Consider the following 57,671-nt stretch of genomic DNA (forward strand, 5'->3'; position numbering starts at 1 on the left):
AACATCACCAAGGGTATCGATGCTTCGCTGTGGGGCATGCTGTTCGTCTCGCTGTTCATCATGGTTATCTACCGGTTCTTCGGTCTGATCGCCACGGTAGCCCTGGCGCTGAACATGGTGCTGCTGCTGGCCCTGATGTCCTTGCTGGGTGCCACACTGACCCTGCCGGGTATCGCCGGTATCGTCCTGACCATGGGTATGGCGGTGGACGCCAACGTGCTGATCTTCTCGCGTATTCGGGAAGAGATCGCTCGCGGAATGACCGTGCAGCGAGCCATCAACGAAGGTTTCGATCGGGCGTATACCGCGATTATCGACGCCAACCTGACAACGCTGCTGGTCGGCGGGATTCTCTTTGCGATGGGCACCGGCCCGATCAAGGGTTTTGCCGTGACCATGTCACTCGGGATCTTTACCTCGATGTTCACTGCCATCATGGTGACCCGCGCAATGGTCAACCTGATCTATGGCGGGCGTGACTTCAAGAAGCTGTGGATTTAAGGGGCTGACATGTTACGTACCATTAACTTCATGGGCGTTCGCAACGTTGCGTTCGCTGTCACGATGCTCCTTACGGCTCTGGCGTTGTTCAGCTGGGCGACCAAGGGGTTGAACTACGGCCTGGATTTCACGGGCGGCACGCTCATCGAGCTGACCTACGAACAGCCTGCCGATCTGGGCAAGGTGCGCGAAGAGTTGGTTGCTGCGGGCTATAAGGATGCGGTGGTGCAGAGCTTTGGCGCGACCACCGACCTGCTGGTACGCATGCCGGGCGATGACCCGCAGTTGGGTACTCAGGTAGCCGACGCCCTGCGCAAGTCCGGCGCCGATAACCCGGCGACGATCAAGCGTGTCGAGTTCGTCGGCCCGCAGGTGGGTGAAGAGCTGCGTGACCAGGGCGGCCTCGGCATGCTCATGGCGCTCGGTGGCGTGCTGATCTATCTGGCGTTTCGCTTCCAGTGGAAGTTCGCCGTCGGTGCAATCGTGTCGCTGATCCACGACGTGGTCGTGACCATGGGTATTCTTTCGTTCTTCCAGATCACCTTCGACCTGACGGTCCTGGCGGCTGTACTGGCGATCATCGGTTACTCGCTGAACGATACCATCGTGGTGTTCGACCGGGTCCGGGAAAACTTCCGCCTGCTGCGTAAGGCAACGTTGATCGAGAATATCAACATTTCCACCACGCAAACCCTGCTGCGTACGGCGGCGACGTCCATCTCGACGTTGCTGGCAATCGGCTCGTTGTGGGCGTTTGGTGGTGACAGCCTGCACGGTTTCTCGGTTGCGCTGTTCATCGGCGTGTTGGCCGGTACCTACTCGTCGATCTACATCGCGAACGTCGTGCTGATCTGGCTGAACCTGTCCAGTGAGGATCTGATTCCTCCTGTGGTGGCTGATGAAGTGGACGACCGCCCATAACGTCAGGCGTTCACTCGGAGTACCCCAAAGGCGCGAGTTTTGAACTCGCGCCTTTTTTTATGTTCCAAGGTTCAGGTCTGCAACCCGACACGCGGTTCGCGCTGAAACGGTAATAGACCCAGGTCGCGTAGAAAACTGCGCTTGAGATGGTCAGGAGGTTCACGTGAACAAATCGTTGCTTGTTGGTGCTGTGCTGGGCGCTGCCGTTGTGACGGCCGGCGGTGCTGTTGCCACCTACAGCCTCGTTAAAAGCGGCCCTGAATATGCTGAGGTCCTGGCGGTAGAGCCCGTCAAACAGCAGATCAAGACACCGCGTGAAGTGTGCAAGGACGTCGCCGTAACACGCCAGGCGCCCGTCAAGGACGAGCACCAGATTGTCGGTAGCGTGATTGGTGCGGTTGCCGGTGGTCTTCTGGGTAACCAGATCGGCGGCGGCAATGGCAAGAAGATCGCAACTGTCGCAGGTGCGGTCGGTGGTGGTTATGCCGGTAACAAGGTTCAGGAAGGCATGCAGAATCGTGATACCTACACCACGACTCAAACGCGTTGCAACACGGTCAATGACATCAGCGACAAGGTTGTGGGCTATGACGTGAAGTACAAGCTCAATGACAAGGTCGGTCAGGTACGCATGGACCGTGATCCTGGCAGCCAGATTCCGGTAAACAAGGAAGGTCAGCTGGTGCTGGGCCAGGCGGGCCAGTAACAGGCTTCTGCCTTCAGAGAAAAGCACCTTTGCAGGCTGTTCAAGAACGTAGCGATTGAAGGTAAGGCGTTCAAACGGTCTGCTCGGGTGCTTTTTTTCTATCTGGCGGGCACAAAAAAACCGGCATTTCGCCGGTTTTTTTTATGCTGAAACTTAGCGTTTCAGCGATGCAGGCAAGTGCGGTGCGATGGAAGTCAGCACGGCTTTGAAGCATTTGGTGTTGCCAGCCACGATGTGGCCTTTCTCCAGGAAGTGGTGACCGCCAGTGAAGTCACTGACCAGCCCGCCGGCCTCTTGAATCAGCAAGGCGCCTGCCGCCATGTCCCACTCGGACAGGCCGGATTCCCAGAACGCATCGAAACGGCCTGCGGCCACGTAGGCCAGGTCCAGGCTCGCAGCGCCAGCGCGGCGGATGCCGGCGGTCTGACCTACCAGGCTGCGGAACATGCCCAGGTAGTTTTCCAGGTCGTCCATCTGATTGTCGCGGAACGGGAAGCCGGTGCCGAGCAGGGCGCCTTCAAGGCTGGTGCGCGGGCTGACGCGCATGCGGCGACCGTTAAGTTGCGCGCCGTTACCGGCACTGGCGGTGAACTCTTCCTGACGAACCGGATCGAGAACCACGGCGTGAGCCAGGCGGCCTTTGTGCTTGCAGGCGATGCTGACGGCGAAGTGCGGTACACCACGAATGAAGTTGGTGGTGCCGTCCAGCGGGTCAATGATCCACAGGTAGTCGGCGCCTTCGCCGGTGCCTTCATGCAGGCCGGTTTCTTCACCCAGGATGCCGTGAGTCGGGTAAGCCTTGCGCAGGGCGGTGACGATCAGTTGCTCGGCAGCACGATCGATTTCGGTGACGTAATCTTTCGCACCTTTTTCATCGACCTTGATGGTATCCAGGCGCTCGATGGAGCGGAAAATCAATTCGCTGGCGCTGCGGGCGGCGCGCAGCGCGATATTCAGCATGGGCTGCATGGACGTTTCACCTGGGTCGTTAAAGAAAGCCGAACATTCTATGGCGTACGGCGAAATATTTCCAGCACCGTGTTGTCGCGTAAAGCTAAAACCGGCCTGTTGGAGCGAGGCTTGCCCGCGAATCAGGCGCCCGCGGTGGTCCAGACGGTGTGCGTTATCGTTCTTCGCGGACAAGCCTCGCTCCAACGCTGCTGCGAGGCACATCCGCAAGCCTTCATAGCGTTAATCGGGGGGCTTCTGTAATATTCGTTCCCCTTTCTTCTGTCTGTGAGCGCTTGCCTTGCTGCAAAACATTCGTGTTGTTCTGGTCGGTACCAGTCATCCCGGCAATATCGGAGGAGCTGCTCGCGCCATGAAAAACATGGGGCTTTCGCGCCTGGTGCTTGTGGATCCGCTGGTCTTTCCAAATCATGAGGCCGACGCCCGGGCTTCCGGCGCGGGCGATATCCTCGAAAACGCCCAGGTGGTTGCGACCCTTGAGGACGCGCTGGTGGGCTGCAATCTGGTGTTGGGCACCAGTGCCCGCGACCGGCGCATTCCATGGCCGCTGCTGGATCCGCGTGAGTCCGGCGTGATGGCCGCAGAGCAGGCCGGGCAGGGCGCTGAAGTGGCGCTGGTATTTGGCCGTGAGTACGCGGGCCTGACCAACGAAGAGCTGCAGCGATGCCACTATCATGTGCATATCCCCTCCGACCCTGACTTCAGCTCGTTGAATCTCGCGGCAGCGGTTCAGGTGTTGAGCTATGAAGTGCGCATGTCCTGGCTGGCCGTTCAGGGGCAACCCACCAAGACCGAAAAATACGAAGTGACGTCCGTGCGCAGCGCCGATCTGGCAACCATGGATGAAATGGAAGGTTTTTACGGGCATCTGGAGGCGACGCTGGTCGCCATCGGCTTCCTCGATCCGGAAAAACCACGGCATTTGATGGCTCGATTGCGTCGCCTTTACGGTCGCAGCGATGTGAATCGGTCGGAGCTGAGTATTTTGCGCGGCATCCTGACCGAAACCCAGAAATCTGCACGCGGTGAACCCTACAAACGCAAGGATCAATGATGTTCGAACGTCTGCGAGAAGATATTCAAAGTGTGTTTCATCGTGATCCGGCTGCGCGCAATGCGTTTGAAGTGCTCACCTGCTATCCCGGTATGCACGCGATCTGGCTTCATCGTCTGGCGCATATCCTGTGGCGGCAAGGGTTGAAGTGGCCTGCGCGCGTGGTGTCGAACTTCGGCCGCTGGATGACGGGTATCGAAATTCATCCTGGCGCGAAGGTTGGACGGCGGTTCTTCATCGATCACGGCATGGGGATCGTGATTGGCGAAACCGCCGAGATTGGCAATGACGTGACGCTGTACCAGGGCGTGACGCTGGGCGGTACCAGTTGGAACGCCGGCAAGCGCCATCCCACCCTGGAAGATGGCGTCGTGGTGGGGGCTGGCGCCAAAGTGCTTGGGCCGTTCACGGTCGGGGCGGGTGCCAAGATAGGCTCCAATGCCGTCGTCACGAAGGCGGTGCCCGCCGGAGCGACCGCAGTGGGTATCCCGGGACGCATCATTATCAAGTCCGACGATGACGTACAGGCCAAACGCAAAGCCATTGCCGAGAAGCTGGGTTTCGATGCTTATGGCGTCAGCGAGGACATGCCTGACCCCGTGGCGCGGGCTATTGGCCAGTTGCTCGACCACCTGCAAGCGGTGGATGTTCGTCTCGAAGGCATGTGCGACGCACTCAAAGGTCTGGGCAGTGATTACTGTGCCAAGGAGCTGCCTGAGCTTCACGACGAAGTCTTCGATTGCGTGAAGGACAAGAGTGAAAGCAAGATCGCCTGATGTTGCGTGGCGCCGAACGTGTCATATGCGGCCGCATTTGCTATGATGCGGCCGCTGTTTTGCAGGTATTCCCGACTAATTTGCTCGGTCTTATAGTTGACTTAAATACTCGGGAATAGCATACTTGTTTCATTCCGAACCTCCGCGGTACACGCCATGCGACTGACAACGAAAGGCCGATACGCTGTAACTGCCATGCTCGATCTGGCATTACATGCGCAGAACGGGCCAGTGTCCCTGGCTGATATTTCCGAGCGACAAGGCATTTCCCTGTCCTATCTTGAGCAGCTGTTCGCCAAATTGCGCCGTAGCAATCTGGTGTCCAGCGTTCGGGGGCCGGGTGGTGGTTATCAGCTTTCCCGCGACATGCAAGGCATCCAGGTATCCCAGGTGATCGATGCGGTCAACGAGTCCGTTGATGCAACCCGTTGCCAGGGGCTGGGCGATTGTCATGCCGGTGACACCTGTCTGACCCACCACTTGTGGTGTGATCTCAGTCAGCAGATTCACGAATTTCTAAGCGGTATCAGTCTGGCTGACCTTGTGACTCGCCGTGAGGTGCAAGAAGTCGCCCAGCGCCAGGACCTGCGTCGTTCCAGTACCACGACGCATTACCTGGATAAGATTCAAACGTCCGCCGTCGAATGAACGCAGATGAATGAGCGGTGCGCCTGCCTGATAGGAGAGCTTTAATGAAATTGCCGATTTACCTCGATTACTCAGCAACGACCCCGGTCGATCCGCGTGTCGCGCAGAAAATGATCGAATGCCTGACGGTCGAAGGAAACTTCGGCAACCCGGCATCGCGTTCCCATGTGTTTGGCTGGAAGGCCGAAGAGGCCGTTGAGAACGCGCGCCGTCAGGTCGCGGATCTGGTTAATGCCGATCCACGTGAAATCGTCTGGACCTCCGGTGCCACCGAGTCCGACAACCTGGCAATCAAGGGCGTGGCGCACTTCTATGCCAGCAAGGGCAAGCACATCATCACCAACAAGATCGAGCACAAGGCTGTGCTTGATACGACGCGTCAGCTTGAGCGTGAAGGTTTTGAAGTCACCTACATCGAGCCAGGCGAAGACGGCCTGATCACTCCGGCGATGGTCGAAGCGGCTCTGCGCGACGACACCATCCTGGTGTCGGTCATGCACGTGAACAACGAAATCGGTACCGTCAATGACATCGCCGCCATCGGCGAGCTGACCCGCTCGCGCGGCGTGCTGTTTCACGTTGATGCAGCGCAATCCACGGGTAAAGTTGAAATCGACCTGGCCAGCCTCAAGGTTGACCTCATGTCCTTTTCGGCACACAAGACTTACGGCCCCAAAGGCATCGGCGCCCTCTACGTGAGCCGCAAACCGCGCGTTCGCCTGGAAGCAGCCATGCATGGTGGTGGTCACGAACGCGGCATGCGTTCCGGCACCCTGGCCACCCACCAGATCGTTGGCATGGGTGAAGCGTTCCATATCGCCAAGCAAGACATGGCTGCCGAGTACGCCCACGTCAAAGCCTTGAGCGAGCGCTTCTACAAACAGGTTGAAGGCCTTGAAGAGCTGTACATCAATGGCAGCATGATTTCCCGTGTGCCGCACAACCTGAACCTGAGCTTCAACTATGTCGAAGGCGAGTCGCTGATCATGGCGCTCAAGGATCTGGCGGTTTCGTCGGGTTCGGCCTGTACCTCGGCGTCGCTTGAGCCGTCTTACGTGTTACGCGCCCTTGGTCGTAATGACGAACTGGCCCATAGCTCGATACGCTTTACCTTCGGGCGCTTCACCACCGAAGAAGAAATCGATTATGCGGCGCAGAAAGTCTGCGAAGCGGTTACCAAGCTGCGTGCGCTCTCGCCGCTGTGGGACATGTACAAAGACGGCGTCGACATCTCCAAGATCGAGTGGGCGGCGCATTAATTTAAAGCCGTCTACAGAGCGGGTCACGCGAAACCAACCGTGCGTGTGACTCGCAGAGCGGCTCCCTGATGAGAGGATAAGTATCATGGCTTACAGCGAAAAGGTCATCGACCACTACGAGAACCCGCGTAACGTCGGCAAGATGAACGCGGAAGATCCTGATGTTGGCACCGGCATGGTCGGCGCTCCGGCTTGCGGCGACGTCATGCGCCTGCAAATCAAGGTCAACGAGCAGGGCATCATCGAAGATGCCAAGTTCAAGACCTACGGCTGCGGTTCGGCCATTGCGTCCAGCTCTCTGGCGACCGAGTGGATGAAGGGCAAGACTCTGGATGAAGCAGAGACCATCAAAAACACTCAACTGGCTGAAGAACTGGCATTGCCGCCGGTGAAGATCCACTGCTCCGTGCTCGCGGAAGACGCCATCAAGGCGGCTGTTCGCGATTACAAGCAGAAGAAAGGCCTGCTGTAAGCAGTGTTCCTTTGTTAAAGAAGCTTGCGACAAACAAGGAGTCCCGATGGCTATCAGCATGACAGAAGCTGCCGCGAAACACGTACGACGCTCTCTTGACGGGCGCGGCAAGGGTGATGGCGTTCGTCTGGGTGTTCGCACCACAGGCTGTTCCGGTCTCGCCTATGTGCTCGAGTTCGTCGACGAGGCAAACACTGAGGACACCGTGTACGAATTGCACGGCGTCAAAGTGATCATTGATCCGAAAAGCCTGGTCTACCTTGATGGCACCGAACTGGATTTCGTCAAGGAAGGGCTGAACGAAGGCTTCAAGTTCAATAACCCTAACGCGCGCGGTGAATGTGGCTGCGGCGAAAGCTTCAACATCTGAGGCTTATTGTGGGTACTCCTTGTCATTTTGCTCTGTTCGAGCTCAAGCCGAGCTTCATTCTCGACCTTGATCAGCTGGCTACGCGCTATCGCGAGCTGGCTCGCGGCGTTCATCCGGACCGCTTCGCTGACGCCTCCGAGCGTGAGCAGCGCTTTGCGCTGGAGCATTCCGCCAGCCTCAACGAAGCCTATCAGACGCTCAAGAGCGCCCCGAAGCGCGCGCGTTATCTGTTGGCGATGCGTGGCGAAGTGCCGCTGGAAGTCACCGTGCACGATCCTGAGTTTCTGCAGCAGCAGATGCAATGGCGCGAAGAGCTTGAGGACTTGCAGGACGAAGCGGATCTGGCGGGGATAGCTGTATTCAAGCGACGCCTGAAAGGTGCGCAGGAAGAACTGAACGAAAGCTTCGCCGCCTGTTGGGACGACGCTGCGCAGCGCGATGAGGCCGAACGGCTGATGCGGCGCATGCAGTTCCTCGACAAGCTCTCTTACGAAGTGCGCCAGCTGGAAGAGCGCCTCGACGATTAACCCCGTGCTGCTTCTGGCTGCACGCCTGTGATTATTCAGATAAAGCATGGCCTTACTGCAGATCGCCGAACCCGGCCAAAGTCCTCAACCGCACCAGCGCAGGCTGGCTGTGGGTATCGACCTGGGCACCACCAATTCGCTGGTCGCTGCGTTGCGCAGCGGTCTTTCCGAGCCGCTGGCTGACGCGCAAGGGCAGGTCATTCTGCCCTCTGCCGTGCGCTATCACGCCGACCGCATCGAAGTGGGCCAGGCCGCCAAGGATGCCGCCGCGACCGACCCGTTCAACACCGTGCTCTCGGTCAAGCGCCTGATGGGGCGCGGTCTGTCGGACGTCAAACAGCTGGGCGAACAGCTGCCGTACCGTTTCGTCGGTGGCGAGTCGCACATGCCGTTTATCGAAACCGTCCAAGGCCCGAAAAGCCCGGTCGAAGTGTCCGCCGATATTCTCAAGGTCCTGCGTCAGCGTGCCGAGCTGGCATTGGGCGGCGAGCTGGTGGGGGCGGTGATTACCGTTCCGGCGTATTTCGACGATGCTCAGCGCCAGGCCACCAAGGATGCCGCCAAGCTGGCCGGCCTCAATGTGCTGCGCCTGCTCAACGAGCCCACGGCGGCAGCCGTCGCCTATGGCCTGGACCAGAACGCCGAGGGCGTCATTGCCATCTACGACCTGGGTGGCGGTACGTTTGATATTTCGATCCTGCGCCTGACGGGCGGCGTCTTTGAAGTGCTGGCCACTGGCGGTGATACCGCGCTGGGTGGCGATGACTTCGATCACGCCATCGCCAGCTGGATTGTCGCCGAGGCAGGTCTGTCGGCGGATATCGACCCGTCCGCCCAGCGCAGCCTTCTGCAGGCAGCCTGCGCGGCCAAGGAAGCCCTGACTGACGTTGCCAGTGTTGATGTCGCCTACGGGGACTGGCGCGGTGTGTTGACCCGCGACGCCTTCGACGCGCTGATCGAGCCGATGCTCGCCCGTAGCCTCAAGGCGTGTCGCCGTGCGGTGCGTGACGCCAACATCGAGCTGGATGAAGTCGAAGCGGTGGTCATGGTCGGTGGTTCTACCCGGGTGCCTCGCGTGCGTCAGGCGGTGGGTGAGCTGTTCGGGCGTCAGCCATTGACCGAAATCGATCCGGATCAAGTGGTCGCCATCGGTGCGGCGATCCAGGCCGATACCCTGGCGGGCAACAAACGCGACGGCGAAGAACTGCTGCTGCTCGACGTGATTCCGCTTTCTCTCGGGCTGGAAACCATGGGCGGCCTGATGGAAAAAGTCATTCCGCGCAACACCACGATTCCGGTTGCGCGGGCTCAGGACTTCACGACTTACAAAGACGGCCAGTCGGCCATGATGATTCACGTGCTGCAAGGTGAGCGCGAGTTGATCAGCGATTGCCGTTCCCTGGCGCGCTTCGAACTGCGGGGCATTCCGGCCATGGTTGCCGGTGCCGCGAAAATCCGCGTCACCTTCCAGGTTGATGCCGATGGCCTGCTCAGCGTGGCGGCCCGGGAGTTGGGTTCGGGTGTCGAGTCCAGTATTCAGGTCAAGCCTTCCTACGGTCTGACCGACGGCGAAATCGCCCGCATGCTCAAGGATTCGTTCCAGTACGCCAGTGACGACAAGGTCGCCCGGGTATTGCGTGAGCAACAGGTCGACGCTCAGCGTCTGGTCGAGGCGGTTGAAGCAGCGCTGGATGCCGATGGCGATCGTCTGCTGGATGACGAGGAGCGCAGGGTCATTGACCTGCAACTCCAGGAATTACGTGAATTGATGCAAGGCACCGACGGCCCCGCCATCGAGCAGCAGACCAAGCGTCTGTCGCAAGTGACCGACGCTTTTGCAGCCCGACGCATGGACTTGACGGTCAAGGCCGCGCTGTCGGGGCGCAATCTGAATGAAATCGAGGAATAACCGATGCCGCAGATCATTTTTCTGCCTCACGCAGTACTGTGCCCGGAAGGTCTGGTGGTAGAGGCGGCGCCCGGCACTTCTATTCTCGAACTGGCGCACGAGCACCATATCGAGATCGAGAGCGCCTGCGGCGGTGTCTGCGCCTGCACCACCTGTCATTGCGTCATCCGCGAGGGGTTTGACTCGCTGGAAGAGGCGGACGAGCTGGAGGAGGACATGCTCGACAAGGCCTGGGGTCTTGAGGCTCAGTCGCGTCTGTCCTGCCAGGCCATCGTCGGCACTGAAGACCTGACGGTGGAAATTCCGAAATATTCGCTAAACCATGCGGCCGAGGCGCCGCACTGACAAGGAGCTGTCATGGGTCTTAAATGGGTAGATGTGCTGGATATCGCTATCCTGCTCGCCGAGCGCCACCCTGAAATCGATCCGCTGTCCGTGAACTTCGTCAGGTTGCGCAATCTGGTCACAGAGTTGCCTGAATTCGACGATGTGCCGGATCGCGGCGGGGAAAAGGTTCTCGAAGCGATCCAGGCCACCTGGATCGATGAGCGGGACTGAATCCTGTAACCTTTGCAGTTAGGCAATACATCAGAACCCGCGTATAATTCGCGGGTTTAATTTTTCGCTTTAATCATTGTTTCTGGAGTTACACCATGGCTGTTCAACGTACTTTCTCCATCATCAAGCCTGACGCCGTTGCTAAAAACGTAATCGGCGAAATCACCACTCGTTTCGAAAAAGCCGGTCTGCGCGTTGTTGCTTCGAAACTGAAGCAGCTGTCCAAGGCCGAAGCTGAAGGTTTCTACGCTGAGCACAGCGCTCGCGGCTTCTTCGGCGACCTGGTTGCCTTCATGATCTCCGGTCCTGTTGTTGTTCAGGTTCTGGAAGGTGAAGACGCTATTGCAAAAAACCGCGAGCTGATGGGCGCTACCAACCCTAAAGAAGCGGCTGCCGGTACTATCCGCGCTGATTTCGCTGACTCCATCGACGCCAACGCTGTTCACGGTTCCGACTCCGAAGCCGCTGCAGCTCGCGAAATCTCGTACTTCTTCGCAGCTACCGAGGTGACCACTCGCTAAGTCCTGCTGACTAACGAGTGAAGGGTGAATTCATGATTGCATCGACTGGCAAAACAAACCTGTTGGGTCTTACTCAACTGGAAATGGAAAAATTCTTCGACTCGATCGGGGAGAAGCGCTTCCGTGCCGGACAGGTCATGAAGTGGATTCACCACTTTGGCGTCGATGATTTCGACGCCATGACTAACGTCAGCAAGGCCCTGCGCGAAAAGCTTAAGGCCTGTGCCGAAGTTCGTGGTCCTGAAGTCGTCAGCGAGGACATCTCCAGCGACGGCACCCGTAAATGGGTGGTGCGCGTAGAGTCCGGCAGCTGTGTCGAAACGGTTTACATCCCCCAGGGCAAGCGGGGCACCTTGTGTGTTTCATCCCAGGCGGGCTGCGCGCTGGATTGCAGTTTCTGCTCTACCGGCAAGCAAGGCTTCAACAGCAACCTCACCGCCGCCGAAGTCATCGGTCAGGTGTGGATTGCCAACAAATCCTTTGGCAGCGTCCCGGCAACCGTCGACCGTGCCATCACCAACGTGGTGATGATGGGCATGGGTGAGCCGCTGCTGAACTTCGATAATGTCATTGCCGCCATGCATCTGATGATGGATGACCTGGGCTATGGCATTTCCAAGCGCCGGGTGACGCTGTCCACCTCCGGCGTCGTGCCGATGATCGATGAGCTGGCCAAGCACATTGACGTCTCCCTGGCTCTGTCGCTGCACGCACCCAATGACGCGCTGCGCAACCAGCTGGTGCCGATCAACAAGAAGTATCCGCTGAAGATGCTTCTGGAGTCCTGCCAGCGCTACATGAAGACCCTGGGTGAAAAGCGGGTGCTCACTATCGAGTACACCATGCTCAAGGACGTCAACGACAAGGTCGAGCATGCCGTCGAGATGATCGAGCTGCTCAAAGATACGCCTTGCAAGATCAACCTGATCCCGTTCAACCCGTTTCCGCATTCGGGTTACGAGCGTCCGAGCAACAATGCGATCCGTCGCTTTCAGGATCAGTTGCATCAGGCTGGCTACAACGTCACTGTACGCACCACTCGGGGCGAGGATATTGATGCCGCCTGTGGTCAGTTGGTAGGCCAGGTGATGGATCGGACCCGTCGCAGCGAGCGCTACATCGCCGTACGTGAGTTGAGTGCCGAGGCCGAAGTGGCCCAGAACGCCACGACGCGAACCTGATCCTGAACTTGACCAAGAGGACCTCCATGCCTGTGCGTGCCGCGCTGCTGCTCTTTTTCATGACGCTGCTGGCGGGCTGCGTCACGTCGGGCAATGTCGCTCCGATGAGCACCAGCAAGGGCCGGGACGCTGCTCGAGAGGCCTATGTGCAGCTGGGTCTTGGCTATTTGCAGCAAGGGCAGACCGAGCGGGCCAAGGTGCCGTTGAAGAAAGCGCTGGAGCTGGACAGCTCGGATGCGGACTCAAATGCTGCGCTGGCGCTGGTGTTCCAGGCCGAAATGGAGCCGGAGCTGGCCGATCAGCATTTTCGCAAGGCATTGTCTTCCCGCAAGGGAGACGCCCGCATTCTAAACAACTACGGCAGCTTTCTTTACGAGCAAGGCCGTTACAAAGAAGCCTATGCCCGTTATGAAGAGGCGGCCGCAGACACGCTTTATCCAGAGCGTTCGCGAGTGTTCGAGAGCCTGGGCATGACGGCAGTGAAGCTAAGCGACCGTGAAGCGGCGCTGAATTATTTCACCAAGGCCTTACGCCTTGATCGCTTATTGCCACGATCATTGCTGGAAATGGCTGAGTTGTCCTTCGAAGACAGGCATTATGTGCCCTCGCGCGACTATTACGATCGTTTTAGCCAACTGAGTGAGCAAAATGCACGTAGTCTATTGCTCGGTACGCGATTGGCGAAAGTCTTTGACGATCGCAACAAAGCAGCCAGTTTCGGGCTGCAACTCAAAAGACTCTATCCCGGTACGCCGGAATATCAGCAATACCTGTCGGAGCAATGATGAAAGCGGTGCATCCCGAAGTTGTAGCAGCCACCCGCGTAAATCCTGGCGAAACCCTGCGTCAGGCTCGCGAGAATAAAAACTGGTCGCTGCCGGATGTCGCCTTGAGGATGAACCTCACGGCTACATCTTTGCACAACCTTGAGGCTGGCGATTTCGAAAAATTGCCCGGGCACACGTTCGCCCGTGGCTACGTGCGGGCGTATGCCAAGTTACTGGATCTGGATCAGACCGCACTGGTCAATCAATTCGATCAATACACCGGTACCGATGGCAAAGGGGCGCCTGTCCATGCGCTGGGCCGTATCGAAGAGCCGGTTCGGCTTTCGCATAACATCCTGCGCATTGTCAGCCTGCTTTTGCTGGCGGTGCTGGTGGGTGCCGGTTTCCTCTGGTGGCAGGATCAGGCATCCCAGCGTGGCAGGGACACCGTCAGTCTGGCCCCGGAGCACGTCGAGGTGGAAAGCGCCGACGGCACCACGCAGATTCACCCGCTGGATGAGCCGGAAGATCAGGCAGTGACGCAAGGGCTGAGCAGCAATCAGTCGCCGTTGCCCCTGAACCCAGGCACACCCGAGACGCAAACGCCTGCATCCACGCCAACCGCGCCTTCGGCATCGGCAAACGTTCCGGCACATGCTCCGGCAACGCCCTCTGTTCCTGCTCCTGTTACATCCGTCGCGCCAAGCGCACCTGTCACCGCGCCCGCTGTGGCTGAAGCGGCGCCGGAGGTTCCCGCTGGTGCGGGGCAAGTGGTCATGCAGTTCACGGGTGATTGCTGGACTCAGGTGACTGATGCAGGCAACAAGACGCTTTTCAGCGGCCTGAAGCGCAAAGGCGACAGCCTGAACGTAAATGGCAAGCCTCCCCTGAGTGTGACCCTGGGTAACCCGCCCGGTGTTTCGGTCAACTACAATGGCCAGCCGGTTGATCTGTCGTCATTCACCAACGGCAGAACCGCTCGTCTGAAGCTAGGGCAATAAGTCATGCACGGCGAATCTCCGATCAAGCGTCGCGAATCTCGAAAAATCTGGGTCGGCTCGGTTCCGGTCGGTGGCGACGCGCCGATTGCAGTGCAGAGCATGACCAACAGCGATACCAATGACGTGGCCGCCACCGTCGCCCAGATCAATCGTCTTGAAGCCGCAGGCGTGGATATTGTGCGGATTTCGGTGCCCGACATGGACGCCGCCGAGGCCTTCGGGCGGATCAAGCAGTTGGTCAAAGTGCCACTGGTTGCCGATATTCACTTCGATTACCGAATCGCCTTGCGCGTTGCCGAGCTGGGTGTCGATTGCCTGCGTATCAATCCGGGCAATATCGGTCGCGAAGACCGGGTGCGTGCCGTGGTGGACGCGGCCCGTGATCGGGGCATCCCGATCCGGATCGGCGTGAACGCCGGCTCGCTGGAAAAAGACCTGCAAAAGAAATACGGCGAGCCCACGCCAGCGGCGCTGGTTGAATCTGCACTGCGCCACGTAGAGCACCTTGAACGCTTGAACTTTCAGGACTTTAAAGTCAGCGTGAAGGCTTCCGACGTGTTCATGGCCGTCGAAGCCTATCGCTTGCTGGCCAAGGAAATCGTTCAACCTTTGCACCTGGGTATCACCGAAGCCGGTGGCTTGCGCTCAGGAACGGTGAAATCAGCCGTTGGCCTCGGTATGCTGCTGGCCGAAGGGATTGGCGATACTATCCGCATCTCGCTGGCCGCTGACCCGGTCGAGGAGGTGAAAGTCGGCTACGACATCCTCAAGTCGTTGCACCTTCGTTCCCGTGGCATCAACTTCATCGCCTGCCCGAGCTGCTCGCGGCAGAACTTCGATGTGGTCAAGACCATGAATGAGCTGGAAGGGCGCCTTGAAGATTTGCTGGTGCCGCTGGACGTTGCCGTTATCGGTTGTGTGGTCAACGGGCCGGGTGAGGCAAAGGAAGCGCATATCGGGTTGACCGGCGGTACGCCGAACCTGATCTACATCGATGGTAAACCGGCGCAAAAGCTGACCAATGACAACCTGGTGGATGAGCTGGAACGCCTGATCCGCCAGAAAGCGGCCGAAAAGGTCGAGGCTGACGCAGCGCTTATTGCGCGTGGCTAACCCAAGAATTGCTAAGGATTTTTTGTGAGTAAGTCTCTGCAAGCCATTCGTGGCATGAACGATATCCTGCCCGAGCAGACCCCGTTGTGGCGTCATTTCGAAGGCACCGTCTCGCGTTTGCTCGATAATTACGGTTATCGGCAGATTCGCATGCCCATCGTGGAGTTCACCGAGCTGTTCAAACGCTCTATCGGCGAAGTCACCGACATCGTCGAAAAAGAGATGTACACCTTCGAAGACCGCAACGGCGATTCGCTGACCTTGCGTCCTGAAGGTACGGCAGCCTGTGTGCGTGCAGTGCTTGAACACGGCATCACCGGCGGCGGCCAGGTGCAGAAACTCTGGTACATCGGCCCGATGTTTCGCCATGAGCGTCCGCAAAAAGGCCGTTATCGCCAGTTTCACCAGATTGGCGTCGAGGTGTTCAACCTTGACGGGCCGGACATCGACGCCGAGCTGATCGTGATGACCTGGCGCCTATGGGGCATGCTGGGCATCCGTGACGCGGTCAAGCTCGAGCTCAACAGCCTGGGCACCAGCGAAGCACGTGCGCGCTATCGGGATGCGCTGGTGGAATTCCTGTCGGGCCGACTGAGCGAGCTGGATGAAGACAGTCAGCGCCGTCTGAAAACCAATCCGCTGCGGGTGCTCGATACCAAGAACCCTGAAACTCAAGCGGTGCTGGTGGATGCCCCGAAACTGGCGGACTACCTGGACGATGAGTCGCGCCTGCATTTCGAAGGCCTCAAGGCACGCCTGGAGGCTGCCGGTATTCCTTACGTCATCAACCCCAAGCTGGTTCGTGGGCTGGATTACTACAGCAAGACCGTCTTCGAATGGGTCACTGACAAGCTTGGCGCCCAAGGCACGGTATGTGCCGGTGGTCGTTATGACGGGCTGGTCGAGCAGATGGGCGGTAAACCCACCAGTGGTGTCGGTTTCGCCATGGGTATCGAACGTCTGGTGCTGATGCTTGAAACCCTGGAGCAGATCCCGGAAGAAATCTCCCGTCAGGTGGATGTCTACCTGTGTGCATTCGGCGAAGCTGCCGAACTGGCGGCACTGGCCTTGACCGAGCGGGTTCGCGACCGGTTGCCGAACCTGCGTCTGCAGGTCAATGCCGGGGGCGGTAGCTTCAAGAGCCAGTTCAAAAAAGCCGACAAGAGCGGTGCTCTCTACGCGCTGATCCTCGGCGAGGAAGAGTTGGCGCAACAAATGATCGGTGTCAAACCCCTGCGTGGCCAGGGCGAACAACAAAATATTGCCTGGGATGCTCTGTCCGAGCACCTGGCCTCCTGCATTGTGCAGGGTTGAAACTGACTAACAGCCGATTTAGCGAATAGGAGTATTGGGGTGTCGCGTACCGAAGATGAAGAGCTGGCGGGAATGAAGGACTGGTGGCAGCGTAATGGCAAACCCCTGTTGACAGGTGGTTTGCTGGCGTTGGTCATCGTTCTTGGCTGGCAGGCCTGGAGCCGCTACCAAAGCAATCAGTCGCAAGGTGCATCCGCGCTGTACCAGCAGTTGCTGGAAACCACGCTGACGCCAAGCGGCCAGGCTGATACCGCACGTGTTGCCGACATCGCCAGCAAGCTCAAGAGCGAGTACGGCGGCACGGCTTACGCCCAGTACGGCAGCCTTTTTGTCGCCAAGGTGGCGGTCGATACCGGCAAGCTGGATGACGCGGCGGCCGAGCTGAAACTGGTTGCGGATAAGCCCGCCAGCGCTACGTTGGGCGAAATTGCCCGTCAGCGTCTGGCTCGAGTGCTGGCGGCGCAGAACAAGGCCGAAGACGCCCTGAAACTGCTGGACGGCGATGCCGACAAGGCATTCCTGGCCAGCCGTGAGGAACTCAAGGGTGACCTGCTGGTACAGTTGGGTCGCACTGACGATGCGTATGCCGCATACAAAAAAGCCAAATCCGCGCTGTCTGAAGAAGCAGCCGTAGGGGGCCTACAAATGAAGCTCGATGACTTGGCCAAAGGGGATGCGTGACGTGATTCGTTGGAAACATGCAGCATTGCTGGCTCTGGCCATTCTGGCCGCGGGTTGCAGCAGCAACAGCAAAAAAGAACTGCCACCGGCCGAGCTGACCGACTTCAAGGAAGAGGTGGTCCTGCACAAACAGTGGAGCCGCTCCATCGGTGACGGTCAGGGCGAAACCTATAACATGCTGGTCCCGGCCGTGGATGGCGGCCGGATCTTCGCCTCGGATGTGACGGGCGTGATCATGGCGCTGGATCGCATGAACGGCGACGTCGCCTGGAAGAAAGACCTCGAACTGCCGGTCTCCGGTGCCGTCGGTGTGGGTTACGGCATGCTGATGATCGGTACGCTCAAGGGTGAGATTGTCGTCCTGGACGAATCGACCGGCGAAGAAAAATGGCGTGCCCACGTGACCAGCGAAGTGCTGGCTCCGCCTGCAACCAATGGTGATGTGGTGGTTGTCCAGACTCAGAACGACCGCGTGGTCGGCTTTGATGCCGCCACCGGCACTCAGCGCTGGATCTACGAAAGCACGCCGGCAGTCTTGACGCTGCGCGGTACTGGCGCGCCGATTGTGACCAATCACCTCGCGGTGGCGGGCCTGTCAACGGGTAAAGTCGTTGCTCTGGACACGGCCAGCGGCGTACCGGTCTGGGAACAGCGCGTTGCTATCCCGCAAGGTCGTTCCGAGTTGGAGCGCGTTGTCGATATCGACGGCGGTTTGCTGCTCTCTGGTAGCACCTTGTATGTTGCCAGCTATCAAGGTCGCGTTGCCGGCCTGGACCTGGAAAGCGGTCGTGTGCTCTGGCAGCGTGATGCATCCAGCTATGCGGGTGTCGCCCAGGGTTTTGGCAGCGTCTACGTTAGCCTGGCCAATGGCACCGTCGAAGGTATCGACGAGCGTTCGTCCACGGCACTGTGGAGCAATGATGCTCTGGCGCGCCGCCAACTTGGCGCGCCGGAAGTCTATTCCAGCTACGTAGCGGTCGGCGACATGGAAGGCTATCTGCACCTGTTGAGCCAGGTGGATGGTCGTTTCGTGGGGCGCGAGCGCATCGACAGCGACGGCTTGCGAACTCGTCCGCTGGTGGTTGGCGACATGATTTATGTGTATGGCAACAGTGGCAAGCTGGAAGCCCTGACCATCAAGTAAAGACTGTCTATGCTTGAGGTCCTGGACCTCTGGCAGCCCTGCTTCGGCAGGGCCTGCAGCACCGAAAGGTGCTGCTCCGAACTCCGGCCGCTGCTCTGCAGCGGCTTTTGTATTTTCTGAAATAACGAAGTGGAGAGCCGCATGGTTCCCGTAATCGCCCTGGTGGGTCGACCGAACGTCGGCAAGTCCACCTTGTTCAACCGCCTGACCAGGACTCGCGACGCTATTGTCGGCGATCTGTCCGGTCTGACCCGTGATCGCCAATACGGTGAGGCCAAGTGGCAAGGGCGCTCCTACATCCTGATCGACACCGGTGGTATTTCCGGTGACGAGCATGGCATGGATGAAAAAATGGCCGAGCAGTCCCTGCTGGCCATCGAAGAAGCTGATGTCGTGTTGTTCCTGGTGGACGCCCGTGCCGGTTTCACTGCTGCGGACCAGATGATTGGCGAGCACTTGCGCAAGCGTGGCAAGCGTTCCTATGTGGTCGCTAACAAGGTCGATAACATCGACCCGGAAATGGCCCGAGCTGAATTTGCCCCGTTGGGCATGGGCGACGCCATCCCGGTAGCCGGTGCTCACGGTCGTGGCATCAGCCAGATGCTGGAAATCGCCCTTAGCCAGTTCCCGAAAGACGAAGGGGAAGAGGAAGAAGAGGGCGAAACCGAAGTCGTCGCTGAAGGTCAGGAAGCCAAGCGCATCCCGGGTCCAAGCGAAAAAGACGGCATCAAGATTGCCATCATTGGTCGTCCCAATGTCGGTAAATCGACGCTGGTCAACCGCATGCTGGGTGAAGACCGGGTTATCGTCTATGACGAGCCGGGCACCACCCGTGACAGCATCTACATTCCGTTCACCCGCAATGACGAGAAGTACACGCTGATCGACACGGCGGGTGTGCGCAAGCGCGGCAAGATCCACGAGGAAGTCGAAAAGTTCTCGGTGGTGAAAACCCTGCAGGCCATCAAAGACGCCAACGTGGTGATCTTCGTGATGGATGCCCGTGAAGGCGTGGTCGATCACGACCTCAACCTGCTGGGCTTCGCCCTGGAAGCGGGTCGTGCGCTGGTTATCGCCCTGAACAAGTGGGACGGCATGGTGCCGAGCGAACGCGACTACGTGAAGACCGAGCTTGAACGCCGGTTGTTCTTCGTCGACTTCGCCGACATTCACTTCATCTCGGCCCTGCATGGTACGGGCGTGGGCAACCTGTATCAGTCGGTGCAGAACTCGTTCAAGTCCGCGGTCACCCGCTGGCCGACCAGTCGCCTGACCCAGATCCTCGAAGACGCGGTCAGCGAGCATGCGCCGCCCATGGTGGGCAGCCGTCGTATCAAGCTGCGCTATGCGCACTTGGGGGGTGCCAACCCGCCGTTGATCGTGATTCACGGTAACCAGGTCGAGAAAGTACCCAAGTCCTACGTCCGTTATCTGGAAAACACCTATCGCCGCGTGTTGAAACTGGTCGGTACGCCGATCCGTATCGAGTTCAAAGGTGGCGAGAACCCTTACGAGGGGAACAAGAACACGCTGACAGACCGTCAGGTCAACAAGAAGCGTCGGATGATGTCGCACCACAAGAAAGCCGACAAGAAGCGCAGGGATAAGCGCTGATCCTGTAAGAGGCTTTCTCCGAAAAGGCGCTAATAGCGCCTTTTTTTATGCGCGCTCAATGGGCTATTCTGGACGGCCCGTGCCACGGTGGAGCCGGGCATACAGTCGAGAAGGCCCCATGATAACGAGCAAGCTACCCCACGTTGGCACCACCATTTTTACCGTCATGTCCCAGCTCGCGGCCGAGACTGGCGCGATCAATCTTTCTCAGGGCTTTCCGGATTTTGACGGCCCTCAGGCGCTACGTGATGCCTTGAGCCGGCACGTTGCCGAGGGTCACAACCAGTACGCGCCCATGACCGGTCTGCCGGCACTGCGTCAGCAAGTGGCGGCCAAGGTCGCTCGCTGCTACGGCCGTCAGGTCAATCCCGACTCCGAAGTCACCATTACGCCGGGCGCTACCCAGGCGATTTTCTGTGCGATTCAAACCGTGATTCGCCCCGGTGACGAAGTCATCATTTTCGATCCGTGCTACGACAGTTACGGGCCTTCCGTGGAGTTGGCCGGTGGCCGTTGCGTGCATGTGCAACTGGGGCTCGGGGATTTTTCCATCGACTGGCAGAAACTCAGCGATGCGATGAGCCCGCGCACCCGCATGATCGTGATCAACAGCCCCCATAACCCAAGCGGTGCCTTGATCTCTCGCGACGATCTTGATCGTCTTGCAGCGCTGATTGCCGGTCGCGATATCTATCTGCTCAGCGACGAGGTTTATGAGCATCTGGTGTACGACGGCATTCAGCATGTCAGCGTATTGGCTCATGAAGAACTGTATCAGCGGGCTTTTGTGGTCAGCTCGTTCGGCAAGACGTATCACGTTACCGGCTGGAAAACCGGTTATGTGGTGGCGCCTCCCGCATTGACCGCCGAGTTGCGCAAGATCCACCAGTACGTGAGCTTCTGTGGTGTCACGCCCTTGCAGTACGCGCTGGCTGATTTCATGGCCGAGCACCCTGAGCACGTGGAAGAACTGCCGGCGTTCTATCAAGCCAAACGGGATTTCTTCTGTGACCGGCTGCGCGCCTCGCGCTTTGGCTTCGAGCCTGTGGGCGGCACCTATTTCCAGTTGGTGGACTACTCGCACATTCAGCCTGATCTCAACGACGTGGAAATGTCGTTGTGGATGACCCGCGAGCACGGCGTCGCCAGCATTCCCATTTCCGTGTTTTACCAAAGCCCGCCTGAAGGTCAGCGAATCATTCGTCTGTGTTTCGCCAAACGCGAGGAGACACTGGCCCTGGCGGCGGAGAAACTATGCGCGATTTAAACCTGTTGCCGAACCTGAATCTGGCAATAGTCCAGACCTCGCTGGCCTGGCATGACCGCCAGGCCAATCACGAACATTTCGCCATGCTGCTGGATCAGATTAACGACGCTGATCTGGTGATCCTGCCGGAGATGTTCACCACGGGGTTTTCCATGGAGTCCGAAACCCTGGCCGAGCCTGAAGTCGGCCCTACCGCCAAGTGGATGCTGGCCCAGGCCAAGCGGCTGCAAGCGGTTGTCACCGGCAGCATCATCGTCAAGGCGGCTGACGGTAGCCATCGCAATCGATTGTTGTGGGCGCGACCGGACGGGGAGTTACAGCATTACGACAAACGTCACCTGTTCCGTATGGCGGGCGAGCACGAGCATTACAGTCCGGGCACTCAACAGGTGCAGTTCGAACTCAAGGGCTGGCGGATTCGCCCGCTGATTTGCTATGACCTGCGATTTCCGGTCTGGAGCCGCGACGCTCAAAGCACGGATCTGCTTTTGTACACCGCCAACTGGCCAGGTGCCCGGCGTTTGCACTGGAATCGCCTGCTACCGGCCCGTGCTATCGAAAACCTTTGCTATGTCGCAGCGGTGAACCGCACGGGGACGGACGGCAAGGGCTTTGCCTACACCGGCGACAGCCAGGTGCTGGATTTCCAGGGTGAAAGCCTGTTCAGCGCGGGGGAGGCGGAGGGTGTTTTCGAGGTGTCGTTGAGCGCAGCGGAGTTGGCGGCTTATCGCACAAAATTTCCGGCTTATCTGGATGCCGATACATTCGAGATACAATAATTGTGTTCAGTTGTGTCTGAGCTCGCCGATACGCCGTATATCCATTACTGAATGTTTCATTTAGGGAGTACGGCATGACCACGATCAGCACGTCATCACTGAGCCCATATTCAACGGCGTTCACCGCCACAATCAAGAAAGACGACGCTGCCACGACTGCCGCATCGACTGACGCGACCACGGCCGCGGGCGAGGACAGCGCCAAAAGCACGACTGTTGAGGCGGGCGGTGCCGCCGGCGGCGGCGGTGCTACGGGTAGCTCGACCTCTGATGCCACCCAGGAAAGCATCGACAAGCTAGAAGAGCAGATCAAACAGACTCAAAAACAGCTCCAGAAAGAGCAACAGCAACTGGCCGCTGCTCAGAACGGCAACGGTACCGAGGAAGAAAAAGCCCAGAAGGCTTTGGCGATCCAGGCTCAGATTTCAAGCACCAACGCCACGCTGGCGTCGCAGCAGGCTGCTTTGTTGCAATTGACGACTACCGGCGGCGTCGACACCACCGCGTAAATGCGTTGGAGCGAGGCTTGCCCGCGAAGAATGATAGCGCGGTGGGTCAGCGTTACCGAGGCGTCCGATTCGCGGGCAAGCCTCGCTCCAACGAGATCGGATTACGCGAAGTACGGTTCAGGCCTTGAGTTCCGGTGCCAACTGCGCGGGTTCTTTGCCCAGTACTTCCTTGTGGCCTTAAGGAGCCGCGCGCTCGCTCCAACAAAGCAAAAAGCCCGCTACGAAAGCGGGCTTTTTCATGTGGCTGTCAGTTCAATGTCAGGCAGCTTTGGCTTCCGCCTGGCTCAGGGAGCGGTTCAGGGCGCTGAACAGGGCGCGGAAGCTGGCCGTGGTGATGTTTTCATCAATGCCCACGCCATGGATGGCTCGCTCACCGTTCACACGCAGCTCGATATAGGCGGCGGCTTTTGCCGTGGTGCCTGCGCCAATGGCGTGTTCGTTGTAGTCCATGATTTCAACGCCCACTGGCAGGCTTGAAACCAGCGCTTCCAGCGCGCCGTTACCTTTGCCTTTCCAGCGTTGGGTTTCGTCATTGACGCTGACTTCCGCGTCCACCGCGCTGGTGTTGTTCTCTTCCTGCAGGCGATGGCTGATCAGCGAATAAGGCTTGTTGGCTTGCAGGTATTCGCGTTTGAACAGCGCGTAGATCTGCTGTGCCGACATCTCAAGGCCCAGGCGATCGGTTTCACCCTGCACCACCTGGCTGAACTCGATCTGCATGCGACGTGGCAACGAAATGCCGTATTCCTGTTCCAGCAAGTAAGTGATGCCGCCCTTGCCGGACTGGCTGTTGACGCGAATCACCGCCTCGTAGCTGCGACCGATGTCGGCCGGGTCGATGGGCAGGTAAGGGACTTCCCACAAAGCGTCTGGCTTCTGCTGAGTGAAACCCTTGCGGATAGCATCCTGGTGCGAGCCGGAGAACGCCGTGTGCACCAGGTCGCCCACATACGGGTGACGCGGGTGAACCGGGATCTGGTTGCACTCTTCAACCACTTTGCGCACGCCGTCGATGTCAGAGAAGTCCAGCTGCGGATCAAGCCCTTGGGTGTACATGTTTAACGCCACGGTGACCAGGTCCACGTTGCCGGTGCGCTCGCCATTGCCGAACAGGCAACCTTCCACACGATCTGCGCCAGCCATCAGGCCCAGTTCGGTGGCCGCAACGCCGGTGCCACGGTCGTTGTGGGTGTGCAGGCTGATGATGACGCTGTCACGGCGGGTGATATTGCGGCAGAACCACTCGATCTGGTCGGCGTAGATATTCGGTGTAGCAACTTCAACCGTTGCAGGCAGATTGAGGATGACTTTGTTCTCAGGCGTCGCGTTCCAGACCTCGATCACCGCGTCGCAGACTTCCTTGGCAAACTCCAGTTCGGTGGCGCTGAAGGTTTCCGGGGAGTACTCGAAGGTCCACTGCGTTTCCGGTTGCTCGGCGGCGTATTTGACGAACAGCTTGGCCGCGCTGACCGCGATCTCCTTGACGCCGGCCTTGTCCTGATTGAAGACAATGCGGCGGAAGGACGGGCAGGTGGCGTTGTACAGGTGAACAATGGCTTTTTTTGCGCCGCGAAGGGATTCGAACGTGCGGGCGATCAGGTCTTCACGGCCTTGGGTCAACACCTGAATAGTGGTGTCGTCCGGGATATGGCCGTCTTCGATCAGGGTACGAACGAAGTCGAAATCAGTCTGCGAGGCTGCCGGGAACGACGCTTCGATTTCCTTGACGCCGACGCTGACCAGAGTCTTCCAGAAGCGCAGCTTTTTCACTGCATCCATGGGCTCGATCAGAGACTGGTTGCCGTCACGAAGATCCGAGCTGCACCAGATCGGGACTTCAGTGATGGTTTTCGACGGCCAGGTGCGGTCAGGCAGGTCAATGGTCGGGAACGCACGGTACTTCTTCGATGGATCTTTGAGCATGGTCATGGGAAATCCTTTTGTTCTTGAGGGGCCGGGTGGAGGCGGCCAACCGATGATTCGATAAGACAGGGGCGAGGCACCGCAATCTAGCTTGGCAGTCGTGCACTGACCAGGCTGAGACAGCAATGTTGCCGCAACAGAATGAGGGTTTGAGAGTTGTTCATGACGTCAACCGTAACCATTAGGGTGAAAGTTGGCAAGCAGTTGAAAAAAATTGAGAGAAAGTCGCGTAAAAGGTCAATGGCTATCGTTTTGTAGCGCGATTTATTGGTTTTAAAGCGATTTATTGCTGAGCCATAAATGCTGGCGCGATTCTGGAACCCCTGGGGCCGGATTTATCCGGGAAGAGGACATCAGGCTCAGTATCCCGCGCCTGATGCACGGCATCGCGAATGAATCCGCGCCCACAGGTTCGGAATTAAAGCGGGGATCAAGGCTGAAAGGCCCCAATGAAAATTGCCGGGTCAACCCGCGCATCGTTCAGGCTGATATTCCAGTGCATGTGCGGGCCGGTGGCGCGTCCGGTTGCACCGACTTTGCCTACCACACCGCCGCGGGGTACGGCATCGCCAACTTTCACGTCGATCTTCGACATATGGCAAAACATGCTGATGAAGCCTTGGCCGTGGTCGACGAATACGGTGTTGCCGTTGAAGAAATAGTTGCCGGTCAGGATCACTTTGCCCGCGGCCGGGGATTTGATCGGCGTACCCGCGGGGACTGCGAAATCCAAGCCTGCATGGGGGTTGCGCTCTTCGCCGTTGAAAAAGCGACGCACGCCGAACTTGCTCGACAGTGGGCCGTTGACCGGCTTGTCCAGCAGCAGATTGCTTGGGGTGGCAGGCGTAAAGGTGCGATAGGCGGCGATCTGTTCCGCCAGCTCGCCTTCGATGCGCTTCAGGTCGGCGGGATCAGGATTGACCTGGCGTTTGTTCTTCAGGGTGATGCGCTGTTCCGGATACTTCTTGCTGCCGACCGTGAACGCCTGAGTGCGATTGCCACTGGCATCCTTGATGGCCAATTGTTGCGTGCCTGGCTTGACCGTCAATGGCACACCGACAATCGCCAGCCAGCGGCTGTTCTGCTCTTTGACCACCAGCACCGATCGGCCTTGATAACGGGCTGTTGGCGCTTGTGCACCGTTGCCCAGGTCCACCACGGCAACGCCGCCCGGGACCGGCTTGTCGAGCAGCCGCGTTATATAGCTGTCAGCGTGAGCGGGCAAGCACAGCAAGAGGGCCAGCAGTGGGGCCAGAAATCGCAGCATTAATCATCAATCCAGAAGAGAAAGAGTGACGGGCGTCAGGTGATTGTCTTCGACTCTCACCTGCAACTCGCCTTCACCCAGTCGGGCCGTCAGGCGCTGACCGGTTTGGGTTTGAGCGGCGCTGCGAATGGCGTGGCCGCGCTCGTCAAGCAAGATGCTGTAACCGCGCCCCAGCGTGGCCAGCGGGCTGACCACGTTCAGGGTTTGCACCTGGCTTTGCAATTGAAGGTGGCGGGTCTTGAGGCTGTCGCGCATGGCTTTGGGCAAGCGGGCGGCCAGGACGTCCAGACGTTGACGCAAGAACGCCAGGGCGCGCCCCGGATGTTGGGCGGCAAGGCGGCTTTCCAGGTGGGCGATGCGCACCCTTCGCGTGTGCATCTGCTGCTCGAAAGCACGGCGCATGCGCATGTCCAGATCATCCAGGCGCTGCGCCTGTTGTCGCAGACGTTCGCCGGGGTGGCGCAGGCGGCGGGAAATACCTTCCAGACGCAATCGCTCGCGCATGAGCTTGTCCTGCATGCGACTGATCAGACGGCGATGCAGGCTGTCCACGCGGCGATGCAAGTCACTGGAGTCGGGCGCCAACAGCTCTGCGGCGGCGGAGGGTGTCGGCGCACGAACGTCGGCCACGAAATCGCTGATGGACACATCGGTTTCATGACCCACGGCACTCACAATCGGCGTCACGCAAGCATCTATGGCACGCGCCACGGCTTCTTCGTTAAAGCACCACAAGTCTTCCAGCGAGCCGCCGCCACGGGCCAGGATCAGCGCGTCGAACCCACGGGAGTCCGCCAGTTTCAATGCGCGCACGATCTGCGCAATGGCATCGCGGCCTTGTACGGCGGTGGGGATCAGCGTCAATTGCACGCGGGGCGCGCGACGGCGGAACACGCTGATGATGTCGCGAATCACCGCGCCGGTAGGGGAACTGATGATGCCGATGCGTTGCGGATGAAGCGGCAGCGCGACCTTGCGTTCGGCACTGAACAGCCCCTCGGCGCTGAGCTTTTCTTTCAGGGCGTCGAAAGCCAGGCGCAACGCGCCGTCGCCTGCAGGCTCCACGGTGTCGAGGATCAACTGATAATCGCCGCGCCCTTCGAACAGCGAAACCTTGCCGCGCACCTTGACCTGCAAACCGTCCTTGAGCGCCTGACGAACCCGCGCCGCACTCTGCCGAAACAGCGCGCAACGCACCTGCGCGCCGGAGTCCTTGAGGGTGAAATAGACGTGGCCGGATGCCGGGCGCGACAGATTGGAAATCTCGCCCTCGACCCAGATATTGCTGAACACGTCTTCCAGCAACACCCGAGCGCGGCCGTTGAGTTGGCTGACAGTAAGGATTTCCCGGTCGAGGCCGAGTCTTGCGAAGGGGTCTTTGATCATGGTGGGCATCATAATGGCAATGCCGGTCAAGCGCACGGACCTGTTGGAGCGAGGCTTGCCCGCGAAGGCCGTATTTCAGATTCGGAAATTGGATCGATGCGTCCCGTTCGCGGGCAAGCCTCGCTCCAACGAATTAAGCCGCGAAATTCGCGCCATTTGCTAAAGTTCGCGTCGCGCAGATCTTTAAGGAAGAAGAGTGCAATGGGCAATATCGACATCATCGCTGCATTTATGCAACTAGGATTCACGCCTCTCGACTGGCTGCTGATCGAACTGGGGGTGATTGCTGCCTATATAGTGTTTGGCATTGCCGGTTTTGGCACGGCACTGGTGGCCGGGCCGATTCTGATCAACTTCATGCCGTTGTCGCGCATCATCCCGCTGCTGGTGATGCTGGATTTCATCGCCGCGTTCGGCAATCTACTACCTTCCCGGCAATCGGTGGTCAAATCTGAATTATTGCGGCTGCTGCCCTGTATGGCGGTGGGCTGCACATTAGGCGTGCTGTTCCTGCTCAACCTTAAATCGGATGTCCTGCTTCTATTGATGGGTGTGTTCATCACCGCCTACGCGGTGTACAGCCTGGCGGTGAAGGTGCGGCCGACACAACTGGCGGCGGGCTGGGCGATTCCCATGGGCACCGTGGGCGGGCTGTTCGGGGCGCTGTTCGGCAGTGGGGGATTTCTGTACGCGATCTACCTAAATAGCCGACTGACGTCCAAAGAACAGGCGCGTGCGACCCAAAGCGCCCTGATCAGTTGCAGCACCATCGTGCGTTTGAGCCTCTTCCTTATTGCCGGTGTCTACGCGCAGATTTCGTTGCTGATTCTGGCGCTATGCCTCCTGCCTGCGATGGCGACAGGCTCATGGATCGGCCGGGCGCTGATCATGCGCTTGTCCCGTGAAACGTTTGTGCGCCTGGTGACCTGGCTGGTGCTGGTCAGCGGCATCGCGCTGATCGGTCGTTATATCGCCGGCTGACCGCTGCACTTGACCTGAGGCGTCGGGGGATTAAGCTGCCGCACTCGATAAGCTGCTTGTGAACACCTGCCATGAACAACCAAAGCATACTTGTCCCCCAAATTTCCGGCTTCCCCGGGCGTGAGGCCAGGGCGCGGTTGATCCTGCGCTGGCTGGTCAAACTCAATGTGGTCGAACAGGAACTGACCACCTGCGGCCGCACTGACAGCAAAATGGCCTATGCCATCGCCCCCGGTGCCCGTGCAGTGGTGGAAAACCCCGAAGCCTTGCCGTTCGGTCATCCCGTCAATGGCCTGGAGATCGTCACCAAGCGCTGCATCTTCACGCCGCTCAATGACTTTGCAGAAGAGGCCGGTTGCCCTGAGTGTCGCAAGGAAATCGGTGAAGCCTTGTTCGACAGCCTGGAAGAGTGGATGCCCGGCCACACCGATAACTTCATCTGCCCGGAATGCGGGCACGAAGACGACATCAATGGCTTCCTGTTCCTGCAACCCTGTGGTTTTTCCAATCTGGGATTCATCTTTAACAATTGGTTGGAGGCGTCGTTCAAACAGAGCTTTCTGGATGACTTCGCCGAACGTCTGGATCGTCCGCTGTCGTTCGTCAAAGTCCGGCTATAAATCCCCTTGATAATACCCTGAGGTTTACATTGAGCCCACCGGGCTGTCTGGGTATAATGGCGCGCTTCCAATTTCCCGCTCGGGAGCCCCCGCGATGCTGCGTATCAGCCAAGAAGCACTTACTTTCGACGACATTCTCCTTGTGCCCGGTTATTCCGAGGTACTGCCTAATGAAGTCAGTCTGAAAACCCGTTTGACCCGTGGCATCGAACTGAATATCCCTCTGGTTTCCGCTGCAATGGACACCGTGACTGAAGCCCGTCTGGCAATTGCCATGGCTCAGGAAGGCGGTATCGGTGTGATCCACAAGAACATGACCATCGAGCAGCAAGCTGCCGAAGTGCGCAAGGTCAAGAAATTCGAGGCCGGCGTGGTCAAGGACCCGATCACCATCGAGGCCGATGCCACGGTTCGTGACCTGTTCGAACTGACCCGTCTGCACAACATCTCCGGTGTACCCGTGCTGCACAATGGCGACCTGGTCGGCATCGTGACGTCCCGTGACGTACGCTTCGAAAACCGTCTGGATGTTCCCGTTCGCGAAGTGATGACGCCCAAAGAGCGTCTGGTCACCGTGCGTGAAGGCGCCGACAAATACGAAGTGCGCGATTTGCTGCACAAGCACCGTCTGGAAAAAGTTCTGATCGTGGACGACAAGTTCGCGCTCAAGGGCATGATGACCGTCAAGGACATCGAAAAAGCCAAGGCGTATCCGCTGGCCAGCAAGGACGACCAGGGTCGTCTGCGTGTCGGCGCTGCGGTCGGCACCGGCAAGGACACAGGCGAGCGCGTTGCGGCACTGGTTGCTGCCGGGGTTGACGTGGTGGTGGTCGACACCGCTCACGGTCACTCCAAAGGCGTGATCGATCGCGTGCGCTGGGTTAAAGAGAACTTCCCTGAAGTGCAGGTCATCGGTGGCAACATCGCCACGGGCGCTGCCGCCAAGGCACTGGTTGCTGCAGGCGCCGATGCCGTCAAGGTCGGTATCGGTCCTGGCTCCATCTGCACCACGCGCATTGTCGCGGGTGTGGGCGTTCCGCAAATCAGCGCCATCGCCAACGTTTCCGCTGCCCTTGAAGGCACCGGCGTTCCGTTGATCGCCGACGGCGGCATCCGTTTCTCGGGTGACCTCTCCAAGGCCATCGTCGCGGGCGCGAGCTGCGTGATGATGGGTTCGATGTTTGCCGGTACTGAAGAAGCGCCGGGCGAGATCGAACTGTTCCAGGGCCGTTCCTACAAGGCGTATCGCGGCATGGGTTCGCTGGGGGCAATGTCCCAGGCCCAGGGCTCGTCCGACCGCTACTTCCAGGATTCTTCGGAAGGTGCCGAGAAGCTGGTACCGGAAGGCATCGAAGGCCGCGTCGCCTATAAAGGCTCGCTGGCGGCGATCATTCATCAGTTGATGGGTGGCCTGCGTTCTTCCATGGGTTACACCGGCAGTGCCAATATCGAAGAGATGCGTACCAAGCCTGAATTCGTTCGCATCACGGGTGCCGGCATGGCTGAATCCCACGTCCACGACGTGCAGATCACCAAGGAAGCGCCTAACTACCGCGTCGGTTGATCCGGATTGCAGCGTGGTTCGCCGCGCTGCAACCCAACGAGTTTTATAGCCGGGGCTGTTACGCAGCCCCGTGTCGTTTCTGTTTTTTGACGAGAATGAGTCATGGCCCTCGACATTCACGCCCACCGTATCCTGATCCTCGACTTCGGTTCCCAGTACACCCAGTTGATCGCCCGCCGCGTGCGTGAGATCGGCGTGTACTGCGAGCTGCATCCGTTCGACATGGACGACGAAGCGATTCGCGCATTCAACCCACGCGGGATCATCCTCGCTGGCGGTCCTGAATCCGTACACGAAGCCAACAGCCCCCGTGCGCCGCAAGCCGTGTTCGACCTGAACGTACCGGTTTTCGGTATCTGCTACGGCATGCAAACCATGGCCGAACAACTGGGCGGCCGCGTCCAGGGTTCGGACGTCCGTGAATTCGGCTATGCCCGCGTAGATATCGTCGGCAAGAGCCGCGCGCTGGACGGCATTGAAGATCACGTCGATGCTGACGGCGTCTTCGGCCTGGATGTGTGGATGAGCCACGGTGACAAAGTCACCGAGATCCCGGAAGGCTTCCACATTCTGGCCAGCACCCCGAGCTGCCCGATTGCCGGCATGGCGGACGACGCACGTGGCTACTACGGCGTGCAGTTCCACCCGGAAGTGACCCACACCAAGCAGGGCGGTCGCATCCTGTCGCGCTTCATCCTCGACATCTGTGGCTGTGAAGCCTTGTGGACGCCATCGCACATCGCCGAAGACGCCATCGCCCAGGTTCGCGCCCAGGTGGGCACCGACAACGTGCTGCTGGGGCTGTCCGGTGGTGTTGACTCCTCCGTGGTTGCCGCTTTGCTGCATAAGGCCATTGGCGATCAACTGACCTGCGTGTTCGTCGATAACGGTCTGCTGCGTTTGCACGAAGGCGAGCAAGTGATGGCCATGTTCGCCGAGAACATGGGTGTCAAAGTGATCCGCGCCAATGCCCAGGACCAGTTCCTCGACAATCTGGCGGGCGAAAGCGACCCGGAGAAGAAGCGCAAAATCATCGGCCGCACCTTCATCGACGTGTTCGACGCCGAGTCCTGCAAGCTGGAGAACATCAAGTTCCTGGCCCAAGGCACGATCTACCCGGACGTCATCGAATCGGCTGGCGCCAAAAGCGGCAAGGCCCATGTGATCAAGTCGCACCACAACGTGGGCGGCCTGCCGGAAGAAATGAACCTCAAACTGGTCGAGCCACTGCGCGAGCTGTTCAAGGACGAAGTGCGTCGTCTTGGTCTTGAGCTGGGCCTGCCGTACGACATGGTCTACCGCCACCCGTTCCCGGGCCCGGGCCTGGGCGTGCGTATCCTCGGTGAAGTGAAAAAGGAATACGCCGACCTGTTGCGCCGTGCGGATCACATCTTCATCGAAGAACTGCGTAAAGCCGACTGGTACCACAAAGTCAGCCAGGCATTCGTGGTCTTCCAGCCAGTCAAATCGGTGGGCGTGGTCGGCGACGGCCGCCGTTACGCGTGGGTCGTTGCCCTGCGGGCGGTAGAAACCATCGACTTCATGACCGCACGGTGGGCACACCTGCCATACGAGCTGCTGGAAACAGTCAGCGGGCGGATCATCAACGAAATCGAAGGCATCTCCCGCGTGACCTACGACGTGTCGAGCAAGCCACCGGCGACTATTGAGTGGGAGTGAGTTCTTTCCATATGCCCCAAAAGCCCGCCTAATCGCGGGCTTTTGTTTGTGCGACGCTTAAGTTTCTGCTGCTTTAGCCGAAAAGAATACACGCTGCTTCTATGGATCCTGCTGTGTGTAGCAGTCAGTAGGTGCATATTGTTTTGTTCGCTGATAGGGAGAGGTTTTGTAGTGGAAATGTTTTTTGTACTGTTGATGTTATGTGTGCTGTTTTGGGAAAGGGGTGGCGATGCAAAAAAGGAACTGCTCAAGGTAGTGGTCGAAAATAAACGGGGCCTCATCAAATATCTTGGCTCTGCAGCACTGCTCGCCATGACGTTGTCCGTGCTGCCTAGTTTATTGCTGTCAATTTATATGCGACAGCATGGTTTTTTTGCTTACGAGATCTTTGGCTCCCAGCAGGGAGGTATGCGCATTATTAGTTTGAATGTGCTATTTAATTTTATTGTTTTGTCTGTGTCTTTGATGGGGGCTGCTATATTTTGGAAGGCGAAAGCTCCTTGGCCTCTAGTTGCTTTGTCAACTGTGGCAGCGCTTCTGGTTGCTGTGGGACTACTGGGTGTTGCGTATTACGCTAAGAGTTATGATCTCTTGGTTGCAACGTTGTTCTTCGCATTTTTGATAGGAGGCTATGTACTCTTTTGGATTTCTAATGGCATTGATGGGAAAATCAATCGCTGGTGGGTGCCGTTGGTTTTTTCAGGGATAGCACTAGTTACTCCTGTTATATTTCATTCCTATGCGGCTGCGCTTGCCGGTAACGCTCTGTTTCAGATGCGTGTTGGAGGAATGCCTGTTGTGCTAACCGAGCCGTTAGGGTTTGGTAAATCTGTTTCTGGTAGTGCCATTGAAGGGAAGCTGCTATTAAGAACTCCCGAGCTTTATTATTTGGAAGTGGCAGGCGAGAACAGCACTAACGCGCATTCAGTAGTAATTGTCAGTTCGGAGAGTGCCTCTATTAGCTATAAGTTTAACGATAAATGATTTAATCGGCAGGTTGGAACCTCGCCTGGAATAATTGCGATATATGAGCTTCCTTGCATCTCTATGTGAATACCGTGGATTGTGAGGTATATCGCTGCTTCCGGATCACCGTGATCAGCCGCTTAATGCGTGGATAATGTGGTTGATCACGGCGCTGTGCGAGGTCAATACTGTGAGTCGAGGAACTGGTACTTTATCTGGTATCAAGCAGCAATCTGATTTGTAGAGTTAATAGGGAGCAGCCTCTTGTCATCTTTTGGCTTTACGTTTCTTTCGCGAAAGGCACTTGGGCAGGCAGAGCAGATGATGTTCGGTGCCAGCTCCGGGGTCCGCGATGAGGTTGGCTTCCTAATTGTTCACCAACGTTACGCAGACCATTTCTTCCCGGGCACCTCGGTTCTGCACACCCGGCTCCGATACGCGCTCCTCATTCCGTGGCTATATCAGAGCTTGCGGGCGAAGCGGCCGTCCCCAAAAGATTTCGGGCACGCATTCACTGATCTTGAGCATAAGCTGACCGGGCGCCTTCAGTTCAAGGGTAGTGAAGGGGAACCCGACGGCGTGATCGGTGGTGAGGTCTATCCTCGTACAATCAGCCAGCCGCCTGCCTATGTCTACTGGACGGCGCTCACGAAATGGGGATTGATCGGCGCCCGCCCCGACGGACGCCCCTGGAGCCGCCCCGATATGGCGCGGCTACTTGCGGCCGGAAGCAAGCGGTCGATGCACGATGACGACGGCAAGCCCTTCGATGCGGTCACGCTCCCTTTTCCTTTAGGCCAATGATGGGGGGGCGTTAATTCCACAATTGATCCTGTTGCGAACGGAATAGTTATTTTATTTATTTAATCTTATTCAACGTTGTAATTGATCAAGAATCATCAGGTGAACATGGATGTCCACCTTTTTCATATGCTCCAGGTCAGCCTTTCCTCCAATGCAAAGGGCGGGCTCGAACGCGTACATCTCATCTGCGCCAACCGGCCCAAGCTTTGCCAGTGCGCGCTGGAACAGCGGCTTGCCTTGATTGTCCTCGAAGTCGAGACTTTCTCGACTGGTAGAACCAAGGAATATACCCAGCGTTCTATCCGGGACCGGGTTGGGCTTAATCAATTGGTTCTTCAGCGCAACAATACCGCCCGCTAGACTTGATATTGTAATTTTGCGCTGGTAACGCTCACCCCATGCATACAACGAACCAAATGCATCCCTGGCGATCACATTATAGTTGTCGACTTCTGCCAAGCCACTGCCCTGCAGCCACATATCGAGCGTCGCCTTGTATGGCTCCGGGTCTACAATCCAGAACAGCCCATCAGCATAAGAGCACCAACCTTCATTCTGCCAATAACCAAGCAGGGCCTTGGGTAATATCGAACGATACTTGTCAATACTTGACTTGGGCACTTCTCGACGCGAGTTTGGTTCGCCTAGATTATCGATCAATGATTGAAAAAATTCGTCTCTCAATTTCCACGCCCTCTTATAGAGATGCCGTTAGCATAAATTACTCCTTTAACGACATTTCTGACTTAAGGTCAAAGCTTTAACTACTTACGCTTTAAAACTGGAACCCCCACCGTTCTTTAGAAAAAGTACTTTCGACGGTGTCCGCGCCACAAACCCCACTTGAAAAAGATGAGGATTGGGTTTAGCAAAGCATCTCTGGCGAGCCGTTTCACGGCAGCAGGGCCAGCGACAGGGGCAGGTAGATTTGGATTGAACGCAACCCCCATTGCTTTGTTTTAATGAGCTTGCTGGATTAGCGGCTAAGTCACTAATTGCCGCATCTCACCTTTTGGGCCTATTCAACTCCTCAGTGCTGGCAACGACAACACTTCATCGTACTGTGGCCAGTCTTCCCTCGCGCGTTTGAGCACACCTTGCATCAACTCGTCCAACTCAGGCACTGGTTGCTCGGGCGGCAATTGGTCAAAGGGCGCGGCCAGCAGCGGATGATCAATCTTCTGCGGATTGGCTAAACCTTCCCACTGGCGCAGGCGCAGGATATAGAGAATTTCCACCGGAACGCGCTCCAAGTGCCAGTCCTGATTGAAGTCGTAGGAATTCTTCTGGCTCTCTTTGCCCGTTTGCCAAGTGTGGCGGTCACACGCGGCCAACAGGCAGGGCATCAGGTCGTCGGGGCTGGGAGTGCGCCACTTGGCCAACAAGGCTTCGTAGATGGGTTCGTCGTAAGCATAAGCAGGCCATTGATGCGAGACATCGCCCACCCAATCGGCAAACACACGCAGCATAAAGGCTTGGGCGCGGCGGTGTTGCTCTTCGTACTCAATCACTAATTGATGCCCACGGTTGAGAGCCGCATGGGTGAGATATCCCTGATGGATGACGGCATCCTTCCAGCCTAGGATCGCCATGGCGGCCATCATATTGGTGGCAGTTTGGATGCTGTAGTTTTGGCGTCGTCGATCATTGCCTGCCGCTTTGGCAATAATGTCGAACTGGCCCGCCCAGAAGAACAACTGCCAAATTCCTACTTGGTAATAGCGCAGCCAATGGGCCAATTCCAGAAGCCATTGCGGATTATCTGGTGCGGTTGCCAATACCTTGTGGGCTCGTGTGACGGCCATCCATTCGGAGCTACTACGCGTAACGTTGTCACTATTCGGTACAGGCATTGATGGCTTCGCAAATGCATCGCCGCGCTCAACATATTCACGGATGCCATTCAACTCGTATTCATCTGAGACGTGTGGCCCCTTGGCTATGCGCCCCAGCACACTTTTGTAGGAGGGCCACTTCGGGTTTACGCCCAAGCGCTCGCACTGAATTACTTCTTGGTCCATGGTTCCACCTTAAATTCTGCTACACCTGTTTTACTGGGGGCGGGAACACCGACTTTGACTGTTACACCTTGAACCTTGGCTTTTCCTGAATCCAATGCCGCTTGCAAAGCATCGCGTAAAGCAGGATCAGAGTCGGCAATTGATCTATTACTCAGCCACCCCTCCAACCGCGTCCTCGGGTCCCCATGCGGCGTACCTGCCTTACTCACGCCATTCACCGAAGACTTCGCATCCATCACCACCACGGTAATCGTATCGCCATTGATCGCCACCGCGCAGCCATCGCAGCCGTGGTTGCTACTGTTTTGCAGAGGTTTGAAATTGAGGCCGGTTTTCTCGTTAAGGGTTTGCAGGGCCAGTTGCTCGCCCAACACCCCATCATTTACAAGCGAACCGGTCTTCCAATTGGGAAGGTGCGACAGCGGGATACTTTCAAATGTCTGCCCAAACAGGTCTTCAATCCGGCTGAACTTGGGAGGGTTGATTTCATCAGGGATAACCTGCCCCGGTCCTTTTGCACCATCTACACGTTGAGCATCCCGAAGCTCAGCCTCAGTTTTAGCAAGCTGCCCGAATTTGGAGCTAGCACTTGCCTCCTGGCTATCTGCAATGGCGCCTACAACACGGTTGCGTACAGCTTCGGCTTTGGCGAGCTTCTCCATTCTAGCCAGACCAGCCATCGTTTCAAGTTCTGCGGTGCCCACCTTGATCCCGGCTTTGGCCAGGGCGACGCCGCCTTTCGCAACGCCCCCCACGCCGGTGACAATGCTACCGACCTGCCAGGCAATCTCTCCAAGCGCTACGCCCAAGTCCTCGGCGTTCTGACTACCGCCTACTTCCAGCGCGTTTGTGATCGTGTCAATCTTCTTGTTTGCGTCTGCTAGAAATTCGGTTTTGAACTGCTTCTGGACCTCTGGATTTGCAATCAGCTCTTTGAGGCCCTTTAATCCTTCAATAGGATTCGTCACGAACTGAGCCAGACCTTCAACATCATTCCAGCCCGATTTAGCCAGCCCTTTACCAATGCCGAACTGGGTCAGGACATCTTGCTTGCTGCTGATGAATGCCCACTTTGCAAAAACGGTAAATACTTCAGTACCCTTCGCTTCGTCCAGTTCCTTCTTGTATTGCACTATCTGCTGCGTCGCCAACCAGTTGTTATCCACCGCCGCACCCGCCGCCGTATTCGCGGCAGTCGGGTCGATAGAAGCACTGGTCGCAGCCAAACCCGTCACCAGGCTGACGATCAAATTACGTTTGGCTTCGCGTTGTTCTTCGCTTTCGTCTGGGCTGCTTTGCGAGAACAGGCCGGTCAGCAGGCTGGACGCCGCTGCGCCTGCGGCACCGCTGCCGCAGCTTTGGCTGCTGGCGGCGGCGCCCGCGCAGGCGACGATGCCGTGCAGGGCGGCGTGCAGTGGGGAGCCTTCCGTGAGTTCGCCGTCCGCTACCAAATCGCCGATGTAGCCTGCGCCGCGTTGCTGGACGTAATTGACCACCAGACTTTGCACGAACGCGGCGTTGCCGGCGCTGATGTTGCCGCCTGCGGCACCGATCAGGGCTGTGGTGATTTGTCGGTAGGTGCCGCCTGCGCCCCAGTTTTCGGAGATGTCGTTGGCTTCTGCCGACAGTTGCCTTGCACGGATCTGCAGGGCCATCTGTGCGGCATCGTTCTGCCCGTCGATTTTATCGGCTTCTGCCTGCAGCGTTTTGGCCTGTTGCCGCTTGAGGTCCGCTTCCCGCGCCTTGTTGGCGAGGAAGGTGCTGGCTTCGTTGGAAAACGCGGTGACGATCTCGAAACCGGCGCGGACTTCGTCTTCGTCGAAGATCGGCTTTAGCGAGTTGCTGCCATCGCGATCACTGGACACATCACGGTTGAGGCTGGCGACGGTTTGTTCTGCGGTCTGACCGGTGCGCTTGTGTTGCTCGGCGTCGTCGGTAATGACGACGGCACCGCCACTGATACCGCTGCGCGTCACGCTGCTGGCCTTGTCGCTGGCGCTGATGGCGATCGGCATGTTGGCGCCGATGTTGTTCTCGTTTTTGGCCAGGTCGGTGCCCGGGTTAACCTTGCCGCCAGTCTGCGCGTTGCCCTTCTGGTCCTTGCCGACTTCGTTGTAGCCGCCGCCCAGGCTGACGGTATTGGCGTCGTAATCCGCCTTGTTCTTGATGTCGCGGCTGGTGAGGCTTGAGGTGATGAGGCGGTTGTTACCGTCCTGCACGGCCTTGTCACTGCTGGCGATCACGCCGCCGACCAAATCGGTGTTGCCCCGCACGTTGATGTCGAAACCGTCATCGCCAGCCTTGATGCCTGACTGCTCGGTGACGCTGGCATAGTTGGAGTCGATGTTGGTTGCGCCAAAGTTTGCGCTGGCACCGCTTATCGAGCTCATGCCGTAGCAGAACGGTGGAATACAAAGACTGATGCCGATGCCCAGGCTCTTTTCATCGACTTTGTACGTGTTGGTGTCTTGCAGGCTTTCGATATTAAGATCGCCGCCGATGTCGGCGATTACTTTTTTGCCACTGGCCACCGCCCCCTTAAGCTGCGTGTCGCCGCCGGATGACAGCAGCAACTGGTTGCCAGCCTCCACTTTGGTATTGGTATGGGTCAGCTCGTCGCCGTCGGCCTGGCCCCGGTTTCCGGTGGCACCCAGGTCCAGGGTAAAGCCGTTTCTGCTACCGCCCAGCGAGAGGCCGATACCGATGCTGGCGCTGCTGCCTTTGCTGTCGGTGTTTTGCTGGCTGGTGTTGTTGGCGGCGAGCAGGTTGATGTCGCCGTCGGCCATCAGGCTGGCGTCACGCCCGGCCTTGATCTGGCTGCCTTGGACCGTGATGTTGCTGTCTGCACCTGCGCCGGTCGCGCGCAGGCGCACATCTTGACCGGCGGTGATGGTCGAGCCGGCGGCGCTGTCGCTGGTCTGGGTGGTTTTGCTTTCGTTCTTCTTGGTGCCCAGCGACAGGCTGATGTTAATACCGCCTGCCGCGCCAGGGTCCATTGCCACCGCCGTGGCGGCGTTGTTACCGGCCAGCAGGACCGTGGCCGCTGCCAGCGCCTTCATGCGCCCGTCATCGGTTTTCTCCGATGCCTGCTTCATCTGCTGGGTGGTCTGGATTGCACTGATGACAGGGTTAGTCACCGTCAGAGTGAACCCGGTCTGTTTGAACAGGGTTTCACGTTCGCGCTTGCTGGTGTTGCGGGCTTCAACGACATCGATGGTTTGCCCGGTGATATCGACGCTGCCTTCGGGCGCGCTCACCTGGCTGCCCACCTGGCGGTAGCCTTTGCCCGCTTCCATCAGCACATCGCCCTTGGTCGAGCCCACGGTACTCGCCGCTGCGGTCTGGCTGGTGGTGAGGTCCTTGACCGTTTGCTGCTGGGTGCCGAGCGTGACCGCGATGCCGCCGCCGCTGAACAGGCCGCTTTTCTTGACTGACTTGTCGTGACGTTCGCTGCTGCTTTCCGTCGCGGCTTCGATATTGATGTTGTTGTCAGCCGCCAGGACGGTCTGGTTGGTGGACACCACGTTGCTGCCGCTGACGTTGATGTCGCGACCGGCCTGCACATAGGTTTTCTCGGCACTCAGCGTCGAGCCCTGCGCCTGGGTCTGGTTGACGGTGTCGCGTGTGGTGGTGGTCTTGCTGGAGAACAGGCCGTTGCTGCCTTTGAATTTGTGCGCTTCATCGGCAAACTGGGTGTTTTGCGCAGCGGTCAGGTTCACGTCGCGCCCGGCGTCGGCGATGATTGCACCTTGCTGACTGGTGACGCTTGCGCCTCGGGCATTGAGGTCCTGCCCGGCACTGAGGCGCACATCGCCTTGGCCTTGAATGGTTGAGCCGACTTCGGTCTGGCTGGCGTCTTTGCGCCAGTTGCTGCCGTTCCAGTTAACCGATTGCTGATGGGCTTCGCCAACGGTGGTCAGGTTGATGTTGTTGCCTGCTTGCAGCGAGGTACTGCCGCCGGCGCCTGCGTTGACCACCTGAGCGCCGATCAGGCTGAGGTCTTTGCCCGCGTTGACGTCCATGGTGCCGTCAGCGCCGCTGACGAACAGGCCGGCCACGCGTGACAGGTTGGTTCGTGTGCCCTGGGCACTGCTGCTGTCGCGACTGCTGGACACAACGTTGACGTTTTGCCCGGCGTTGATGGCGAGGCTGTCTGTCGCGCCGATCAGGCCGCCGAGGTTGTCGAGGTTTTCCCGTGCTGTCAGCGAGACCTTGTCGGCCTGGATGCGGCCGCCGAGGTTTTCGATGTTCTGCGCGGTAATCGCCATCACGCTGCGCCCGGCCAGGCTGCCGCTGTTGACCAGATCACCGGCAATGTTCAGGTTCAGGCGTTGCCCGGCAATCAGCGAGCCAGAGCCGTTGAGGTCGCTTTCCTGCACCCGCACATAGACCTGTGGCACCAGCACGTTGCGGGTTTCGCCGTTGGCGAGGGTGACCTTTTTTTGTACCAGCCAGACGATGTCGCTGGTCAGTTGAGCCATCTGCTCGGGGGACAGCTCGACGCCGGGCACCAGTTGCCATTGATTGGCCAGGGTGACGGCGTTGTCGATCAGCGCCCGGTATTGCGCTTCGTCGTTGGCGTAGCCGTCGAGAAAGCGCCGACCCGTGAGTTGCGCGACCTGTTCGCGAATCAGTTTCTGCTCATAGAAGCCATCGCCGAGGCGCTGCTGGGTCAAGGCAGGGTCGACTTGCAAACGCTCCAGCATGTAATCCGACGACAGCCAGGTGCGATAGCTGGCGAAACGCGGATCTGTTTCGACCAGGTAATTGCTGGTGGTCTGCGGATGGGTGGTGAACAGGCTGTTATTCGGCAATTCCAGGGACGGGCCCCCAGTGCGAATTTGCTCGGCCACGCCTTGTGCGTTCTGGGTGGTCTGCGCTGCAACCTGAACGATCGGAGCTACTTGAAAGGTACGGGCGGCCGGAGCGCTGACCGTACCGGTGGAAGCGATCTGCTGGCCGACGGCCTGAGTACCGCGTGCGCTGATCTGGGTGCCCGTGCCGCTGACCGCTGTGTTCTGCGCGAAGACGGTAGGTTGCAGGGAAATATCCTGAATCAGCGGGGCAGGGGTATAGGCTGCGGTGTTCGCGCCTTGCCGGTCGCGGCCCTTGCGCTGGATGCGGTAGAAGTTGGTGACGCTGCCGCTGTCGACGGTGGTGCGCTGGCCCGACACTTCGGTGTTGGTCAGGCTGGTGACGTCTGCCTGCAATAGTCCGCCGGCGGCGATGCGGCTCTTGTCGTTGAGCACGTCGCCAGCGCTGATCTGCATTGTCCCGCCAGACAGGATCTGCGCCGGGGCCGAGGTGGCGATCTGGGTTTCGTTGACGACGCGGGTGTAGTCGTAGCGGTTCCAGTTGTCGCGCTGGCCCTCGGGGGTGACCAGGTAATTCACCTCATCGTGACGCAGGGAGATCTCGTTGGCTTGGTAGCGGTTGGTCGAGCCGGTGAGTTGAAATTCCTGCTCGGGTGTTCGACTGACCTCAACATCGCGCGTGCTGAAATGTTCGTTGGTGTTGCGCACGCTTTGTACGTTCAAAGACAGATCGCCAAGCGCTTCGAGGGTCGCGCTGGCATTGGTCAGCAATTGAGCGCGACCCTCAGCGGTGTCGAGCGTGCTCAAGGTCCCGCCAATGGCGAGGTCGCCGGCACTGAAGATCAGCGATTGCTCGCGGTTATTCAGGGTTGCGGTGCCGATATTCAGTGACTCACGGGCTGCTATCGTTGCTGCGGTGCCATTTTCATCGAGGTTGTTCAACGTCGAGGTGGCTATCGCCAGTTGGTCGCCATACAGGCGCGGGTGCCGAGGTTATTCAGCGTCGCTGCCTGCACGCGGACTTGCTGGCCGTCGATCAGCCCGCGGTTGGTCAGGGTGTCGGCGGCGTTCAGGCGCACCTGGCCCGCGCTGATTTCGGCGTTGGCGCTGTTGTCGAGCGTCCGCGCGCTGACTAGCAGGGACTTGCCCGCCAGCAAACGCCCGGTGTTGTTGAGCGCTCCGGCGGTGCTCAGATCAACGCCGTTGTTGGCTTGAATCTGCCCGCTCAGATCAAGGCCGCTCTGCACCCTGAAGTTGATGTCGCCCAGGCTCAGGGCCCGGCCCGTGCCGCTGTAATACGCGGCGTTGAGCGACAGCAGCTTGCCCGCAATCAGCGTGCCGTCGAGGTTATTCACCGATTGGCGACGCTGCGCGGTATCGCGGTCGCTGATCGTCAGGTCGCCGGTCGAAGAGATCAGCCCGTTCTGGTTATTCAGCGTCTGGCTCACGCCCAGCAATAGACCTTCATCGGTGCGTAAAGCACCGCTCTGGTTGTTGAGGGTGTTGACCGCCAGGTTCATGCTGCGGCCTTCAAGGCCTTGGTTGGTGCCCTGCGTGGAGGTGTTGTCGAGCGCGTCGGTGCTCAGGCTCAATGCGCCGGCACTGCGCACCAGACCGCCCTGATTGTTAAGGGTCTGACCCAGCACCAGTTCAACGTCGCCGAGGCTTTGCAATTGGCCGCCACGGTTGTCCAGTTGTGCGCCTTCGATGTGGACGGTTTTCTCGCCAATGATCTGGCCACCGTCGGTGTTGGCCACGTCGCTGGCGTTGAGCAACAGGTTGCCCTTGGCGCTCAAAAAGCCCGCGTTGTTGGTGAGGCTGGCGCTACGGATTTCCACGGCATCCTGGCCGCTGATGCCTTTGGTGGTGCCGGATTGCAGGTTGTTCAGCGCCTGGCTGCCGGTGTCGATGAACAGCTTGCCTGTGGACTGAATCAAGCCCGCCGCGTTACGCAACTCGCCGCTGCGCAGGTCGAGGGTGGCGCGGGCGTCGAGTGTACCGTCGCTGTTGTCGGCCAGAGCGCCGTTGCTGTTGAGGTCCAATGCCTGACCGCTGATCACACCACTGCGGTTATCCAGGCCCTGAGCTGTAACGGCGATGTCACCCTGGGCTTCCAGACGCCCGCCATTGTTGGTCAGCGCGCCGTTGGTCACGTTGACCGAAAGGCCGGACTGCACCGAGCCAAGCACACCATTGGTGTTGTTGAACTGCCCGGCGATGATCGCCATGCGCTGGGTAGACGCGAGCGTGCCGCCGATGTTGTTCAACTGGCTGAACTGCGCTTGCAGCTCGCCACCGGCGCTGACGGTGCCTTGGGTATTTTCCAGGCGTGCGCCGTTCAGTTGCGCGGTGCCGCTGGCCGCCAGCGTGCCGCCGCTGTTGTCGATCAGATCACTGGCGGTCACCGTCAGCAGGCCGCCGTCGGTTGCAACAACTTTGCCGTTCTTATTATTCAGCGTGCCAACGTTGATCGCCACAGCGCCTGGGCTGTTGACCTGGCCGTTCTGATTGTTGAATTGCTCGCTGACATTGATCTGTAAAGGCTCCAGCCCCGTTTGCAGAATGCGCCCGTATTGATTGGACAGGGTGCGGGCCTGGAGTGTGAGCTGTTGGCCCTGGGCCAGACCTTCATCCAGCACCACGTCGTCAGCCTTGATCGACACGCTGCCATTACTGGCAATGCTGCCTTTGGTACTGCCGAGTTGGTTGGCCTGAATGCCCAGCGAACCCTTGCCGGCATGCTCGATGGTGCCGCCGCTGTTGTCGACGCGGCTGGCGCTGATCCGTGCATTGTTGGCGTTGGAGGCAATGCGTCCACTGCGGTTGTCGAGGGTCGCGCTGGCGTTTATCGAGGTGTCGGCGACGCCGGTCTGCACCAGCTCGCCGCCGACGTTGGACAGATCACTGGCGTTCAGTTGCAGGTTGTCGGCGTTGACGCTGGCGCTGTCGGTGCGCAGGGTTTTTGTCGCGTTGGCCGCGAGGGTCTGGCTGGCATCCACGCGGCTGCCACTGAGATTGCTATCGCCGTTGTTGGCGGTCAGGGTGACATTGCGGCCTTGAGTCTGGCTGCCGCTGAGGTCCAGATCATCGGCCTGGATGCTGACATCGCCTGCCGCCAGGTTTTGACCCTGCGCTTTGACGTGGGTGGCGCGCACCGCAAGGTTGCCGCTGCTGCCCAGTTTGCCGTCCACGCCTGCGCCCGCCGCCAGGCTTGAGCCCTGGGTGCTACGAATCGATTTGGCACTGAGGGTTGTTTGATTCTGGCTGGCAATGGTGCCGCTGTTGTCGATATCCCCTGAGCTGGTGAGGTTCAAATCGCCCTTGGCGTAAAGCGAGCCGCTATTGTCAACGCTTGTGGCAGTGATACGGGTGGCCGTGGTGCCGCTGATTGTGCCCATGTTGTGCAGTTTGCCGTCTGCGTTGACGACCACTTCACCCGCCATGGCGCCAATTTGCCCGGCATTGCGCATGCCGACACCCGATTCGGTCCCCACCAGCACGATCTTCCCGGCGTACATTCCGCCCAATTGCGCCACGTCGATGCCGACGGCTGGCTTGTCGCCGTCGGCGCCGGCCTGAGGCTTGGCCTGGGTGTTGTCGGCGTTGACCTGATTGCGTCCGGCGGTGACCTTAAGGTCATTGGCCCAGATACCCGCATTGACCTGCACGGTACGGGCAATCAGGTCGGTGTAATCGGCGTCGCGGCTATCAAGGCCCTTGCCCTGAATGTTCAGGGTGCCGCCGTTCACGGTGTAGCCGCTGATGCTGCCGTTCTCCAGCTGCACCTGACCGGTGCTCAGGGTCGCACGGTTGGCGTTGATGAAGCCGCAACCGTCGCAGGTAATGCCGGCCGGGTTGGCGATGACCACTTGGGCGCGTTGCCCGGCGACTTCGACATAGCCGCGTAACTGGCTGGGGTTGCTGGCGTTGACCTCATTGAGGATGACCCGCGCGCTGCCTTTGGCCATCGCTGCGTTGCCTTCGATCCAGCCACCCAGTTGCGTTTGGGTGTTGGCGCCGCTGTTGTTGAGGATGACGCCGCGCGGGTCGACATCGAATTGATTGTAGGTGTTACGCGAAACCCCGGCCGCGCTGGGCGCCTGAATATTCACCTGCGGCGTGCCGTTGGCGCTTTGAATCACCGTCGGACGCTGGCCGGCTGCGGCAGTCGGATCGGCCACAATCGTGCCCGCCGCCCACGCCGGTACAGCGCTCCAGGACACCAGCCCGAGCGCGATCATCAATGCAAAACGCATCGGCCCGAGCGTTGCCGTGCAGCCCGCGTCGGCGGTGGTGAGGCTGACGCGAGTGCCCGGCGCCTTGACCTGGCTGGTGACGTTCTCCGCCACCACCATCAACAGCCCGCGTGCCTTGTTGAAAACAATTCGGTACAGGTGCTTGTTCATAGCAATTCCATTTGCGGAGCCGGCCCGCGATACAAAAGTTGAAGTTACGGTGCTGTGGCAACCGGGTGAGCTGCAAACCAGGCTCTGGCCTGTTCAGGGATCACACCGATGCCCTGGAATGTCTTGATTTGCAGGCCTCGCTCGTCGCCCCGGTGATACAGCGCGCGACCGCATCGGTTGGCGAACAGGTGGCGCTGGAGGATTCGGGTAAAGGTGGCCGTATGGCCAAACGGCGCGACCCAGTCGTTCAGCCAGAGGCGCTCGCCGCAATTCCAGTCCGCGTCGCTCAATGTAAACGGTGATTGCTGCAAATAGCGTTGTTCCGCTGCCTCATCGACGTTAAGCCAAGAGAGGTAGCACACCGGCTTGCCGTGCTCGCTGCCCAGCACGAATTGGCGATGCTTGAGCGCCGGCAGCAGAAGTGTCGGTAAGCTGTGCAGTGGCGCATCCCGGTGAGCGCTGGAATGCATCCACAACCAAGTGACCGAGCCCAGCACCGCCGCCTCGTTCCAAGGCTCGTCGATCAGGCCGGGGGCCGTGATGTCCAGGGTTTCAAAACGCATGGCATTACCCCTCAGAACGACCAGATGACGGTAAAGTCGCTGGTCACGTTGGCGGTCTTGAAGCCATCGGGCTTCTTGAGCGGCGTGCCTACCGACCAGTCATAAGACAGGCCCTTGTAACCACCACGCACACCCACCACAGCCCCCGCCAGCCGTTTACCAATCAGGAACTTACTGGCCTGACCGCTGACTTCGCCGTAGTCGACACCGGTGTAAAGCTCCTGGCCGGTTTGCCCCAGCGCCAGGCCGACTTCGTTGCGCAGTGTCCAGCCGCGATCGGCAGAAAGAATGTTTTCGCCGTCAAACCCGCGCACGCTGTAACGTCCGCCAATCGAGAAGCGGTCCTGCGGCACCAACGGCGTGCGGTTCCATTGCGACCTCCAACTGCCGATATAGCGCAGACGCTGGTCGCTGAAGGCGAAGGGCACTTGCAACTGGGCGTCGGCGGTGATGATCTGCGAGCGGGATGTGCCGGCTCCAGAGGCTTCTTCGGGCGCCGACAACGAATCATGTGCGCCGGTGCCGCGACGGTAGGCGACGCCAAGGTCCAGAATAGAGGTGCCGATAAATTCCCGATGATCCAGGCCGAGCTGCCAGCCCGCCATGCGCCGATCCTGGTTGCCGATCTCTGTGTCGTCGATGAAGTTTTCAGAAGACCGTGTCCATAGGCCACCCCACGCCGTGGTCTTGCGCACGGCATCGCGGTAAAGCAGACGCGACAGGCGCAGATCGTTGGTACGGCTTTCGCCTCGATACTGGTACGTCTGGGTAGCGCCGGCGACCGACTGCTCGTAGTTGTACTCGCTGGTGGTGAACGCCAGTTGCCAGTAACCCATCGGCAGCGAGTAGTGGAGCGTATTGCCATTGGAGCCGTGTCGGCCGGACTCGCCGCCGCCCAGGTCGTGGTTGAAGCTGGCGTAGAACAAGTCGTTGAGCGACAGCAGGTTGTCCAGCGACAGCGACACATTGCCCTGATACTTGCCTGTGGATTTGCTGCCCGAGTTGTCGAAGGACAGGCTCACGCGGGCCGGAAACTGCTGGCTCCATTTGATCACCACATCGCTTTCGCCGGGCTTGGCATCAGCCGCAAGGGTGGGGGTGATCTGAATGTCGGCGTCGGCAGTGGGCACGCGCTTGAAGTTTTCCAGCGCCTGTTCGATATCGCGCAGGTTAAGCAGGTCGCCGGGGTTGGCAGGCATCGCATTCCACAGGTTGGCGCGGCGGCTGGTGCCTTCGGCAAAGCGGATTTCACGGATGCGCCCCGGCACGATTGTCAGCACCAGAATCCCGCTGTTGAGGTCCTGCGCTTCGGCAAGCACGCGGGTGGTGACAAATCCCTCCTGGATGATCGCATTCTGCATGCGCTTCATCGTCATGTTGATGCCCGCGCCACCCAGGCAACGCCCCACGGCGGGGTCGTCCTCGGGGTTGGCGGCCTTCAGCGCCCATTGAAACTTCTCGGATGCGTCGCCAATCAGGCGGATGTCTTTAATGGCGAAGCAGGGCGCTTCTTTTACAGGAAGACGAGAGCCGCCTTCGTCGAGCGCAGGTGCCTGAAGCCGCACATCGGGCCGCGATTCCAATTGATCACGCAGCGCGCGCTCACGCTCCTGCTGACGCAGTAATTCCTCTTCAGGCCCGGCAGCCTGAGCGGCGGCGGTCGTAAAAAGTGTCCACACTGCCAGCGCCGTCAGCGCGAGGTGTCTTGCATTCATCGACGACAAGCGGGCCAGCCCCACGACATATCGAGAGGGGCTTGGCTTGTGCAGTGGGCAGCGTGAGTCCGCGGGCATTTCACATCCTTGTGATCAGAATCAGAGGCACGACCTGCGTGCCACGTTGATTCCGGCGGTGGTGCTGCCGGTCTCGCTGATTGGCACCTGTTCGATCATGTACCTGCTGGGCTATAGCCTCGACAACTTGTCACTGATGGCGCTGATCATCTGCACCGGCTTTGTGGTGGACGACGCCATCGTCGTGCTCGAGAACATCGCTCGTTACCAGGAGCAAGGCATGCGTCCCCTGCGGGCGGCGCTGATGGGCACCCGCGAGGTCGGCTTCACGGTGCTGTCCATGACCTTGTCGCTGATAGCGGTGTTCATTCCGATTTTGCTCATGGGGGACATCGTTGGCCGGTTGTTCCGCGAATTTGCGGTGACCTTGAGCATCGCCTTGGGCTTGTCGATGCTCGTGTCCCTGAGCCTGACGCCGGTGCTGTGCGTCATGCTGTTGCGCCAGCCGGCCCACGACGCCAGGGAGCCGCGTCTGTACCAGTGGATCGAAGCCGCTCTGGCGCGCTTGCAGGCGGCGTATTTGATAGCGTTGGCCTGGGTCATGCGCCACCGTTTGCTGACACTGTTCAGCCTGTTGCTGACTGTCGCGTTCAACGTCTACCTGTATGCCACCGTTCAGAAAGGTTTCTTTCCGGCCCAGGACACCGGGCTGCTGATGGGTGCCGTGCGCGCCGACCAGAACATCTCGTTCCAGGCACTCAAGCCGCACTTGATGCAGATTGCCCACGACCTGGCCGCCGACCCCGACGTGGAGGCGGTTATGTCATCCACTGGCAGCGGCCGCGCAGGCTCGCGCAACACCGGTGACTTCTTCGTGCGCCTCAAGGACTACAAACAGCGCACCAGCAGTGCGGCAGTTGTGGCGAACCGGTTGACCAGGGCGAATAGCAAAGTGGCGGGCATCCAGGTATTCCTGATGCCGGCCGAAGACCTTCGCGTGGGCGGCCGCAGCGCCAATGCCAGCTTCCAGTTCAGCCTGCAGGCGGACGACCTGGACCTGCTACGGGCCTGGGAGCCCAAGGTCGAGGCTGCGTTGCGTGCCTTGCCGGAATTGACCGGTATCGACTCCGACTCCCAGACAGGTGGCCAGGCCATCAAGCTGGACATCGACCGCGCCGCCGCCAGCCGTTTGGGGGTGAGCGTCAGCGACATCGACAACCTGCTGAACAATGCCTATAGCCAGCGCCAGGTGGCGACGCTGTACAAGACGCTCAACCAATACCATGTCGTCATGGGCCTGGACCCGGTGTACACCAGTGACTCGACCATGCTCGAGCGCATGTACGTGATCAACAGCGATAACCAGCAGGTGCCCCTGACCGCATTCGCTACCTTCAAACCGGACAACGCACCACTGGCAGTGGCCCACCAAGGCCAGTCGGCCACCAGCACGATTGCTTTCAACCTGCAGGACGGGGTGTCGCTGGGACAGGCCACGGCGGCCATCAACAGCGCCGTCGACAAGGTCGGCCTGCCACGGGACGTCCAGTCCGGCTTCGCCGGTACCGCCCAGGCCTACGCATCGCTGGCGGCGAGCATGCCGTGGTTGATCGCTGCGGCCTTGCTGGCGGTGTACATCGTGTTGGGGGTGCTGTACGAAAGTTACATCCACCCGCTGACCATTCTGTCGACGTTGCCGTCGGCGGGCGTGGGAGCGCTGTTGCTGCTCAAAGTGGTGAACATGCAACTGACGGTGATCGCCCTGATCGGCATTTTGTTGCTGATTGGTATCGTAAAGAAGAACGCCATCATGATGATCGACTTCGCCCTGATGGCCGAGCGCGACCGCAAGCTGACGCCCGAACAAGCCATCATCGAGGCCTGCCGCATGCGCTTCCGGCCCATCATGATGACCACCCTGGCGGCCTTCTTCGGTGCCTTGCCCCTGGCCCTGGCCAGCGGCGGCGATGCCGACCTGCGCAAGCCGCTGGGCGTGGCCATTGCCGGTGGCCTGGTGGTAAGCCAACTGCTGACGCTGTTCACCACGCCTGTGGTGTACCTCTATCTTGACCGCCTGAGCCGTGCTTCCCGGCATTTCTGGCATACACGTATACGCCGTACTCACGTGCCTGGCTGACTGACAAGGGTTAATGAATGAACGCTCTACTGCCTTCGCGCCTCTGTATCGCCGTGCTGCTGGCCAGCAGTTTGCTGGGCGGCTGCACGGTCGGGCCCGACTACCACAAGCCGACTGCGCCGATCTCCACCACCTTCAAGGAGGCCGAAGGCTGGAAGGCGGCGAACCCCCAGGACGAACTGCCCAAGGGGCCATGGTGGGAGCTGTACCAGGACCGGCAACTGAACACGCTGGCGGCCCAGGTGCAACTCAACAACCAGAACGTTGCGCTCTACGCTGCCCAGTACCGTAAGGCCCTGGCGCTGGTGCGTGAGTCCCGGGCCGACCAGTTACCGAGCCTGAGCGGCACGCTGGAGAATACCCGTAGCAAGTCTGCCACCGGTTCTTCGTCCAGCAGCACTAACAGTAGCGGGGTGAGCAAGGATTACTCGGCGACCCTAAGCCTGAGTTGGGAAGCCGATATCTGGGGCAAGCTGCGTCGCACCGTCGAGGAAAATCGCGCCAGCGCGCAGGTCAGCGCTGCTGACCTGGCCAACGCCACCCTGAGCGCACAGTCGTCGCTGGCTCAGGATTATTTCCAGTTGCGCATTCTCGATCAGCGTATCGCCCTGTACCGGGAGACCATTGCCGGTTACCAACGCTACCTGCAAGTCATCCAGAACAAATACGACGAGCAGATCTCCTCGCGGGCTGATTTGGCCACCGGGAAGACCCAGCTGCAAAGCGCCCAGGCTTCAATGCTCGACCTGCAGTGGCAGCGCGCCCAGTACGAGCACGCCATTGCTCTGTTGATCGGCAAGGCTCCGGCAGATTTCGCGCTGGCGGTGGACTCGGCCTGGCAGTACCACGTGCCCACCGTGCCACTGGGCGTGCCCAGCCGCCTGTTGGAGCGCCGCCCGGACATCGCCTCGGCCGAACGCGACATGGCTGCCGCCAACGCGGCCGTCGGAGTGTCGACGGCCGCGTACTACCCGGATCTGAGCCTGAGCGCCAGTGGCGGTTACGAGGGATCGAGCATGGGCCACCTGTTCTCGTTGCCCAACCGCTTTTGGTCCATTGGCCCGAGCCTGACTGGCACGATCTTCGACTTTGGCGCCACCAAAGCCGCGGTGGAGCAGTCCCGCTATGCCTACGATGCCAAGGTCGCGACCTATCGCCAGACTGTATTGACTGGGTTGGGTGAGGTCGAGGATTACCTGGTGGAGCTGCGCACCTTGCAGCCGGAACTGGAAGCGCGGCGTAATTCTGCGCAATCGGCCGAAGAGTCGGCGTCGGTCAGCCGTGACCAATATGAAGCAGGGGTCATTGACTACCTGGATGTCGCCACCACCCAAGCCACCAGCCTTAGTGAGCGCCAGACCTTGCTCAGCCTGGTGGCCACGCAGTTGGTGACCAGCGTCCAGTTGCAAGCGGCCCTGGGCGGCTCCTGGAACGGGAGTCAGTGATTGCACTCGTACGTACGTGGCCCCGGCGGCCCTGCGGGCCAGTCGACGCAAATTGCCAAATATCGTTGTGGTAGCATCCATGTGGCCCTGGCAACGGACATGCTCTTGCATGTGAGCGGTCCGCAACGTTGGAGTATTTTGTCCCATAGGAGTTTTCACATGCTCTGGAAGTCAAATCTCGCCCTGCTCGCCCTGTCTGCCGTTGCCTTGTCGGCGCAGGCCCAATCCGATCGTGAAGTGGTCGAGGACATGGTGACCCGCTCGGCCAATGTGTGCCCGGGCCACAGCACCGAGCGCACCACGCCTACCGTGAAGGCAGTGCCGGTCGGCGCGTTGCGGGTCATGCTCGAGCGCGGTCTGGTCATGTGCCCCGACCGTCGCCTCGATGCCGACGCGCCGGCCGTGTTCTACGGCAGAGTCGGCGTGTTTGAATGGAATCCCGAAGTATCGGCAGGCTCGGCGGTGATCGTCAAGCAGATCGACGCCATGACCCGTAAGGACGATTACCCATCGGACACCCTGGTGTGGGACGCCAAGGGTAGCCCCCTCGAGCAGCGTACCGTGCCGGCTTTTGAAGCCAAGCCAGGGGCTGCGGTGCTGTACAAGATCCGCTAGGCCCTGACGACGTGGCGTAAAGCGTCAGATTGATTTCCAGGGGCATGGCTTCCTGGGACAGTCTGACGCGTAGCGGCGCAGGTCAGCAGCTTCTGTTGTTGGTTGCGAGCTGGCGCCATTCAAAGGCGGGGCCGCTGGCCTCGTACTCAAGCAAAACCGCAGTTTCATCGACGCCAGTCGTTCCCTCGGCGTCGGTGAGCTGGCCCGGGGATGCGGCGGAAATCTTGGACGACCGCTTATGGCCGATTCTGTTGAAAAAGTCGGCTTCGAATTCCACGCCAGAAAAGTACGCGCCTGAGATTGAAATCTGAATTTTTGGCAGAAGGTTCAGTACTCGGATTTCACGTAGCAGCGCGCAACAGAGGTGTTTTCATCCATCAATAGTCGAGTGTTTTGGGAAAACCGACTTTTTCAACACAATCGGCCGAAAGGCGCCTGTCCGTGTGAAGGGTCGAGCTTGAAGGATTGACAGACCGTTTGTACGCTTAAGTCCCTTTACTGTGGTTGCCTGAAGATGGAAAGCAATTTCTCGTTGCAGATCGAACGCGCCGCCTATGAGGAGTTCATCCGGCTTTGGGCTATAGGGAGCTTCAAGCATCAGCGATTAGGCCAAGCGTTCTATAACCATTTCAACCTGCACAAACTCAACGATCAAGCTTCATTGCGCGGCCTCTACGAGGCCGACGGTGAGAAGGCCTCGGGCCTGATCCTAAAGCTTTTCCATTTTCACTAAGCGTCAGCTCTCGGCAGCCTTTGCCACGAGAGAGGCTAATCCGACTTCTTGAACGTTTTAATGTGCATGGCATTTTTCATGGTTGTTCAATTATCCAATGTCTGAAAACTCTGTTTTATAAGAGTTTTTTGGTCAATTGATAATAGAGTGGGAATAACCCAAACCTAACCATCAATACCGCCAGCATTATCAATACCCTCTCCTCGACACCCTGGTCCGATACCGTCCAGATGACTGACGGTATCGGTGGCTGGGGCGTGTGTTTGAGTAGGGTTCTATACTCACGGGCATCCAGTAACGGCGAGAGGCACCATGAACGACTCCCGACGACTCGCAGTCTTGCGCATCGTTTTGATCGTTGTAGGTCTGATCGCCGTTTTTGCGATCTGGCCGCTGATGATTCTCTGGCCATCCGGCTGGGCGTGGCACAGCGGGCATTCCTACTATCCGTTGATGATCGTCGGTATCTACGCGACGCTTGGCGTGTTCCTGCTGATGGCGTCGCGGGACCCGATGAAGCATCTGAGCCTGATCTGGTTCACGGTATGGTCGAGCCTCGTGCATGGCGCGATCATGGCCGTGCAGTCCTTCGGTGTCGATATGGATGGAGAGCGCCATTTCGGTCATTTATTTGGCGATGTGCCCGCGCTTTTCATCGTTGCGGCGGTGCTGGCTTTTCTTACGCCGCGCAGCGATAAGACGCGCTTGCCGCACGATTGACCCGCGCGTGGAAGGGCTTTGGCCCCTCCGTGTTTATCTGCCAACACGACGCTGACGTGATGATTTTCCCGTGCATGGCTCTATCGCAGGGTTGCAACGGACCGGCGGAACAGCACCAGACTTGCCGCGAGAAATGTCACGCCCATCACCAGCACCGTCAGGAACTCTTTCCAGACGATGCCGAGGTCCGCACCTCTATAAACGATCGCCTGCGTGAAGCTCACATAGTGCCGTGACGGGAAAAACCACGTCACGTACTGGACCCATTGTGGCTGACTCTCGATTGGCGACATGCCGCCCGAAAGCATCATCATGGGCATCACGGTCATGATCATCATCAGGGCGAACTGCGCCATGGTGCGGGCGAGCGTGCCGAGGAAGATGCCGATCGCCGCCGTGGCGAATACGTAGATAGTGCGACATCGGCGCCCTTATTTTTTGCCAAATGCAGGTGTATCGTATTCGCCCCTCGCATCGACTCTCAGGTGCGCTCGTTTTCTTCCAGAGGTTTGTGTGTCTATGTCCTTTACCCGTCGACAAATACTCGGAGGTCTGGCCGGTCTTGCCGTGGTTGGTTTAGGGGCTGGCGGGGCATCGCGTTATTGGCTGGGCCGACGTGGCCCGGGGGAGGGGCACGATTTCGAGCTGATTGCTGCGCCGCTGGATGTAGAACTCGTGCCCGGCCATCAGACCCCGGCCTGGGCGTTCGGCGGCTCGGCACCGGGCACGGAGTTGCGCGTGCGTCAGGGCGAATGGCTGCGTTTGCGTTTCATCAACCACTTGCCGGTTGAAACCACTATTCACTGGCACGGCATTCGATTGCCGCTGGAAATGGACGGCGTCCCTTATCTGTCTCAATTGCCGGTGAAACCGGGCGAATATTTCGACTATAAATTCCGTGTTCCCGATGCTGGCAGCTATTGGTATCACCCTCACGTCAGCAGCAGCGAAGAGCTGGGGCGCGGGCTGGTCGGTCCGCTGATCGTCGAAGAGCGCGAACCCACCGGCTTCAAGTACGAGCGCACGGTGAGCCTGAAAAACTGGCATGTGGACGAAGTGGGCGCGTTCACTGAATTCAGCGTCATCCGGGAAGCGGCGCGCGAAGGAACCGTGGGGCGGCTTTCGACGCTCAATGGCGTGCCTCAGGCGGTGATTGATCTGCCTGCCGGCCAGATTGTCCGCGTGCGCCTGCTCAATCTCGACAACACCGTCACCTACCGCCTCAATATTCCTGGCGTCGAAGCGCAGATCTACGCGCTGGACGGCAACCCGATCACGCCGCGACCGCTGGGCAAGGGTTACTGGCTCGGCCCTGGGATGCGCATTTGTCTGGCCATCAAGGCACCGCCTGCGGGCCAGGAACTGTCGTTGCGCAATGGGCCGGTACGGCTGGGGACGTTCCGTTCAGTGGCCAACAGCGATGCGCCAACGCAGTGGCCGCCGCAGTTGCCGGCAAACCCCGTCGCTGAACCCGATCTGGAAAACGCCGAGAAGCTCAATTTCAACTTCGAATGGGTGGGCTCGGTCTCCGTCAATGTCGATAACGGTAAACCGCCGAGCCTCTGGCAGATCAACGGTCAGGCATGGGACATCACCGACAAGACCTGTGTTGATCGCCCCATCGCAAAACTGGAACTGGGCAAGAGCTATATATTCGAGCTGAAAAACATGACTCAGTATCAGCACCCTATCCATTTGCATGGCATGAGCTTCAAGGTGCTGGCCTCCAATCGTCGAAAAATCACGCCGTATTTCACCGACACTTTCCTGTTGGGCAAGAACGAGCGCGCGCGCGTGGCGCTGGTGGCGGATAATCCCGGCGTGTGGATGTTCCACTGCCATGTGATTGATCACATGGAAACGGGGCTTATGGCAGCCATTGAGGTTTCGTAATGCAGCAACCGCAAATCATTGATCGCAGCCGCGATCAGTACTTCATGCGAGAGGCACTGGCCCTGGCGGCCGAAGGTGCGTTGTTGGGCGAGGTGCCCGTCGGAGCGGTGCTGGTTCAGGACGGGGTGGTTATCGGTCGGGGGTTCAACCGTCCCATCAGTGGCAGCGATCCCAGCGCCCATGCGGAAATGGTCGCCATCCGCGCTGCCGCCCAGGCCGTGAGTAACTACCGGCTACCGGGCAGCACACTGTACGTGACCCTGGAACCGTGCAGCATGTGCGCCGGCTTGATCGTCCATTCCCGGGTCGCGCGGGTGGTTTATGGCGCCCTTGAGCCCAAGGCTGGCATCGTGCAAAGCCAGGGGCAATTCTTTTCCCAAGGGTTTTTGAATCATCGGGTTCTGTTTGAGGGCGGCGTTCTGGGCGAGGAGTGCGGCGCGATGCTCAGCGAGTTTTTCAGGATGCGGCGGGGGAAGGGCGGCGTAACGGGTTGAACGAAAAGCGCGTTATAGCGAATCGGCACCTCACTGATCCCGTTGGAGCGAGGCTTGCCCGCGAAGAACGAAAACGCGGTGGTTCTGGAAATGAACTGCACTCCAAAATCTGGGCAGGTGCGCAACTTTTGGGGTGCAGTTCAAAAAACGAGGTGCCTGATTCGCGGGCAAGCCTCGCTCCAACGAGACGTACGCGACCGAAGTATCAAAGCGGCGGGCTTTCTTCCGGCGGTTTGACCTTGTTCACGCCCGGTACGTGCAGGTTGCTTTCGGCAATCTGACTGCCTTCCAGTTGCGGCTGGGTCACCCAGGTCAGAATGTCGTAATAGCGGCGAATGTTGGCGACAAAGCTCACCGGTTCACCGCCTCGAGCATAGCCGTAGCGCGTCTTGCTGTACCATTTTTTCTGCGACAGACGGGGCAACATTTTTTTCACGTCGAGCCATTTATTAGGATCAAGGCCCTCGTTGTCCGCCAATTTGCGCGCATCTTCCAGATGACCGCTACCTATGTTGTAGGAAGCGAGAGCAAACCATGTGCGATCGGGCTCTTTTATCTTGTCGTCTAGCTGATCCTTAACGTAGGCAAAGTACTTCGCCCCGCCCTGAATGCTCTGTTTGGCATCCAGCCGGTTGGTTACGCCCATGGCCTGTGCGGTGTTTTGCGTCAGCATCATCAACCCGCGCACCCCGGTCTTGGAGGTCACGCTGGGCTGCCACAACGATTCCTGATAGCCAATCGCGGCGAGCAGACGCCAGTCCACCTGTTCTTTTTTGGCCGATGTCTGGAAGTATTTCTCGTACTTGGGCAAACGTTCCTGAAGGTGCTGGGCGAAGGTGTAGGCGCCCACATAGCCGAGTACGTCCACATGGCCGTAATACCGGTCCTTGAGGCGTTGCAGGGTGCCGTTCTTCTGCACCTTGTCGAGGAATGAGTTGATTTCATTGAGCAGGCTGTTGTCTTCGCCCAGCGCCACGGCCCAGCGCTGTTGGCGTCCTTCCCCGAGATCGAAAGCAACCCGCACATTAGGGAAGTACACCTGATTCATCGCCAGTTCGTTGGAGTCCACCAGCGTCAGGTCGATCTGGCCTTCATCCACCATGCGTAACAGATCGACGACTTCGACGGCGTCGGATTCTTCATATTCTATGGCAGGATTTTTCAGTTTCAGCGCGGCGAGTTGCTCGGCGTGGCTGCTGCCCTTGAGCACCATGATGCGTTTACCGACCAGATCATTGGCATCAGTGGGGCGCGATTGGCCGTTGCGGTAGATGACTTGTGGCGTGACATCCAGGTACGGGCGGGAAAAACGCACCTGTTTTCTTCGGTTTTCGGTGTCGATCAATCCGGCGGCGGCAAGGACCGGGCCGCCCGGCTTTTGCATCTCATCAAACAACTCGTCCATGTTGTCTGACGTTTCGATTTTGAGCTCAACACCCAAATCTTCGGCGAAACGCTTGACTAATTCGTACTCGAAACCGGTTTCACCGTTGCGATCCTGAAAATAGGTCGCTGGACTGTTGCGAGTGACGACGCGCAAAACGCCATCCTCCTTGACTCGCTCCAGTGTGGTGGGTTTGTCCACACAGGCGCTGAGCATCAGGAAGAGTCCGGTTGCGATGAGCCATTTGGCACAACGAGGGCGGAAATCTGATTGGGAAAACATCGGTGCAGTATACGCAAAGGACACCTGCCGCCATATCTCGACAGCGAAGTCTGCGTCTGATAGAGCTGGCGCTGGATCACTCCGGGGAGCCCGCCGACGTTCGGGTAGGGGCAAATTGGCCGTTTCGGGTGCTCAAAGGGTCGGTTTAGGCTAGAATGCACGGCCTCAAAGCACACCCCCTTCCCGAGGCTGTCCCGAAGATGTTGATCCTGCGCGGTGCTCCTGCCCTTTCTGCCTTTCGCCACAGCAAATTACTTGAACAACTGAAACAAAAAGTTTCAGCTGTCGGTGGCTTGTATGCCGAATTCGCCCACTTTGCTGAGATAGATGGCGATCTGACTGGCGAGGAACAGGAAGTTCTCGTTCGCATCTTGAAATACGGCCCGAGCGTGCCGGTTCAAGAGCCCAGCGGCCGGTTGTTCCTGATATTGCCTCGCTTCGGCACGATTTCGCCGTGGTCAAGCAAGGCCAGCGATATTGCCCGTAACTGCGGCCTGTCGAAAATCCAGCGTCTGGAGCGTGGCATCACCTTCTATGTCGAAGGTGAGTTCAGCGAGGCCGAGGCGCAAGTCATCGCCGGTTGCCTGCATGACCGCATGACGCAGATGGTGCTGGGCTCGGTGCAGGAAGCCGAAGGCCTGTTCACTCACGCCGAGCCCAAGCCGCTGACGGCGGTGGA

At 58.9% G+C, this 57,671-nt stretch carries 50 protein-coding genes and 1 pseudogene (2 of these 51 cut by a window edge); 39 read left to right on the forward strand and 12 right to left on the reverse strand.

Annotated elements, in window-relative coordinates; translation table 11 throughout:
* The 3 genes from secD to ACP7B0_RS10235 form a co-directional block, all read left to right on the forward strand.
* Positions 1-501, forward strand: partial view of a protein translocase subunit SecD gene (gene secD, locus ACP7B0_RS10225; protein ID WP_426141170.1) — the final stretch only. 1,368 nt of this gene lie to the left of the window's left edge; 501 of the gene's 1,869 nt are visible here — the last part of the coding sequence; its start codon lies off the left edge, out of view; its stop codon occupies positions 499-501.
* Between the two features lie 9 nt (positions 502-510).
* Positions 511-1,422: a protein translocase subunit SecF gene (secF, locus tag ACP7B0_RS10230; RefSeq protein ID WP_426141171.1), complete on the forward strand. Its 912-nt coding sequence runs from the start codon at positions 511-513 to the stop codon at positions 1,420-1,422.
* 163 nt (positions 1,423-1,585) lie between these two features.
* On the forward strand, positions 1,586-2,128 hold the full coding sequence (locus tag ACP7B0_RS10235) for a glycine zipper 2TM domain-containing protein (protein WP_426141172.1): 543 nt from the start codon (positions 1,586-1,588) through the stop codon (positions 2,126-2,128).
* A 153-nt stretch (positions 2,129-2,281) separates the two neighbouring features.
* On the opposite strand, the gene suhB is transcribed toward ACP7B0_RS10235, so the two are convergent.
* Positions 2,282-3,097, reverse strand: a complete 816-nt coding sequence (gene suhB / locus ACP7B0_RS10240) for an inositol-phosphate phosphatase (protein WP_426141173.1) — start codon at positions 3,095-3,097, stop codon at positions 2,282-2,284.
* 280 nt (positions 3,098-3,377) lie between these two features.
* On the opposite strand from suhB, the gene trmJ reads away from it, so the two are divergent.
* The 22 genes from trmJ to ACP7B0_RS10350 all read left to right on the forward strand — a co-directional run bounded on the left by trmJ (position 3,378) and on the right by ACP7B0_RS10350 (position 22,561).
* The gene (trmJ, locus tag ACP7B0_RS10245; RefSeq protein WP_426141174.1) at positions 3,378-4,151 is read left to right on the forward strand and encodes a tRNA (cytosine(32)/uridine(32)-2'-O)-methyltransferase TrmJ; all 774 of its coding nucleotides are present in this window, start codon (positions 3,378-3,380) and stop codon (positions 4,149-4,151) included.
* Complete coding sequence (gene cysE, locus ACP7B0_RS10250; RefSeq protein WP_426141175.1) at positions 4,151-4,927, forward strand: serine O-acetyltransferase; 777 nt, start codon at positions 4,151-4,153, stop codon at positions 4,925-4,927. Before trmJ ends, cysE begins: the two co-directional genes overlap by 1 nt.
* A 156-nt stretch (positions 4,928-5,083) precedes the next feature.
* Positions 5,084-5,575, forward strand: coding sequence for a Fe-S cluster assembly transcriptional regulator IscR (gene iscR / locus ACP7B0_RS10255; RefSeq protein ID WP_426141176.1), 492 nt, complete (start codon positions 5,084-5,086; stop codon positions 5,573-5,575).
* A 44-nt stretch (positions 5,576-5,619) separates the two neighbouring features.
* Complete coding sequence (locus tag ACP7B0_RS10260) at positions 5,620-6,834, forward strand: IscS subfamily cysteine desulfurase (RefSeq protein ID WP_426141177.1); 1,215 nt, start codon at positions 5,620-5,622, stop codon at positions 6,832-6,834.
* A gap of 85 nt (positions 6,835-6,919) precedes the next feature.
* Positions 6,920-7,306 (forward strand): Fe-S cluster assembly scaffold IscU, encoded by a 387-nt coding sequence (gene iscU, locus ACP7B0_RS10265; protein ID WP_062383507.1) that lies wholly within the window; start codon positions 6,920-6,922, stop codon positions 7,304-7,306.
* A 46-nt stretch (positions 7,307-7,352) separates the two neighbouring features.
* Positions 7,353-7,676, forward strand: a complete 324-nt coding sequence (gene iscA / locus ACP7B0_RS10270; protein WP_426141178.1) for an iron-sulfur cluster assembly protein IscA — start codon at positions 7,353-7,355, stop codon at positions 7,674-7,676.
* 8 nt (positions 7,677-7,684) lie between these two features.
* Positions 7,685-8,203, forward strand: coding sequence for a co-chaperone HscB (gene hscB / locus ACP7B0_RS10275; protein WP_426141179.1), 519 nt, complete (start codon positions 7,685-7,687; stop codon positions 8,201-8,203).
* A gap of 46 nt (positions 8,204-8,249) precedes the next feature.
* Complete coding sequence (gene hscA / locus ACP7B0_RS10280; RefSeq protein WP_426141180.1) at positions 8,250-10,112, forward strand: Fe-S protein assembly chaperone HscA; 1,863 nt, start codon at positions 8,250-8,252, stop codon at positions 10,110-10,112.
* 3 nt (positions 10,113-10,115) lie between these two features.
* Positions 10,116-10,457 (forward strand): ISC system 2Fe-2S type ferredoxin, encoded by a 342-nt coding sequence (fdx, locus tag ACP7B0_RS10285; protein ID WP_426141182.1) that lies wholly within the window; start codon positions 10,116-10,118, stop codon positions 10,455-10,457.
* Between the two features lie 12 nt (positions 10,458-10,469).
* The gene (gene iscX, locus ACP7B0_RS10290; RefSeq protein WP_426141184.1) at positions 10,470-10,670 is read left to right on the forward strand and encodes a Fe-S cluster assembly protein IscX; all 201 of its coding nucleotides are present in this window, start codon (positions 10,470-10,472) and stop codon (positions 10,668-10,670) included.
* Between the two features lie 95 nt (positions 10,671-10,765).
* Complete coding sequence (ndk, locus tag ACP7B0_RS10295) at positions 10,766-11,191, forward strand: nucleoside-diphosphate kinase (protein ID WP_020292198.1); 426 nt, start codon at positions 10,766-10,768, stop codon at positions 11,189-11,191.
* A gap of 32 nt (positions 11,192-11,223) precedes the next feature.
* Positions 11,224-12,372, forward strand: coding sequence for a 23S rRNA (adenine(2503)-C(2))-methyltransferase RlmN (rlmN, locus tag ACP7B0_RS10300; RefSeq protein WP_426141185.1), 1,149 nt, complete (start codon positions 11,224-11,226; stop codon positions 12,370-12,372).
* Positions 12,373-12,398: 26 nt separating this feature from the next.
* Positions 12,399-13,157 carry a type IV pilus biogenesis/stability protein PilW gene (gene pilW, locus ACP7B0_RS10305; protein ID WP_426141186.1) on the forward strand — a complete coding sequence of 253 codons (759 nt, stop codon included), beginning with the start codon at positions 12,399-12,401 and terminating at the stop codon, positions 13,155-13,157.
* Complete coding sequence (locus tag ACP7B0_RS10310; protein ID WP_426141187.1) at positions 13,157-14,140, forward strand: RodZ domain-containing protein; 984 nt, start codon at positions 13,157-13,159, stop codon at positions 14,138-14,140. The genes pilW and ACP7B0_RS10310 overlap by 1 nt, the downstream gene beginning before the upstream one ends.
* A 3-nt stretch (positions 14,141-14,143) precedes the next feature.
* Positions 14,144-15,253 (forward strand): flavodoxin-dependent (E)-4-hydroxy-3-methylbut-2-enyl-diphosphate synthase, encoded by a 1,110-nt coding sequence (gene ispG, locus ACP7B0_RS10315; protein WP_426141188.1) that lies wholly within the window; start codon positions 14,144-14,146, stop codon positions 15,251-15,253.
* Positions 15,254-15,277: 24 nt separating this feature from the next.
* A complete protein-coding gene (gene hisS / locus ACP7B0_RS10320; RefSeq protein WP_426141189.1) occupies positions 15,278-16,567 on the forward strand; it encodes a histidine--tRNA ligase in 1,290 nt (429 codons plus the stop codon).
* A 39-nt stretch (positions 16,568-16,606) separates the two neighbouring features.
* The gene (locus ACP7B0_RS10325) at positions 16,607-17,248 is read left to right on the forward strand and encodes a YfgM family protein (RefSeq protein ID WP_426141190.1); all 642 of its coding nucleotides are present in this window, start codon (positions 16,607-16,609) and stop codon (positions 17,246-17,248) included.
* The gene (bamB, locus tag ACP7B0_RS10330; protein WP_426141550.1) at positions 17,241-18,392 is read left to right on the forward strand and encodes an outer membrane protein assembly factor BamB; all 1,152 of its coding nucleotides are present in this window, start codon (positions 17,241-17,243) and stop codon (positions 18,390-18,392) included. Before ACP7B0_RS10325 ends, bamB begins: the two co-directional genes overlap by 8 nt.
* Before the next feature lie 141 nt (positions 18,393-18,533).
* Positions 18,534-20,006 carry a ribosome biogenesis GTPase Der gene (der, locus tag ACP7B0_RS10335; protein WP_426141191.1) on the forward strand — a complete coding sequence of 491 codons (1,473 nt, stop codon included), beginning with the start codon at positions 18,534-18,536 and terminating at the stop codon, positions 20,004-20,006.
* Positions 20,007-20,124: 118 nt separating this feature from the next.
* Positions 20,125-21,273: a pyridoxal phosphate-dependent aminotransferase gene (locus ACP7B0_RS10340; protein ID WP_426141192.1), complete on the forward strand. Its 1,149-nt coding sequence runs from the start codon at positions 20,125-20,127 to the stop codon at positions 21,271-21,273.
* Positions 21,261-22,052, forward strand: coding sequence for an amidohydrolase (locus ACP7B0_RS10345; RefSeq protein ID WP_426141193.1), 792 nt, complete (start codon positions 21,261-21,263; stop codon positions 22,050-22,052). The genes ACP7B0_RS10340 and ACP7B0_RS10345 overlap by 13 nt, the downstream gene beginning before the upstream one ends.
* A 74-nt stretch (positions 22,053-22,126) precedes the next feature.
* Positions 22,127-22,561: a FlxA-like family protein gene (locus ACP7B0_RS10350; protein ID WP_426141194.1), complete on the forward strand. Its 435-nt coding sequence runs from the start codon at positions 22,127-22,129 to the stop codon at positions 22,559-22,561.
* Positions 22,562-22,819: 258 nt separating this feature from the next.
* On the opposite strand, the gene leuA is transcribed toward ACP7B0_RS10350, so the two are convergent.
* From leuA to xseA, 3 genes are all read right to left on the reverse strand, one after another.
* Entirely contained in the window at positions 22,820-24,490 is a 1,671-nt protein-coding gene (gene leuA / locus ACP7B0_RS10355) for a 2-isopropylmalate synthase (protein WP_426141195.1), read from the reverse strand.
* 424 nt (positions 24,491-24,914) lie between these two features.
* Complete coding sequence (locus ACP7B0_RS10360; RefSeq protein ID WP_426141196.1) at positions 24,915-25,751, reverse strand: peptidoglycan DD-metalloendopeptidase family protein; 837 nt, start codon at positions 25,749-25,751, stop codon at positions 24,915-24,917.
* Between the two features lie 6 nt (positions 25,752-25,757).
* Positions 25,758-27,137 carry an exodeoxyribonuclease VII large subunit gene (gene xseA, locus ACP7B0_RS10365; protein ID WP_426141197.1) on the reverse strand — a complete coding sequence of 460 codons (1,380 nt, stop codon included), beginning with the start codon at positions 27,135-27,137 and terminating at the stop codon, positions 25,758-25,760.
* A 201-nt stretch (positions 27,138-27,338) separates the two neighbouring features.
* On the opposite strand from xseA, the gene ACP7B0_RS10370 reads away from it, so the two are divergent.
* The 6 genes from ACP7B0_RS10370 to ACP7B0_RS10395 all read left to right on the forward strand — a co-directional run bounded on the left by ACP7B0_RS10370 (position 27,339) and on the right by ACP7B0_RS10395 (position 33,752).
* Positions 27,339-28,118 carry a sulfite exporter TauE/SafE family protein gene (locus tag ACP7B0_RS10370; protein WP_426141199.1) on the forward strand — a complete coding sequence of 260 codons (780 nt, stop codon included), beginning with the start codon at positions 27,339-27,341 and terminating at the stop codon, positions 28,116-28,118.
* 71 nt (positions 28,119-28,189) lie between these two features.
* Positions 28,190-28,738 (forward strand): sugar ABC transporter ATPase, encoded by a 549-nt coding sequence (locus ACP7B0_RS10375; protein WP_426141201.1) that lies wholly within the window; start codon positions 28,190-28,192, stop codon positions 28,736-28,738.
* Positions 28,739-28,832: 94 nt separating this feature from the next.
* Entirely contained in the window at positions 28,833-30,302 is a 1,470-nt protein-coding gene (gene guaB, locus ACP7B0_RS10380; RefSeq protein WP_426141202.1) for an IMP dehydrogenase, read from the forward strand.
* Positions 30,303-30,404: 102 nt separating this feature from the next.
* Positions 30,405-31,982: a glutamine-hydrolyzing GMP synthase gene (guaA, locus tag ACP7B0_RS10385; RefSeq protein ID WP_426141203.1), complete on the forward strand. Its 1,578-nt coding sequence runs from the start codon at positions 30,405-30,407 to the stop codon at positions 31,980-31,982.
* A 171-nt stretch (positions 31,983-32,153) separates the two neighbouring features.
* Positions 32,154-32,966 (forward strand): hypothetical protein, encoded by an 813-nt coding sequence (locus ACP7B0_RS10390; protein ID WP_426141204.1) that lies wholly within the window; start codon positions 32,154-32,156, stop codon positions 32,964-32,966.
* A gap of 246 nt (positions 32,967-33,212) precedes the next feature.
* Complete coding sequence (locus ACP7B0_RS10395) at positions 33,213-33,752, forward strand: DUF6361 family protein (protein ID WP_426141205.1); 540 nt, start codon at positions 33,213-33,215, stop codon at positions 33,750-33,752.
* Between the two features lie 69 nt (positions 33,753-33,821).
* Here ACP7B0_RS10395 and ACP7B0_RS10400 read toward each other — a convergent pair whose 3' ends face one another.
* The 5 genes and pseudogenes from ACP7B0_RS10400 to ACP7B0_RS10420 form a co-directional block, all read right to left on the reverse strand.
* Positions 33,822-34,436, reverse strand: coding sequence for a GAD-like domain-containing protein (locus ACP7B0_RS10400; protein WP_426141206.1), 615 nt, complete (start codon positions 34,434-34,436; stop codon positions 33,822-33,824).
* Between the two features lie 338 nt (positions 34,437-34,774).
* Positions 34,775-35,449, reverse strand: a complete 675-nt coding sequence (locus ACP7B0_RS10405) for a hypothetical protein (protein WP_406956439.1) — start codon at positions 35,447-35,449, stop codon at positions 34,775-34,777.
* 962 nt (positions 35,450-36,411) lie between these two features.
* Positions 36,412-44,993: pseudogene (locus ACP7B0_RS10410) on the reverse strand (hemagglutinin repeat-containing protein); the annotation flags it as partial.
* A gap of 44 nt (positions 44,994-45,037) precedes the next feature.
* Positions 45,038-45,556, reverse strand: coding sequence for a toxin-activating lysine-acyltransferase (locus ACP7B0_RS10415; RefSeq protein WP_426141208.1), 519 nt, complete (start codon positions 45,554-45,556; stop codon positions 45,038-45,040).
* A gap of 11 nt (positions 45,557-45,567) precedes the next feature.
* On the reverse strand, positions 45,568-47,271 hold the full coding sequence (locus ACP7B0_RS10420; protein WP_426141551.1) for a ShlB/FhaC/HecB family hemolysin secretion/activation protein: 1,704 nt from the start codon (positions 47,269-47,271) through the stop codon (positions 45,568-45,570).
* A gap of 46 nt (positions 47,272-47,317) precedes the next feature.
* Between ACP7B0_RS10420 and ACP7B0_RS10425 the strand changes: the two genes are divergently transcribed.
* From ACP7B0_RS10425 to ACP7B0_RS10435, 3 genes are all read left to right on the forward strand, one after another.
* Entirely contained in the window at positions 47,318-49,426 is a 2,109-nt protein-coding gene (locus tag ACP7B0_RS10425) for an efflux RND transporter permease subunit (RefSeq protein WP_426141209.1), read from the forward strand.
* A 17-nt stretch (positions 49,427-49,443) separates the two neighbouring features.
* Complete coding sequence (locus tag ACP7B0_RS10430; RefSeq protein WP_426141210.1) at positions 49,444-50,871, forward strand: efflux transporter outer membrane subunit; 1,428 nt, start codon at positions 49,444-49,446, stop codon at positions 50,869-50,871.
* A 159-nt stretch (positions 50,872-51,030) separates the two neighbouring features.
* Positions 51,031-51,486 carry a hypothetical protein gene (locus tag ACP7B0_RS10435; protein ID WP_426141211.1) on the forward strand — a complete coding sequence of 152 codons (456 nt, stop codon included), beginning with the start codon at positions 51,031-51,033 and terminating at the stop codon, positions 51,484-51,486.
* 82 nt (positions 51,487-51,568) lie between these two features.
* Here the strand turns inward: ACP7B0_RS10435 and ACP7B0_RS10440 are convergent, their stop codons facing one another.
* Positions 51,569-51,763 carry a hypothetical protein gene (locus ACP7B0_RS10440; RefSeq protein ID WP_426141212.1) on the reverse strand — a complete coding sequence of 65 codons (195 nt, stop codon included), beginning with the start codon at positions 51,761-51,763 and terminating at the stop codon, positions 51,569-51,571.
* A 237-nt stretch (positions 51,764-52,000) separates the two neighbouring features.
* Here ACP7B0_RS10440 and ACP7B0_RS10445 point away from each other — a divergent pair, with 237 nt between their 5' ends.
* The gene (locus ACP7B0_RS10445) at positions 52,001-52,219 is read left to right on the forward strand and encodes a hypothetical protein (protein WP_426141213.1); all 219 of its coding nucleotides are present in this window, start codon (positions 52,001-52,003) and stop codon (positions 52,217-52,219) included.
* A 312-nt stretch (positions 52,220-52,531) separates the two neighbouring features.
* Positions 52,532-52,939, forward strand: a complete 408-nt coding sequence (locus tag ACP7B0_RS10450; protein WP_426141214.1) for a DUF6632 domain-containing protein — start codon at positions 52,532-52,534, stop codon at positions 52,937-52,939.
* A gap of 80 nt (positions 52,940-53,019) precedes the next feature.
* Here ACP7B0_RS10450 and ACP7B0_RS10455 read toward each other — a convergent pair whose 3' ends face one another.
* Complete coding sequence (locus tag ACP7B0_RS10455; protein ID WP_426141215.1) at positions 53,020-53,295, reverse strand: hypothetical protein; 276 nt, start codon at positions 53,293-53,295, stop codon at positions 53,020-53,022.
* A gap of 163 nt (positions 53,296-53,458) precedes the next feature.
* Here ACP7B0_RS10455 and ACP7B0_RS10460 point away from each other — a divergent pair, with 163 nt between their 5' ends.
* On the forward strand, positions 53,459-54,832 hold the full coding sequence (locus ACP7B0_RS10460; RefSeq protein WP_426141216.1) for a multicopper oxidase family protein: 1,374 nt from the start codon (positions 53,459-53,461) through the stop codon (positions 54,830-54,832).
* Positions 54,832-55,326 carry a tRNA adenosine(34) deaminase TadA gene (gene tadA / locus ACP7B0_RS10465; protein ID WP_426141218.1) on the forward strand — a complete coding sequence of 165 codons (495 nt, stop codon included), beginning with the start codon at positions 54,832-54,834 and terminating at the stop codon, positions 55,324-55,326. Before ACP7B0_RS10460 ends, tadA begins: the two co-directional genes overlap by 1 nt.
* A gap of 205 nt (positions 55,327-55,531) precedes the next feature.
* On the opposite strand, the gene mltF is transcribed toward tadA, so the two are convergent.
* Positions 55,532-56,992, reverse strand: a complete 1,461-nt coding sequence (gene mltF, locus ACP7B0_RS10470) for a membrane-bound lytic murein transglycosylase MltF (protein ID WP_426141220.1) — start codon at positions 56,990-56,992, stop codon at positions 55,532-55,534.
* A gap of 200 nt (positions 56,993-57,192) precedes the next feature.
* Between mltF and purL the strand changes: the two genes are divergently transcribed.
* Positions 57,193-57,671 carry the beginning of a phosphoribosylformylglycinamidine synthase gene (gene purL / locus ACP7B0_RS10475; RefSeq protein WP_426141552.1) on the forward strand. Its footprint extends 3,418 nt past the window's final position, so only the first 479 of its 3,897 coding nucleotides appear in the window; it begins with the start codon at positions 57,193-57,195; the stop codon falls past the right edge of the window.

The sequence above is a fragment of the Pseudomonas sp. DWP3-1-2 genome (assembly GCF_049896285.1).
In the GTDB taxonomy this organism is placed as follows: domain Bacteria; phylum Pseudomonadota; class Gammaproteobacteria; order Pseudomonadales; family Pseudomonadaceae; genus Aquipseudomonas.

What these genes read in the sequence shown, in the direction of transcription:
- ACP7B0_RS10375 (WP_426141201.1), top strand. Translation starts at nt 28,190, where the DNA reads ATGAACAACCAAAGCATACTTGTCCCCCAAATTTCCGGCTTCCCCGGG.
- guaB (WP_426141202.1), top strand. Translation starts at nt 28,833, where the DNA reads ATGCTGCGTATCAGCCAAGAAGCACTTACTTTCGACGACATTCTCCTT.
- iscX (WP_426141184.1), top strand. Translation starts at nt 10,470, where the DNA reads ATGGGTCTTAAATGGGTAGATGTGCTGGATATCGCTATCCTGCTCGCC.
- ACP7B0_RS10460 (WP_426141216.1), top strand. Translation starts at nt 53,459, where the DNA reads ATGTCCTTTACCCGTCGACAAATACTCGGAGGTCTGGCCGGTCTTGCC.
- cysE (WP_426141175.1), top strand. Translation starts at nt 4,151, where the DNA reads ATGTTCGAACGTCTGCGAGAAGATATTCAAAGTGTGTTTCATCGTGAT.
- ACP7B0_RS10415 (WP_426141208.1), bottom strand. Translation starts at nt 45,556, where the DNA reads ATGCGTTTTGAAACCCTGGACATCACGGCCCCCGGCCTGATCGACGAG.
- mltF (WP_426141220.1), bottom strand. Translation starts at nt 56,992, where the DNA reads ATGTTTTCCCAATCAGATTTCCGCCCTCGTTGTGCCAAATGGCTCATC.
- ACP7B0_RS10430 (WP_426141210.1), top strand. Translation starts at nt 49,444, where the DNA reads ATGAACGCTCTACTGCCTTCGCGCCTCTGTATCGCCGTGCTGCTGGCC.
- ACP7B0_RS10445 (WP_426141213.1), top strand. Translation starts at nt 52,001, where the DNA reads ATGGAAAGCAATTTCTCGTTGCAGATCGAACGCGCCGCCTATGAGGAG.
- ndk (WP_020292198.1), top strand. Translation starts at nt 10,766, where the DNA reads ATGGCTGTTCAACGTACTTTCTCCATCATCAAGCCTGACGCCGTTGCT.
- iscR (WP_426141176.1), top strand. Translation starts at nt 5,084, where the DNA reads ATGCGACTGACAACGAAAGGCCGATACGCTGTAACTGCCATGCTCGAT.
- ispG (WP_426141188.1), top strand. Translation starts at nt 14,144, where the DNA reads ATGCACGGCGAATCTCCGATCAAGCGTCGCGAATCTCGAAAAATCTGG.
- ACP7B0_RS10260 (WP_426141177.1), top strand. Translation starts at nt 5,620, where the DNA reads ATGAAATTGCCGATTTACCTCGATTACTCAGCAACGACCCCGGTCGAT.
- ACP7B0_RS10345 (WP_426141193.1), top strand. Translation starts at nt 21,261, where the DNA reads ATGCGCGATTTAAACCTGTTGCCGAACCTGAATCTGGCAATAGTCCAG.
- bamB (WP_426141550.1), top strand. Translation starts at nt 17,241, where the DNA reads ATGCGTGACGTGATTCGTTGGAAACATGCAGCATTGCTGGCTCTGGCC.
- ACP7B0_RS10455 (WP_426141215.1), bottom strand. Translation starts at nt 53,295, where the DNA reads ATGGCGCAGTTCGCCCTGATGATGATCATGACCGTGATGCCCATGATG.
- guaA (WP_426141203.1), top strand. Translation starts at nt 30,405, where the DNA reads ATGGCCCTCGACATTCACGCCCACCGTATCCTGATCCTCGACTTCGGT.
- ACP7B0_RS10450 (WP_426141214.1), top strand. Translation starts at nt 52,532, where the DNA reads ATGAACGACTCCCGACGACTCGCAGTCTTGCGCATCGTTTTGATCGTT.
- fdx (WP_426141182.1), top strand. Translation starts at nt 10,116, where the DNA reads ATGCCGCAGATCATTTTTCTGCCTCACGCAGTACTGTGCCCGGAAGGT.
- xseA (WP_426141197.1), bottom strand. Translation starts at nt 27,137, where the DNA reads ATGATCAAAGACCCCTTCGCAAGACTCGGCCTCGACCGGGAAATCCTT.
- iscA (WP_426141178.1), top strand. Translation starts at nt 7,353, where the DNA reads ATGGCTATCAGCATGACAGAAGCTGCCGCGAAACACGTACGACGCTCT.
- ACP7B0_RS10340 (WP_426141192.1), top strand. Translation starts at nt 20,125, where the DNA reads ATGATAACGAGCAAGCTACCCCACGTTGGCACCACCATTTTTACCGTC.
- rlmN (WP_426141185.1), top strand. Translation starts at nt 11,224, where the DNA reads ATGATTGCATCGACTGGCAAAACAAACCTGTTGGGTCTTACTCAACTG.
- ACP7B0_RS10370 (WP_426141199.1), top strand. Translation starts at nt 27,339, where the DNA reads ATGGGCAATATCGACATCATCGCTGCATTTATGCAACTAGGATTCACG.
- leuA (WP_426141195.1), bottom strand. Translation starts at nt 24,490, where the DNA reads ATGACCATGCTCAAAGATCCATCGAAGAAGTACCGTGCGTTCCCGACC.
- tadA (WP_426141218.1), top strand. Translation starts at nt 54,832, where the DNA reads ATGCAGCAACCGCAAATCATTGATCGCAGCCGCGATCAGTACTTCATG.
- secF (WP_426141171.1), top strand. Translation starts at nt 511, where the DNA reads ATGTTACGTACCATTAACTTCATGGGCGTTCGCAACGTTGCGTTCGCT.
- suhB (WP_426141173.1), bottom strand. Translation starts at nt 3,097, where the DNA reads ATGCAGCCCATGCTGAATATCGCGCTGCGCGCCGCCCGCAGCGCCAGC.
- ACP7B0_RS10310 (WP_426141187.1), top strand. Translation starts at nt 13,157, where the DNA reads ATGAAAGCGGTGCATCCCGAAGTTGTAGCAGCCACCCGCGTAAATCCT.
- ACP7B0_RS10360 (WP_426141196.1), bottom strand. Translation starts at nt 25,751, where the DNA reads ATGCTGCGATTTCTGGCCCCACTGCTGGCCCTCTTGCTGTGCTTGCCC.
- pilW (WP_426141186.1), top strand. Translation starts at nt 12,399, where the DNA reads ATGCCTGTGCGTGCCGCGCTGCTGCTCTTTTTCATGACGCTGCTGGCG.
- ACP7B0_RS10350 (WP_426141194.1), top strand. Translation starts at nt 22,127, where the DNA reads ATGACCACGATCAGCACGTCATCACTGAGCCCATATTCAACGGCGTTC.
- der (WP_426141191.1), top strand. Translation starts at nt 18,534, where the DNA reads ATGGTTCCCGTAATCGCCCTGGTGGGTCGACCGAACGTCGGCAAGTCC.
- ACP7B0_RS10420 (WP_426141551.1), bottom strand. Translation starts at nt 47,271, where the DNA reads ATGAATGCAAGACACCTCGCGCTGACGGCGCTGGCAGTGTGGACACTT.
- ACP7B0_RS10435 (WP_426141211.1), top strand. Translation starts at nt 51,031, where the DNA reads ATGCTCTGGAAGTCAAATCTCGCCCTGCTCGCCCTGTCTGCCGTTGCC.
- hscA (WP_426141180.1), top strand. Translation starts at nt 8,250, where the DNA reads ATGGCCTTACTGCAGATCGCCGAACCCGGCCAAAGTCCTCAACCGCAC.
- iscU (WP_062383507.1), top strand. Translation starts at nt 6,920, where the DNA reads ATGGCTTACAGCGAAAAGGTCATCGACCACTACGAGAACCCGCGTAAC.